The sequence below is a fragment of the Streptomyces sp. ACA25 genome (assembly GCF_028200735.1).
GTDB lineage: Bacteria > Actinomycetota > Actinomycetes > Streptomycetales > Streptomycetaceae > Streptomyces.
In genome coordinates this window covers 1-56,658 of sequence record NZ_JAQKPV010000015.1, presented here as the reverse complement: position 1 = coordinate 56,658, position 56,658 = coordinate 1, and the positions used below count along the sequence as shown (strand labels likewise).

Sequence of the window (56,658 nt, the reverse complement as noted above, 5' to 3'; positions counted from 1 at the left end):
GAGAACTGCTCCGGCAGGATGCGGAACTTGCGTACCGACTCCGCCCGGGAGACCGCGCTGTTGCCCCGGTCCACCGCCTCCTGCACCGCTGCCAGCAGCTCGGGGGACTGCAGCAGCTCCTCCCGCGGACGGTCGGCCAGGTCGTGGTTCTCCGCCCAGCGGGGCAGAAACTCGTCGTCGACGGTGACGAGCGCGGCCACGAAGGGCCGGCCGTCGCCGACCACCATGCACTCGGCGACGAGTTCGTGGGAGCGGATGCCGTCCTCGATGACCGCGGGTGAGACGTTCTTGCCGGCGGCCGTCACCAGAATCTCCTTCTTCCGGCCGCCGATCGTCAGATAGCCCTCGTCGTCCAGTGAGCCGATGTCGCCGGTGCGGTACCAGCCGTCCTCCATCGAGTCGGCGGTGGCCGACTCGTTGTTCCAGTACCCGGTGAAGAGGTGTTCCCCGGTGACCAGCACCTCGTTGTCCTCCCCGATACGCACCGAGGAGCCCGGCAGCGGCCGGCCGACGGTGCCGACCTTCGGGGCGTCGTGCGGGTTGAAGGCGGTGGCACCGCACGTTTCCGTCAGCCCGTAGCCCTCCAGGACGGTGAAGCCGATGCCCCGGTAGAAGTGCCCGAGCCGTTCCCCCAGCGGGGCGCCGCCGCTGATGGCGTGCGTCGCCCGGCCGCCGAGCACCGCGCGCAGCTTGCGGTAGACCAGCCGGTCGAAGAGCGCGTGGCGGAGCTTCAGTCCTCTTCCCGGCCCGCCGGCGTCCAGCGCCCGGCTGTACGCGACGGCGGTGTCCGCCGCCCGGTCGAAGATCTTGGCCTTGCCGTCCTCCTGCGCCTTGGCCCGGGCGCCGTTGTACACCTTCTCGAACACCCGCGGGACCGCGAGGATGATGGTCGGCCGGAACGTGCTCAGGTCGTCGGTCAGGGTCCTGGCGTCCGGCACGTGGCCCAGCCGGATCGGTGCCAGCGCCGCGGTGACCTCCACCATGCGGGCGAAGACGTGGGCCTGCGGCAGGAACAGCAGGACCGAGCTCTCCCCGGTGCGGAACAGCGGCTTCAGCCCTTCCACCACGTTTCCGCACTCGGCCAGGAAGGCCCGGTGGCTCAGCACACAGCCCTTGGGCCGCCCGGTGGTGCCGGAGGTGTAGATGAGGGTGGCCACGGAGTCCGCCGACACGGTGGCCTCCACGTCCCGCAGCGCCTCGTCCGTCACCTCACGGCCGGCGGCTGTCAGCAGTGGTACGGCTGCCTCGTCCCCGGCCGCGGTGATCCGCCAGAGCCGGGTGAGCCCGGGCAGCCTGGCCCGGACCGACGCCACCGTCTCGGCGTGCTCCTGCGTCTCCACCACGCAGGCCACCGCCCCGGAGTCCTGCAGGATCCAGGCCACCTGCTCCGCCGAGCTGGTCTCGTAGACGGGGACGGTGACGGCCCCGGCCGACCAGATCGCGAAGTCCAGCAGGGTCCACTCGTAGCGGGTACGGGACATCAGGCCCACCCGGTCCCCGGGCTCCACCCCGGAGGCCATCAGGCCCTTGGCCACCTGCCGCACCTGGTCCAGGAACGCGGCCGCGCCGATGTCCTGCCAGCTGTCCCCCTGCCGGTGCGACACCACCGGTTCGTCCGGGTGGCGGGCGGCGTTGCGGTGCAGCAGTTGCGGAAGGCTGCTCTCGTCGGACACCTGATACAAGGCCGGAAGGCCGAACTCGCGCACAATTGCTCCTCGTCACGCCGGCCGGGGAGGCGGGGCCGGCCACCGTCGGCTGCGGTACGGCGAGACCGCGGCGGGCCCCGGAATCGACTGCCGGACGTCATCCTCCGGTACCGGCACGGGGGTGGCTTCCCTGCCCGTGATGTGCCCCGTGTCACATTCCGGGCTCTTTCTGGCAGGGTACCCCCAGACCGGAGAAGGCGAATCCTGGCCGGACCGAGGCGGTGTTCCGGTGGCCGGCCGGGCGCGGTGAGACGCGCGGTAGCCTTCCTGCGAACGGCAGCGGGCGAAATTGAGGAGCCACGGCGATGGCGGAGCACACCAGGTCAAGCATCACCATCGAGGCGTCACCGGCCGAGGTGATGGCGGTGATCTCCGACTTCGGCCGCTACCCGGAATGGACCGGTGAGGTGAAGGAGGCCGAGATCCTCTCCACCGACGACCGGGGCCGGGCGGAGGAGGTCCGGCTGCTGCTCGATGCCGGAGCCATCAAGGACGAGCACACCCTGGCGTACGAGTGGTCCGGCACGGACGAGGTCCGCTGGTCACTGGTGAGGTCGAAGATGCTGCGCGCGCTGGACGGCTCCTACCGCCTCGTCCCGGCCGCTGGAGGGGAGCGCACCGACGTCACCTACCAGTTGACCGTCGACGTCAAGATCCCCATGCTCGGCACCATCAAGCGCAAGGCCGAGAAGGTCATCATCGACCGGGCCCTGGACGGCCTCAAGAAGCGGGTCGAGAGCGTGACCCGCTGACCGTGGCCCCCGGGGTGCCCCGGACAGTCCTGGTGACGGGGCCCGGCGGAGCCGGTGTCACCACCCTGGCCGCCGCGACAGCGCTGGCCGGGGCACGGGCCGGCCACCGCACCCTGGCGATCGGCACAGGGCTGTCCTGCGGGCTCGCGGCCGTCCTCGGCACCCGGCCGGCCGCCGGCCCCGGGCAGCCCGTGGAAGCGGCTGACGGGCTGTGGACCGTGGAGGCCGACTCCGCCCGGCACTTCCGCGAGGGGTTCCTCGCGGCCCAGGACCGCGCCGGAACCTTCCTGTCGGCGCTCGGCGCGGAACCGCTGGACGACGACGAGCTGACCGAGCTGCCCGGCGCCGGCGCGCTCGCCCTGCTGAGCACCCTGCACGAGGCGCACCGCAGCGGCCGGTGGCAGCTGATCGTCTCCGCGCTGCCGCCGGCTCCGGAGGCGGTCCGCCTGCTCGCTCTCCCGGACCAGCTGCTCCGGTATCTCGGGCGCCTGCTTCCCGCGCAGCGGCGGACCGCGCACACACTGCGGCCGCTGCTCGCGCAGCTCACCGGGGTCTCCCTGCCCGCCGCCGCCCTCTACGACAGCGCTGCCCGCTGGTCGCGGGAGCTGACCGCGGTCCGGGACGTCCTGACCGGGCCGGGCACCTGCGTCCGCTGGGTGGTGGAGCCGGGACCGCGGGCGGAAGCGGTGCTCCGGTCCGCCCGGGCCGGACTGGCGCTGCACGGCCCGGCGTCGGAGGCAGTCCTTGCCAACCGGCTGCTGCCCACCGGGTCGCCCGACCCCTGGCTGGCCGGTCTGGCTGCCCGTCAGCGGCTGGCGCTGGCGGAGCTCGTGGCCGAGGGACTGCCGGTGCACGAGATTCCCCATCTGGGCCGGCCGGTGAGTGGCCCGGCGGACCTCGAAACCCTGCAGGTGCCTCCGCCCGGTGACCCGGTCCCCCTTCCGGGCCGGGTGGTCGAGGACGGCCGGTCCGCCGACGGGCTGCTCCGCTGGCGTCTTCCGCTGCCCGGTGCTCGCCGGGACGAGCTCACCGTGGTCCGCCGCGGTGACGAACTCGTCGTCACCACCGGTCCGTACCGTCACTGTCTCGTCCTGCCCCCGCTGCTGCGGGACTGCACGCTGACCGGCGCAGGGCTGGAGGACGGGGCCCTGGTGACGCGGTTCGCCCCGGTGCCGCGGCACCGGGGCGCTGAAGCCCTCAACGGTTCCCGGCCGGTCCGGTAACGTCGGTACGGACGTGACCGACGTGACCGGCTGCCGCAGGAGCCCGCGATGAGCGACGCAACCGAGCCCGACGCCGATGCCTGGGCCACCGCCTGCGAGGAGGATCTCGCCGCGGAGCGGGCCAGACGCCGCGAGCGGTACGGCCCTCCGCCGGTGGACCCGGCCGCGGAGTTCCGCAGGCTCACCGAGGCGGTGACCGGGCAGCTCGGCCGCTTCGGGCTGAACGTGGCGCCGCTGGCCGAGCAGGCGAGGGCCGCCGTCGAGCCGGTACTGGAGCGGAACTCCGAGGTCTTCGGGCATCTGGTCCGGGCCGGGGACGAGTTCGCCGCCGCGTTCCGTGCCGCAGCCGCCGGCCCGCCCTCCGCGTCAGGGCCACCTTCCGGGAACAATCCGGGTGATCCGGACGCGTCGGGCGGTACCACGGATGAGCACGGGACGCAGAGGCCGAAAACAGACGGTCGGGACGAGGGGGGAGAATCCGGCCCTTCCGGTGGGTTCCAGCGCGGCGACCAGGACTGATCACCGGCCGAAGAGCCTCTCGTACTCCGGTACGGTGGTCCGCGGCGGAATCCACTGACTGCACTGAGGAACTCATGGGACTGACCATCGGCGTCGACATCGGCGGTACGAAAATCGCGGCCGGGGTGGTCGATGAAGACGGCACCATCCTCGAGATCAGTCAGCTGCCGACCCCGCTGACCTCCGCGGAGCTGGTGGAGTCCATCGCCGCCGTGGTCCGCACGGTCGGCACCGGCGTGCAGGTCGAGGCCGTCGGCATCGGCGCGGCCGGCTATGTCGACGACAAGCGCGCCACCGTGCTCTTCGCCCCGAACATCAAGTGGCGTCAGGAACCCCTCAAGGACAAAATCGAGCAACTGGTCGGCATGTCCGTCGTGGTCGAGAACGACGCCAACGCCGCAGCCTGGGGCGAGTTCCGCTTCGGTGCCGGGCAGGGCCATGACGATGTCGTGTGCATCACTCTCGGCACCGGCCTGGGCGGCGGCATCATCATCGGCGGCCGGCTGCACCGTGGACGGTTCGGCGTCGCCGGGGAGTTCGGCCATCTCCGGGTGGTGCCGGACGGCCTGCTGTGCGGCTGCGGAAGCCAGGGCTGCTGGGAGCAGTACGCCTCCGGCCGTGCCCTGCTCCGCTATGCCCGGCAGCGCGCCAACGCCACCCCGGAGGCGGCGAAGACCCTGCTCGCCCTCGGTGACGGCACCCCCGAGGGCATCCAGGGCAAGCACGTCAGCGCCGCGGCCCGGCAGGGCGACCCGGTTGCCGTGGACTCCTTCCGTGAGCTGGCCCGCTGGGCCGGCGCGGGTCTTGCCGACCTCGCCTCGCTGTTCGACCCCTCGGCGTTCATCGTCGGCGGAGGTGTCTCGGACGAAGGCGATCTGGTCCTCGATCCCATCCGCAAGTCGTTCCGCCGCTGGCTGGTCGGCGGCCGTTACCGGCCGCACGCCCAGGTGCTGGCAGCGAGGCTCGGTGGCCGGGCGGGTCTCGTCGGAGCCGCCGACCTCGCCCGCCAGGGCTGAGCACTGGCTGACCGCCGGCCGGCGGGTGTCCGTGCCCCCGGACCGTGAGTTCCGCTGTGCCGGAACGGCAGGGAACTGCCCGTCGGGAGCCTCCCGTTACGCGGTGCACCGGCCGGCGGCGTGCTGTCTTGACCTCCTGACCCGGCAGCGGGCGGAGTGCGCACAGAACAGCTACTGTCGATCACATGTCCGCCGAGATCCGTCTGCTCAGTTACAACGTCCGCTCCCTGCGGGACGATGTCGGGGCGCTCGCCCGGGTGATCCGGGCGTCCGAGCCCGATGTCGTCTGCTTCCAGGAGGCACCGCGCTTCTTCCGTTGGCGCCAGCAGGTGGCCCGGCTGGGCCGGGCAACCGGCCTGGTGCTTGTCAGCGGCGGTGCACCGGCGTGCGGCACCATGATCATGACCACCCTGCGGCCGGTGGTGGAGAGCGCCGAGGACGTCCCCCTGCCGTATCACTCGGGGCTGCACCGCCGGGCGCTGTCGACCGCGGTTCTCCGGTTCGGCGCCGCCGCACGGCTTGCGGTCATCAGCTGCCATCTCAGCCTGGACGACGGTGAGCGCACGCAGCAGGGCGCGCTGGCGCTGGAGCGGCTGGCCGCCATGGGGGTGCCCGCCGGAGTCGTCGCCGGTGACCTCAACGAGCGCCCCGAGGGCCCCACCTTCGGCCGGCTCGCGAGCGAGCTGCAGGACGCCTGGGCGGTCGCGCCCGACGGCGGGGGGCTGACCTTTCCCTCGGATCTGCCGGAGAAGCGCATCGACGCCGTGCTCTGCACCCAGGAGGTGGAGGTGCTCGGCTGCGGGGTGCCGACCGGCAGCCCGGACCTCACCGACTCCGATCTGCGGGCGGCCACCGACCATCTGCCGGTGCTGGCGAGGCTGCGGCTACCGGCAGCGGACTGAGCTGACTCCGCTTCCGTCCGGCCCCGTCCGCCCCGCTTCGCGGCTCCGGCCCGGCGCGGACGGGGCGGTCCCGGGCCGCTCCGGCACGGGACGGCCGGGACCGGAGCTTGGTACCTCGGGTCAGACCACCGCGCCGCTGCCCGGGTCGGACCACTCGTCCCGGCCGTCCCGCATGCGGGATACCAGGGTGGCGAAGCCGACCAGGAAGCCGCCGATGCCCAGCGTGCCGACCCACCACGTGACCGGCTGCTGGAAGACCACCCAGAGGAACAGCAGTACCGGCCCGCCGATGACCGCCAGCCAGGCGAACTTCGTGGTCAGGTCCGAAGCCGGTAGCGGAGGGGGTTCCGGAGGGACGAAGTGGCCCTCGCCCTGCTCGTCCTCGGGTGCCCAGTCCCGTGGCCCGGTTCCCGACCACTGACCGCTCCCCGTGGTGAGGAAGTCGCGCCCCGAACCGTTGGTGAGCAGAGGTTCGTCCGGGCCGCCCTCCGGTCTCTCCCGCCAGGCATTGCCCGGCCCGCCGCCCGCCCGAGGGGAACCCGGCTCGCCGGAGCCGGCGGGTGCGCCGGGGCTGCTGTCGGGAGCCGTTCCGGCGGCATCGGTTCCGTGCTCCTCGGAAGCGGCCCGGCCGGAGTGCTCCTCCCCGGTACGGGTCTCCGGCTCCGCGGCCGGCGCCTTGCCGAAGCCGGCAACGATCTCCGCCCAGGCGGCGTCCTCGTCGATCGGGTCGCGGCCGTCGCCGCGTTCCTGGTCACGTTCGGTCACGTGTGGTCTTCCTCGTCGTGAGCCGGGTCATGAAGGCGTCCGTCTCCTGAAAGATACCTGGGGCGTCATGGTCCAGGGTGGCCACGTGATAGCTGTCCTCCAGCACCCGCTCGGTCACCTCCACGGAGGAGACCTTGCTCAGGATGTATGCGGAGTCCGCGGACGGAACCACGTGATCCCGCCGGCTGCGCATGAGCAGCAGCGGCTGGGTGACCTGGGGCAGATCCGACGGCAGCAGCCGGAACAGCTGCCGCAGCGAGTGCGCCGCGTGCAGTGGCACGCGGTCGTAGCCGGTCTCGGAGATCCCTTCGCGGGCGATGTCGCTGGCGATGCCCTTCGTCGTGGGCAGCAGATGCCGGACCAGGGGCAGGAAGTATCCCGTGACCCGCGGGAACGAGGCCGCGGGGTTGACCACCGTGACTCCGGCCACGGCGTCCCCGTGCTTGGCGGCGAGCCGCAGGGAGAGCGTGCCTCCCATCGACAGTCCGCACAGGAAAACCTGGTCGCAGCGGTCACGCAGGAGCCGGAACTCCCGGTCGAGCGTCGCGTACCAGTCCTGCCAGCCGGTGCGCTGGAGGTCCTGCCAGCGAGTGCCGTGGCCGGGCAGCAGGGGGAGCGAGACCGTGTGGCCGCGCTCCGCAAGGTACTCGGCCCAGGGGCGCATCGACTGCGGCGTCCCGGTGAAGCCGTGGCACAGCAGGACTCCGGTGGCCGAGCCGTCGTGCGAAAAGGCCTCGGCGCCGGGCAGAAGCAGCATCGGGGAGCTCCGTTCGGCGGTGTCCGTTCGGGGGGTGCGGTGACTGCCACCCTACGCGCGGGTGGGGACAGCCGGTAGTCGGCCGAGGGCACCCGGAGGGCTGCGGGAGAACCGCCGGGCGCGAAACCCCAGTAAGGTCGTGCACGGCAGAACACAGGAGGTTCCCAGGTTGTTGTACGGCACGATGAAGATCTCCGTAGGCGCGGGGCTCAAACTGACCTTCCGCCCATGGGTGGAGGGCCGCGAGCACGTGCCCGCGGAAGGGCCGGCGATCCTGGCGAGCAACCACCTCTCCTTCTGCGACTCCTTCTTCCTGCCCGCGGTGCTCGACCGCAAGGTCACGTTCATCGCCAAGGCGGAGTACTTCACCACCCCCGGCATCAAGGGCAAGCTGACGGCCGCCTTCTTCAAGGGCGTCGGCCAGCTGCCGGTCGACCGTTCCGGCGGCCGCGGCGCGGGTGAGGCGGCGATCAGGAGCGGCATCGAGGTGCTGGAGCGCGGTGAGCTGTTCGGCATCTACCCGGAGGGCACCCGTTCCCCGGACGGCAGGCTCTACCGTGGCAAGCCGGGCGGCCTGGCCCGGGTCGCGCTGGCCACCGGAGCTCCCGTCCTTCCCGTCGCGATGATCGACACCGAGAAGATCCAGCCTCCGGGCAAGATGATGCCCAAGCTGATGCGGCCCGGTATCCGCATCGGTGCGCCGCTGGACTTCAGCCGTTACCAGGGCATGGAGGGTGACCGGTTCATCCTCCGCTCGGTGACCGATGAGGTCATGTACGCCATCATGAAGCTCTCCGGGCAGGAGTACGTCGACATCTACGCCACCGCCGCCAAGCGCCGGCTGGCCGATGAGGCCAAGGAGCGGGCGGAGGCCGAGAAGGCCGAGCGGGCGGAGAAGAAGGCCTGGGAACGCGCCGAGCACGACCGTGAGGAGCAGGACCGGCTGGAGCGGGAGCGCCGGGAGGACAAGGACGGCGAGACCCGGGCGGGCTGACGCCTCCGGGGGACGGGGAGGGCCGGGCATGACGGGGAAGCTGTCCGGGATGTCGGTGGAACAGCCGCTGTGGCGGGCGCTGACCGGCTTCCGGATTCTGACGCTCTGCTACGTGCTGGGCCTGTTCGTCCTCTCGTACGGGGACTACGGGCGGCCGCTGGTCGGCGTGGGCTACCTCGCGGTGCTCACCGTCTGGACGGTGAGCACGCTGCGCAAGGTCACGTCCGCGGAGCACTGCACTCCGCGCTTTCTCGCCGGTGACCTCGTACTCGCCGTCGTCGGGATCCTGCTGAGCCCGGTCGCCGATCCGCACCGCGAAGTCGGCCCCACGCTGCCGTCCATCTGGGTCGCCGGTGCCGTGCTGGCCTTCGCGGTCAAGGCGGGCTGGCGCTGGGCCGCCGCCGCCTCGGGCGTGGTCGGCCTGGCCAACCTCGTGGAGAACAACGGCCTTTCGCGCAGCACGGTGCACAACGTGGTGCTGGTGTGCGTGGCGAGCGTCACGATCGGCTACGTGGTCGAGGTGGCCCGGGCCAGTGAGCGCGCCCTGGCCCGGGCGATGAGCATGGAGGCGGCCACCCGGGAGCGCGAGCGGCTCGCCCGGGACATACACGACGGAGTGCTCCAGGTCCTGGCGATGGTGCAGCGGCGTGGCGGTGCGCTCGGCGGTGAGGCAGCCGAGCTGGGCAGGCTGGCGGGGGAGCAGGAGACAGCCCTGCGGACACTGATCAACGGCGGGCGGGTGCCCGCGCAGCCGCTGGGCGGCGGGGCGGAGCCGGAGGAGCCGGCCCGGCTGGATCTGCGGGCCCTGCTGGCGGCCCGTTCCCGGGGCCGGGTGAGCTTCGCGGGCCCCGGTGGCCCGGTGCTCCTGCCCGCCCCGGTCGCTCGTGAGCTGGACGCCGCTGTCGCCGCCGCCCTGGACAATGTCCGCCGGCACGCGGGTGGCGGGGACGGCGGCGGGCCGCGGGCCTGGATCCTGCTGGAGGACGAGCCGGACGCGGTGCTGATCACCGTTCGGGACGAGGGTCCCGGGATTCCCGCCGGGCGGCTCGCCGCGGCGGAGGCGGAGGGCCGGATGGGAGTGTCGCTGTCCATCCGCGGGCGGCTGCGGGAGCTGGGCGGGAGCGCGGAGTGGGTATCGGTGCCCGGGCAGGGCACCGAGGTCGAACTGAGGATGCCGAAGCATGACGGATGAACAGCGCCCGGTGCGGGTGATGGTGGTGGACGACCACCCGATGTGGCGGGACGCGGTCGCCCGTGACCTGGCGGACGCCGGCCTGGAGGTGGTGGCCACCGCCGGCGACGGGATGCAGGCGGTGCACCGGGCGCGGGCCGTGCGGCCGGACGTGCTGGTGCTCGACCTCAACCTGCCCCTGCTGCCGGGGGCGGAGGTGTGCCGCCGGCTCGCCGGTCCCGATGCCGCACCTGCCGCACCTGCCGCACCTGCCGCACCTGCCGCACCTGCCGCACCGGGCGGGACCGCCGACGCGGGGCCGAAGGTGCTGGTGCTCTCGGCCAGTGGGGAGCAGGAGGACGTGCTGGAGGCGGTCAAGGCAGGGGCCACCGGATACCTGCTGAAGTCCTCCAGCGCCGAGGAGCTGCTGGACGCGGTCCGCCGGACGGCCGCCGGCGAGCCGGTGTTCACTCCCGGGCTCGCCGGGCTGGTGCTGGGGGAGTACCGCAGGCTGGCCTCGGGCCCCGGCCCGAGGGACGCCGGTGCTCCGGCGGTGCCCCGGCTCACCGCCCGGGAGACCGAGGTCCTGCGGCTGGTCGCCAAGGGGCTGACGTACCGTCAGATCGCCGAGCGGCTTGTCATCTCGCACCGCACCGTGCAGAACCACGTGCAGAACACGCTCGGCAAACTCCAGCTCCACAATCGCGTGGAACTGGTCCGTTACGCCATCGAGCGAGGGCTCGACGCCGAATAGGACGCGCCCGCCCCGCCACGAACAGCTGTGCCATGATGCGCGGAGTGTGCCGGGTGCCGGCTTGCCGACCAGGAGTGCCGCAGGCACGGGAGCCAAGGGGAGGAACGAACGGTGGACATCCTTGCGTTCGGGGTGCAGACCGACGAGAAGCCACTGCTCGAGGCGGCGTTCGCCGACGAGGAGCTGCGGTGCGTCGATGTGTTCCTGAACGGAGACACCGTCCCCATCGCGGCCGGTCACGAGATCATCAGCGTCAGCGTCAACGCGGAGCTCGACGCGGAGGTGCTGCGCGCCCTGGCCCAGGGCGGCACCCGCATGATCGCCCAGCGGGCCACCGGCTTCAACAACATCGACCTGCAGACCGCCGCCGAGCTCGGGATGACCGTCGCCCGGGTGTCGTACTACTCGCCTCATGCGGTCGCGGAGTTCGCCTGGACCCTGGCCATGGCCCTGAACCGGCAGGTCGTCCGGGCCGCCCGCCGGACCCGGGAGTTCGACTTCCGGCTCGACGGGCTGATGGGCCAGGACATGCACGGCGCCACCGTCGGCGTGATCGGCACCGGCAAGATCGGTGAGGCGTTCACCCGGATCGCGCACGGCTTCGGGATGCGCCTGCTGGGCTGGGACGTCGCGGAGAACCCGGCCTGCCGGGAGCTGGGCATGACCTACGCGGAACTGCCGCAGCTGCTCGCCGAGGCGGACCTGATCAGCCTGCACGTGCCGCTCCTGCCGCAGACCTACCACCTCATCGACGGCCCGGCCCTGCGGGTCATGAAGGACGACGCCCTCCTCATCAACTCCAGCCGCGGCGGTCTGGTGGACACCGAGGCCCTGGTCCACGAGCTGCGGCAGGGCCGGCTGCGCGGCGTCGGCCTGGACGTGTACGAGGCCGAGGCGGGCCTGTTCTTCCTCGACAAGTCGATGGAAGTCATGACCGACGACACCCTGGCCCGGCTGACCACCTTCGGCAACGTCCTGGTGACCTCGCACCAGGCGTACTACACCCGTGAGGCGGTCACCCAGATCATCGACGCGACGGTGCGCAACGTGGCGGACTACCGGGCGGGCCGCACGGGCGAGAACACCCTGGTGGCCCCCGGCCTGCCGGTGCCCGGACCGCGCTGAGCCCGCACGGCGCCGCTCCTCGCCGGGACGACGCCCCTTGCTCACGTGGCAACGCGCCCGATGGCACCGGCCCTGCCGTCCACCGCCGCCAGCAGTTGCCGCACCACACCGGGCCCGTCCAGGGTCAGGACCGACTCCGGGTGGAACTGCACCCCGGCGAAACCCGGCCCGCGCAAGGCGTGCACGTCGCCGGAGGACGGGTCGCGGGCGAGCTCCACCCCGCGCGCCGCCAGGTCCGCACGGCCGGTCTCCGTGCAGCGCGCCGTGTACGAGCTGTAGAAGCCCACGGTCTGCGGCTCGCCGAAGAAGTCGATCCGCTTCTGCGCGCCCTGATGCGGCCGCGACCGGCGCACCAGGTCCAGGCCCAGCGCGTCGGCGAGCAGCTCATGCCCCAGGCAGACCCCCAGCAGCCCGCCGCGGTGCTCCGCGAGCAGCTCAGCGGTCAGTGCGCGCAGCAGGCACATCCGGGGATCCGCGGGCTCCTGCGGGTCACCTGGGCCGGGACCGAGCACCACCGGTCCGGGGTGGGCCAGGGCGGCCGCGCGCAGTCCCGGGTCGTCGAAGCGCCGCACGGTGACGGCGCTGCCGGTGGACCGGAGCAGATGGGCCAGCATCGAGGTGAAGGTGTCCTCCGCGTCCACCACCAGTACCGGCCTGCTACCGGGCGGGCCGGCGGGCGGGAGGTTCTGCATGGCGAGCCAGAAGGGGGCCAGACCGGACCGCCGGCTGTCCAGCGCCGCCCGTACCCTCGGGTCCTCGGCCAGCCGTGGCGGCCGGGCCGCGGGCGCGGCCGGAGCGGGCAGGACGCCCAGCGCGGTGAGTACCCCGGCGGCCTTGGCGTGCGTCTCGGCGACCTCACCGGCCGGATCGGAGCCGCGCACCAGCGTGGCGCCGACCGGCACGCGCAGCCGTCCGGTGCGGCCGTCGATGTCGGCCGTGCGGATGAGAATGGGCGAGTCCAGCGTCTGTCCGCCGTCGGCGTCCCGGCCGATCAGCGCCAGCGCCCCCGCGTAGTAGCCGCGGCCGCCGCGCTCGTGGCGGCGGATGACCCGGCAGGCGTTCTCCACCGGGGAGCCCGTCACGGTGGCCGCGAACATGGTCTCGCGCAGCACCTCGCGCACATCGAGCGAGCTCCTGCCCCGCAGTTCGTATTCGGTGTGCGCCAGGTGCGCCATCTCCTTGAGCCGGGGGCCGATGACGGTGCCCCCGATGTCGCCGACGGTGCACATCATCTTCAGCTCCTCGTCGACGACCATGGACAGTTCCTCGGTCTCCTTGCGGTCCGCGAGGAAGTCGAGCAGCCCGTCCGCGGTGGGTCCGGCGGCCGGGTACCGGTAGGTGCCGCTGATCGGGTTCATCACGACCGTGCCGCCTCTCATCCGGACGTGCACCTCCGGACTGGCTCCGACCAGCGTGCGCTCCCCGGTGTGGACGAGGAAGGTCCAGTACGCTCCCCGTTCGCCGAGGAGCAGTCGCCGGAAGAGGGCGAGAGCGTCGGCCTTGCCGTAGCCGTCGATCACTCCCTCGAACGTTCGCCTGACCACGAAGTTGGCTCCCGCCCCGGCGCCGATCTCCTCCTCGACGACACGGCGCACGGTCTGTTCGTAGGCATGGTCGCCGATGTCGAAGCCGCCGGCGCGGACCTGCACGGTGTGCCCGGGCAGCACGGACAGGAGGGTGTCGAGCGGTACCTCGTGCTGGTCCGTGGCCCGGAGCACCCGCAGCGGGGTGCCGTCATCGGTCACCTCGAATCCGCGCTCGCGGATCTGGCGGAAGGGCACGAGTGCGAGGGCGGTGGGCTCGCCGCCGGGGAGGTCGGTGAGCCGGGGCACGTCCTGGACCTCGCCGAACAGCAGTTCCACCAGGCCCGGGTCCCGGCCCGGGGTCCGGCGGCGGAGCAGGGCGAAGGGCGGGCAGTCGTCGTCGAGCAGGCGAGCGATCATGGCGGTGGTCCTTCCGGAGTCCGGGAGGGCTCGCGGGGAGGAAGCGGCACCGGACACACCGAAGGCCGCCCCCCGGGCGGCCTTCGCGTCTGTCAATGGGATGCGCGCAGTCTCAGGTGGCCGCCGGACGAGCGGGCCACCACCAGGTGCGGGAGATCTGCGCCAACATGTGCGGCACTCTAGCGGATCACCGGACCGGATACCCGGGCGGTTTCCCGCCGCCTGCCCGCGCGGTGCCGGTCATGGTGCCGGCCGGCCGGGCCGCCGTGTCGCGGACACCGGTCAGCGCCCCGGCGAGGCCGGCGAGCACCGTGGGGCAGACGCGGTAGCACACCCAGGTGCCGCGCCGCTCGCTCAGCAGCAGCCCTGCCGCGCGCAGCTTGGTGAGTCGGTGGCTCACGGTGGGCTGGGACACTCCGACGTCGGAGATCTCGCAGACACAGGCCTCACCCGCCGGGTGCGAGGCGATCTCGGAGAACAGCGGCAGCCGCACCGGGTCTCCGAGCGCCGTGAACATGGCGGCCATCGTCTCGGCGTCATCCTGGTGAGAGTGCCGTCGGTCAGCGGTGCGCAGCAGGGCGCGGCAGGGACCGATTGCGGACGGCTCAGAATGGTTCGACAGGTGTCGATCCCGGCGCGGGCCGGGGCGGGGCGCTCCGGAGCGGATCCCGCGGGTGGCCCAAAGGTGTCCACCGTCCGTCTCACTTCCCGGGCGCGGGCCGGACGCCCGGGCCGCAGGTCGTAACCTGGCGGTGTGACCGTGAACGCTGACAGCAGCACTCCCGTCGCCTCCTGGCGTGACCTTCCCGCGGCGCAGCAGCCTGACTACCCGGACCCCGAGGCTCTGCGCGCTGTGATCGCGGACCTCGAGACCTATCCGCCGCTCGTGTTCGCCGGAGAGTGCGACCAGCTCCGGGACCGGCTGGCTTCCGTGGCCAAGGGGGAGGCGTTCCTGCTCCAGGGCGGAGACTGCGCCGAGGCGTTCGACCAGGTGAGCGCGGACCACATCCGGGCCAAGCTGAAGACGCTGCTGCAGATGAGCGCGGTGCTCACCTACGCGGCGGCCGTGCCGGTGGTGAAGGTCGGCAGGATCGCCGGGCAGTACTCCAAGCCGCGCTCCAAGCCGGTGGAGACCCGCGACGGCGTGACGCTGCCGACCTACCGGGGCGACTCCGTCAACAGCCCGGACTTCACCGAGGAGGCGCGGACCCCGGACCCGGAGCGGCTGCGCCGGATGTACCACGCCTCGGCCGCGACCCTGAACCTGGTGCGCGGCTTCACCACGGGTGGGTATGCCGACCTTCGGCAGGTGCACGCCTGGAACCAGGACTTCGTGCGGAACTCCGCCTCCGGCCAGCGCTACGAGGCGCTCGCCCGGGAGATCGACAACGCGCTGAACTTCATGTACGCCTGCGGTGCCGACCCGGCCGAGTTCCACGCGGTGGAGTTCTACGCCTCGCACGAGGCGCTGCTGCTCGACTACGAGGCGGCGCTGACCCGCGTCGACTCGCGCAGCGGCAAGCAGTACGACGTCTCCGGGCACATGGTGTGGATCGGGGAGCGGACCCGGCAGCTCGACGGGGCGCACCTCGCCTTCGCGGCGACACTGCGCAACCCTCTGGGCGTCAAGCTCGGCCCGACGACCACCCCGGAGGAGGCGCTCACGCTCATCGACCGCCTCGACCCGGACCGCGAGCCCGGACGGCTCACCTTCATCACCCGGATGGGCGCGGACAAGATCCGTGACCGGCTGCCCACCCTGGTGGAGAAGGTCACCGCCTCCGGCGCTCAGGTGGCCTGGGTCAGTGACCCGATGCACGGGAACACCTACGAGGCGGCCTCCGGGCACAAGACCCGTCGCTTCGATGATGTGCTCGACGAGGTCAAGGGCTTCTTCGAGGTGCACAAGGAGCTGGGCACCCACCCGGGCGGCATCCACGTCGAACTGACCGGCGACGACGTGACCGAGTGCGTCGGGGGCGGCGACGAGATCTTCGTCGACGACCTGCACCAGCGCTACGAGACGGCCTGCGACCCCCGGCTGAACCGCAGCCAGTCCCTGGACCTGGCCTTCCTGGTCGCCGAGATGTACCGCGCGCAGTAGCGACGGCACACCGGCCGGGCCGCTTGCCCGGGCGGACGAGACGGTGCCGGGCCGACGAGACGGTGCAGTGGGGCGCGGATCACATCGATCCGCGCCCCACTGCGCGTTGGCACCACCGGGCATCAGGGGTAAGGTAAGCATTACCTCACCAAGCCCGCGTGGGGGCCGATCCGATCCCCTGCGGAGGTCAGCGGTGTACGTCTGTTCGTGCTTCCGTGTCACCGAGCAGCAGGTGCGTGAGCACGCTGCGGCCGGAGCCTGCACTCCGCGTCAGATCGCGTCCGAGAGCAAGGCGGGCACCGACTGCGGTTCCTGTGTCCGCCGCATCCAGGGCCTGCTGGGGCGCGGTGCCGGCTGTCCCCGGCGCGAGCCGGTCGCAGCGCATCGGTCGGCTGCCGCGGCGGGGAGCGCCGTACCGGCCCTCCCGCTCACCCAGCAGCCCGCCGCAGCCTGACGTCGGGCACCGCTTCCGGCACGTCAGCCGGTGGGCTGCTCGATCTGCTGTGCGAGGTACAGCGGCTCGCCCAGTTTCTCGATCAGCTCGAGCTGAGCATCCAGATAGTCGATGTGGTGTTCCTCGTCCTCGAGGATCGTTTCGAAGATCCTGGCCGAGGTGACGTCGCCCTTGGCCCGCATCACCGTGATTCCGCGCCGTAGCCGGTCAATGGCCTCGACCTCGATCTGGCGGTCCGCCTGGAACATCTCGGTGACCGTCTGCCCGACCCGGACGTGGAACAGCCGCTGGTAGTTCGGCAGGTCCTCCAGGAACAGAATGCGGTCGGTGAGAACCTCGGCGTGCTTCATTTCGTCGAAGGACTCGGCACGTGTGAATTTTGCCAGCTTGGTCCAACCGAAGTTCTCCTGCATTTTCGCGTGCAGGAAATACTGGTTGATGGCCGTGAGCTCGGCGGTCAGCTGTTCGTTGAGAAACTCGATGACCTCGGGGTCGCCCTGCATGGCAGTGCGCTCCTTCCGGAGAGACGGCAGTGGTCAACGCATCGTGGCACCACCGACCCGCCAGCGTCCAGTAAGCGAAGGCTTACCGAATACGGTCCATAATCGCAGGTGAGGACCTCGGTGGGGTGGCAGTGCAGCGCTGTTGGACGGGTCTGTCACCATGGAGTCATGGGAGAACCGGAAGGTCACGCGGAGGAGAACCGGAACTCCTCCCCGGACCGCCTTCCGCCGGGACAGCGGCTGCAGCGCGGCTGGCCCGTCACCCATTACGGCCCGGTGCCGAAATACCGGCCCGAACGCTGGGACTTCCGGGTCTTCGGGGCCACCGGGGACGGTGACAAGCACCGCTGGACGCACGAGGAGTTCTCGGCACTGCCGCACGAGACGGTGGTCGCCGACCTGCACTGCGTGACCCGGTTCAGCATGCTGGATGCCGAGTGGGGCGGAGTCCGGGCCCGCACCGTGCTGGAGCTGGTGCCGCCGGCCCCGGGGGTGAGCCACGTGATGGTGTGGGCCGAGTACGGCTACAGCGCCAATCTGCGGCTGGCCGACTTCGCCGCCGAGGGGTCCGTCTTCGCCACCCACCGTGCCGGTGAGCTGCTGACCGCCGAGCACGGCTTCCCGCTGCGCCTGGTCGTGCCGCAGCTGTACGGCTGGAAGGGCCCGAAGTGGGTGCGCGGTGTGGAGTACATGACCGCCGACCGGCGGGGCTTCTGGGAGGAGCGCGGGTACCACAACATCGGCGAGGTGCAGCGCGAGCAGCGGTACTCCTATCAGGAGGAGCCGGGCGACGGCCCTGAGCTCTGAGCGCCGGAGCGCCGGCCGGCGTACCCGGCCCCCGTCCGTCACCCTTCGTCGCGCAGCGCCTTCAGCCGGGCGACGTCCGCCGCGTGGCCCTCCCGGCCGCCGGGCGTCTCGATCACCAGAGGCACACCAACGGTGGCCGGATGGCGGAACAGCTCCCGGAAGGGCTCCGCGCCGATGTGCCCCGCGCCGATGTTCGCGTGCCGGTCCTTGCGGGCGCCGGTGACGTCCATGGAGTCGTTGGCGTGGATCAGCTTCAGCCGGCCCGGGCCCAGCACGTCGGTCACCTCGTCCAGCAGCGCCTTGACTCCGCCCGGCGCCGCCAGGTCGTGTCCGGCGGCGAAGGCGTGACAGGTGTCCAGGCAGAGGCCCAGCCGGGGATGCCGGTCCAGGGCCTCGGCATACGGCTCCAGGTCCTCGGCCAGCGAGCACAGCGAGAATCCCTGGCCGGCCGTGGGCTCGAGCAGCAGCCAGGGATCGTCCGGGTGGGTCAGCTCCTCCAGCAGCGGCAGCAGTCGCTCCCGGACCTGCGCCAGCGCCGTGGCGCGGCTGCGGCCCCCGGTCGCCGAGCCGGTGTGCACCACGACGCCGCGCGCTCCGATCGCGCGTCCCCTGCGCAGCGAGTGCCGCAGGGACAGTACGGAGCTGTCCACGGTGGCGGCGGTGTGCGAGCCGAAGTTGATGAGGTAGGGCGCGTGGATGTGGACCGGCAGGCCCTCGGCGGTGCAGGCGGCGCGGAACTCTTCGTCCTGGCGCGGGCTGCCCGGCGGGGTGGCCCAGCCGCGCGGATTGGCGACGAACACCTGGACGGCCTCGGCGCCCATCGCGCGGGCATACGGAATGCCGGTGGCCGCGAGGCCACCGGCTACCGGGATGTGACTTCCCACCGGGTTGCGGTCCCGGCCCAGGGGGGCGGCCGGGAAGTGGAGAGGGGTGGTGCTGGGGGGAGGCGCAGTGGTGCTCACGCCTCCAGCTTGCCAGCCGGGCGGAGCCGGCCGGGCACCGGTCAGTACGGGCCGTTCACGTTGTCCATGGAGCCGTAGCGGTCGGCCGCGTAGTTGGCTGCGGCGACGATGTTGGCGACCGGGTCGTACAGGTCGTATGCCGTGCCCGGGACGTGGTAGGCATCGAACGTCGGCTGGATGACCTGCAGCAGCCCCTTGGACGGCACGCCGTTCTTGGCGTTGATGTCCCAGAGGTTGATGGCGAACGGATCGCCCGAGGACTCCCGCATGATGTTGCGGTGCAGGCCCTCGTAGCTGCCCGGGATGCCGTGCGCGGCCATGATGTCGAGCGATTCCCGTATCCAGCCGTCCAGGTTGTTGGAGTACGCGGTGGCCGCGGGGGCGATGTCCGTGCGCTCCGCGCTCCGGTCCGCGGCGGGCTCCTCGGCCCGCTGCCCGGCGGGGCGGTCCGCGGCCTCCTGCTCCTCGATCTGCTCCCGCACCGTCGTGCCCCACTCACCGGCGAAGACCGTGTGGTCCCCCGAGAGCTCCGCGGAGGCCGCCGCGTGGGCGACCGGTGCGGCGTCGGCGGCCGCCGCCGCGGCGACGGGGTGGGTGTCGGCTGCGGCGGGAACCGGAGCGAAGGTGAATGCCAGAGCGGCTACGCCGATGCCGGCGAACGACGTGGTGGCGGCCTGCCGGGTGAGGGACAGCCGGCCCTGTCGGAGCAACTGGGTGGCACGCATCAAGGGGGACCTCATCTTCGTTTCGGGGGGTTCGAGACAATTCGTAACAGCCCCGGAAAAGGCGTGGCAAAGACCCTTTTTACTAGGTACAACCGTAGATACAGGAGAAAGTCATCCTCAGGGGCGACCGTGTCGGAGGCCCGAGGGAAGGGGTGCGGGGAAAAATGGCCCACTATCCGGAGTCGTATGTGACGAAGGTCCTTGTGAGGGCCTTCACAACCGCAAGCCGCCCCGCGCGTGTCCCCGCGGCGGAGCGGGCGGGATATTCCCGGGACGGGACCGGTGCGTGCCGGATTCTCGCGACGGCCGGGTTTTCCGGTGTCTTCCCGCGCCGGCCGGCGGGCGCGGGAACTTTCCTCAGCGCAGGTGGATGATGATCGTGGAACCCCGCTCCGCGGTGTCCCCGCTGTGCACGGACTGGTTGAACACGGTGCCGGTCACGAAGTAGCGGCGCACCGAGACCTCGAAGCCCGCTTCCTCCAGCGTTTCCCGGGCCTCCCGCTCGCGCATGCCCCGGACATCCGGGACCTCGATCATCTCGGGGCCCTTGGAGATCGTCAGGGTGACGGTGTCGCCCACCGCGGCGGTCCCGCCCCCGTCCGGCGATTGTTCGGCCACGGTGCCCTCCGGATGCACGGAGTGCACGCGCTCCCCGTGGACGTCCACCTCGAAGCCGGCGCCGTCGAGCTGCTGGATGGCGGTGCCCTCCGCTTCACCGGTCACATCGGGTACGTCGATCTCCACGCCCCGGCTCACCACCAGGGCCACCGCTGAGTCCGGGCGCCGTTCCTGGCCCGCGGGCGGGTCGGTGCGGATGACCGCCCCCTGCGGAACGTCCTCGTGGAACTCCGTGCTCTCCGTGCCGGGGGTCAGGCCGGCCTCGGTCAGCTGCTGCTGGGCCTCCTCGACCGGTACACCCTCCAGTTCCGGAACCGTCACCACCTCCGGCCCGCGGGAGACGACGACGGTGACCGCGGCGTTCCGCCGGATCCGATCCCCGCGCTGCGGGTCGGTACTGATGACATGACCGCGTTCCACGGTGGGGGAGAAGTCCTCGGTGACCCGCACCCCCAGCCCGGCCTCCCGCAGCGTCTGCTCAGCCTCCGCCTGCGGCACCCCGTACACCCCGGGGGTCCGGGTGAACTGCCCGGAGTTGATGTACCACAGACCGGCGCCGGTGCCCAGCACTGCGAGGACGGCGAGCACCAGGGCCCACACCGCCCGCCGGGGCAGTGGCCGTCGCCGGCCGGCTGCCGGGGGCGCCTGGGGCACCTCCGGCAGGGCGAAGCGGGCGGTTCGGTCCGTGCCGTGTGCGGGCGTCACTCCCGGGGGAAGCGGTACGACACTGGTCACATCCTCCGGCCCGGCCGCGTCCCTGCCCCGGCCGGCCGCCGTCTCCGCGCGTCGCGGCGGCGCGGTGTCCAGCTGCCCCTCGGTCAGCACCGCCCGGGCGGCCCGCAACCGGGAGAGCAGCGCGGCGGCGTCGGGCGGCCGGGCCGCGGGCGTCCGGGAGGTGGCCCCGGCCACCAGGGCGTCCAGCTCGGCCGCCAGGCCCGCCACCGCCTCCGACGGCGGCGGCACGTCCCGGTTGACGTGCGCCAGCAGCACCTGTGCGGCGGAGTCCCCGGTGTGCGGCTTCGCGCCGGTCAGCAGCTCGTACAGCATGATCCCGCAGGCGTACACGTCGGCACGGGTGCCGACCGTGCCGTGCTCGATCTGTTCCGGAGCGAGATAGGAGAGGGTGCCCAGCAGGGAGCCGGTGGCCGCGGAGGTCTGGGTGTCCACCCCGCGCACCAGGCCGAAGTCGGCGACCTTGACCCGGCCGTCGTCACCGATCAGCACGTTCTCCGGCTTCATGTCGCGGTGCACCAGGCCCGCCCGGTGCGCGGCGCCCAGGCCGGCCAGCACGGGCTCCATGAGATCCAGGACCGCCCGGGGCGGGAGAGCACCGGTGTCGCGCAGCACATCCCGGAGGGTGCAGCCGGCCACGTACTCCATCGCCAGGTAGACGTAGGCACCGTCAGCGCTCTGGTCGTGCACCCCCACGATGTTCGGATGATCCAGCCGGGCGACGGCCTTCGCCTCCCGGATGAACCGTTCGACGAACTCGGCGTCCACGGCCAGCGACGGGTGCATCACCTTCAGCGCGAGCACCCGGTCGAGCCGGGTGTCCAGGGCGCGGTAGACCGTGGCCATGCCGCCGACGGCGATACGTGCCTCGACGCGGTACCGGCCGTCGAGTACCTGCCCGAGCAGCGGGTCCCTGAGGGTGGTGTTCACAGCGGACAAGTTTACGAGCCGTCACGGTGGCTCCGGGACCTGTGCGCGGCGGGCCCCTCGTACTGCCTCCGGACTGCTTCCGTACTGCAGCTGAACGGTTACCCGAATCCCGGAACCTTCCCCGGCCCCCGGGCTCCGGAGGGCCGGGGCGCCGCCCGGCACGGGGGCACCGGCCGGGTCAGCCGGTGAACGCCGGCCGCTCCGGATCCAGCACCGCCATGCCCTCGGCGGGTGAGGAGGCCTCCGCGAAGTGCCGGCGCGGAATCCGCCCGGCCAGCCGGGCGAGCCGTCCCGCCTCGACCGCGTGCCGCATCGCCCGGGCCATCAGCACCGGGGACTGCGCCCGCGTCACCGCGGAGGCCAGCATGACCCCCGCGCAGCCCAGCTCCATGGCCAGGGACACGTCCGAGGCGGTGCCCGCACCGGCGTCCAGAATGACCGGGACCTCGGCCCGTTCGGTGATCAGCTGGAAGTTGTGCGGGTTGCGGATGCCGAGCCCGGAGCCGATCGGCGACCCCAGAGGCATGATCGCCGCACAGCCGATGTCCTGGAGCTTCTGCGCGACCACCGGGTCGTCGTTGGTGTAGGGCAGCACGGTGAAGCCGTCGTCGACCAGGATCTCGGCGGCGTCCAGGGTCTCCACCGGGTCGGGCAGCAGGGTGCGCTCGTCCGCGATGACCTCGAGTTTGACCAGCTCGGTGCCCAGTGCCTCCCGGGCCAGCCGGGCCGTCAGTACCGCCTCACCGGCGGTGTAGCAGCCCGCGGTGTTCGGCAGTACCCCGATCCCGAGCTCCGCCAGCACCGACAGCACCGAACCGTGCACCGCGGGGTCGAGCCGGCGCATCGCCACCGTGGTGAGCTCGGTTCCGGAGGCCGCCAGCGACTCGCGCAGAACCTCCAGACTGGGCGCTCCGCCGGTGCCCATGATCAGCCGGGACGCGAGGCGGGCCCCGCCGAGCACGAGCGGCTCGTCGGCCGAGGCGGTCATCGCGCTCACCCGCCCTGCACCGCGGTGAGCACCTCGACCCGGTCACCGGGACGCAGCGCCGTCCCGGCCCACCGGCCGCGCGGGACCACCGCTTCATTGACGGCTGCGGCAACCCCCGAGGGCGCCGCGGTCAGGCCGGCTATCAGCGCGTCCAGCGTGGTGCCGGGCGCGACCTCACGCGGCTCGCCGTTGACGGACAGGGACACCGGCACCGGGGCGGTGCCGGAAGAGGGGGCGGTGGTCACGTCAGTACCTCCTGGCGTGGGCGGGAGAAGCGCAGCGCGCCGAACGGGCGGGCCACCTCGGGAAGCTGTCCGGTGGTCAGGGCGTCGGCCAGCACGTCCCCGGTGACCGGGGTCAGCAGGATGCCGTTCCGGTGGTGGCCGGTGGCCAGCTGCAGCCCGGGAAGCGCGGTGGGCCCCAGCAGCGGGGCGTTGTCCGGGCTGCAGGGACGCAGCCCGGCCCGGGTCTCGGCCAACGGCAGCTCGGTCAGCCCGGGAACCAGCTCGTGCGCGTCGCGCAGCAGCTCGTAGACCCCTCCCGCGGTGACGGTGGTGTCCCAGCCCTGCTCCTCGGACGTCGCACCGATCACCAGCTCGCCGCTGACCCGCGGTACCAGGTACACGGCGGAGCCCCGCACCACGGCCCGCACCGTGCGGGACAGGAACGGCGCGTACCGCCGCGGCACGCGCAGGCGCAGAACCTGCCCCTTGACCGGGCGGACCGGAGGCACCACCTCCGGCGGGATCCCCTCCAGGGCTGCGCTGTGGCTGCCGCCCGCCAGCACCACCTGTCCGGCCGGGAGCGTTCCGCCGTCGTCCAGCAGCACCGCGGTGGCCCGCTCCCCGGCGGTCACCAGCCGCCGGGCCCAGGACCGCCGGAAGATCACCCCGGCCCGCTCGCAGGCGGTGAGCAGCGCGGCGGACAGCAGCCGCGGGTCGGTCTGGTGATCGCCGTCCACCCGGAGCCCGCCGCGTACCCCGGGAGCCAGCATCGGCTCCAGCTTCCGGCACTCCCTGCCGGAAAGCCACTGCGAGACGAGCCCGCACCGGTGCTGGAGCGCGTGCAGCTCCTTCAACTGGGCCCGGTCGTCGGAGTCCAGCGCCACCGCCAGGGTGCCGCACGGGCGGTAGCCGATCTCCTGCCCCGCGGCCTCCTCCAGCTCGGCGCTGAACTCCGGGTAGCGGCGGGCGGACGCCAGATTGAGCGCGAGCAGGGCCTCCTCGCCGTGATGGAGCTCGGTGACGGCCGCCAGCATGCCGGCAGCGACCTCGGCGGCTCCGCCGCCCGGCCGCGGATCGACGACGACGGTGGAAAGGCCCCGCTGGGCCGCCCGCCAGGCCGTCACCAGGCCGATGACGCCACCACCGATGACCAGCACATCGTGGGATCGCTCGGACATGACCGTGCTCCTCCTCCCTTCGCCGGCATGACCCGGATCAGGTTCGTACGGTCGGAGGCCGGCCGGCCTCCCTCTCAGCCCGGTCGTCCGGGCTCCCGTGGGTGCTTCGTGTCCGGCCAGCGTAATACCCTCACCGGGCGGGCTGTGCTTCCGACGTCACCGCCCATGCCGTTGTCGGCCCCGTGCCGTCACCGTCAGCGAGGAAAGGAGCCATGGGATGCCCGTGGCGTCACTGGAGGGGCGGACCTTCGCTCCGGTCGCCGACCAGCAGGCCGGACAGGTCGGCACCCGGACCCGCTTCCGCTACCACCAGCACGGCCACCAGGTGTGGGCCGACTATTCGGGCGGCGACATCGTGCGGGGAGCCCTGATCGGCACCCGCTCGGAAGACATGATCGACTTCCGCTACGTCCAGCTCCGCACCGACGGCACCACCGCGTCGGGTCACTGCGTGAGCCGGATCGTCGCGCTCCCCGGCGGACGGCTGCGTCTGGAGGAGAGCTGGCGGTGGGAGTCGCAGCCCGGCCGCGGCACCAGCATCGTCGAGGAGACCGGCGACGGCCCGGAAGCGCCCCTTCCCGGATAGCCGGGCCACCCTGCGCCTCCGGCGCCGGAGCGCTCCGGAACCTGCACGCTCCGCCGCTCTCCGGGCCGTGCCGCGGCGCCGGACCCTATGCTGACGCGCGTGAGCGAACAGAGCCAGCAGCGAGTCGTCATCGCCGGAGCGGGCCTCGCCGGGGTGCAGACCGCGGTCCAGTTGCGGGAGCAGGGCTGGGAGGGCGCCGTCACCCTCCTGGGCGCCGAGCCGCACCGGCCCTACGACCGGCCGCCGCTGTCCAAGGACATCCTGCTCGGCAAGGCCGGCGCCAGTGAGTTCGAGGTGGACTTCCGGGCGCTCGGCATCGAGCTGCTGACCGGCTGCCCGGTCACCGCCCTGCGCCCCGCGGACCGGGAGGTCGACACCCCCGGCGGGCCGGTCGGCTACGACCACTGCGTCCTGGCCACCGGTGCCGAGCCGCTCGCGCTGCCCGGCACCGCCCGCGACCCGGACGCATTCCTCCTGCGCACCCTCGACGACGCCCACCGGCTGCGCCGGGTCCTGGACAAGCGGCGGGACGTGGTGGCCGTCGGCGCGGGCTGGATCGGCGCCGAATTCGCCACCGCGGCCCGCGCGGCGGGCTGCCGGGTGACGGTCGTCGAGGCCGCGGCCCAGCCGCTGGCCGGCGCCCTGCCCGCCGCGGTCACCGAGCCGATGCGGCAGTGGTACGCCGACGCCGGCGCCGAACTGCTCACGTCCCGCACCGTCACCGCGGTCCGCAAGGGCGCGGTGGAGCTGGCCGACGGCCGGCTGCTGCCCGCCGACGCGGCGCTGATCGGCATCGGCTCCCGCCCGGCCACCGCCTGGCTGACAGGATCGGGGATCCCCCTGACCCCGGACGGGTCGGTCCGCGCGGACGCCCGCCTGCGGGCGGGTGTCCCGGGGGTGCACGCCGTGGGGGACTGCGCCTCCTTCCCCTCCGCCCGCTACGGCAGCCGGATGCTCGTCCACCACTGGGACAACGCCCTGCAGGGTCCGCGGACGGTGGCGGCCGGCATTCTCGGCCGCGACGCGCTCCACGATCCCGTCCCGTACTTCTGGTCGGAACAGTTCGGCCGCACCGTGCAGTACGCGGGCCACCGCGGTGAGGGCGACGAGCTGGTGTGGCGCGGCTCCCCGGCCGACGCCTCGTGGTCCGTCTGCTGGCTGCGCGACGGCGTACTGCGCGCCCTCCTGGCGGTGGACCGCCCCCGCGACCTCGCCCAGGGCCGCCGCCTCATCGAACGCGCCACCGCCCTGGACCAGGCCCGCGCGGCGGACCCCGCCGTCCCCCTGAAGTCCGCCGCCCGCTGACCTGCCGCGGGATGAGAGGGCGGCCGGGAAGGCGTGGGGAGGCCGCGGTGACGGTTGTCCGCCACAGATGGCAGGCTGGGACACGTGACCGAGATTGACGAAAAGATCGACGCGCTCGTACCTGCCTGGCTGACGCTTCCCGACATCGCGGAAATGTGCGAAGTGGAGGTGACCCGGGTCCGCCAGTGGATCAGGGAGGGTCTGCTCATCGCCGTGCGCCGCGGTGAGAACCGGGTGCTCATGGTGCCCGCCCAGTTCATGGCCGAGGACCGGATCGTGAAGGGCCTGTCCGGCACCCTCACGCTGTTGCGGGACGACGGTTTCGACGTCGAGGAGATGGTGGAGTGGCTGTTCACCCCCGACGACAGCCTGCCCGGCACCCCCGCGCAGGCGCTCCACGAGAACCGGGGCACCGAGGTGAAACGCCGGGCGCAGGCGCTCGCGCTGTGAGTGAGTGCCTGCGGCGGCGGTTGCTGCCCGTGCCGCCGCAGGCCGCTGGGCCGGGGGCCGGCCGCTGAGCACACCCGGCCGGGCCCGGACCGTCCCACGACCACCAGCCGAACCAGGGGACCTTTCATGCTTGCCGACGCACGCCTCTATCTGTGCACCGATGCCCGGAAACGGCAGGGTGACCTGCCGGAGTTTCTCGATGCGGTGCTGGCCGCCGGCGTGGACATCGTGCAGCTGAGGGACAAGGGGATGGAGGCGGCAGAGGAGCTCGATCACCTCGCGGTGTTCGCTGACGCCTGCCGACGGCACGGCAGGCTGCTGGCCGTCAACGACCGCGCCGACGTCGCGCACGCCGCCGGGGCCGATGTGCTGCACCTGGGCCAGGGGGACCTGCCGGTGCCTGCCGCCCGTGCGCTGCTCGGCAACGAGGTGCTGATCGGCCGGTCCACGCACAGTGAGGCCGAGGTGGACGCCGCGAGCGAGGAGCCGGGTGTGGACTACTTCTGCACCGGCCCCTGCTGGCCGACCCCGACCAAGCCGGGCCGTCCCGCCCCCGGCCTGCCGCTGGTGCGGTACGCCGCCGCCCTCCGCAGCGGCCTGCCCTGGTTCGCCATCGGCGGCATCGGCGAGGACACCCTCGAGCAGGTGCTCGATGCCGGGGCCCGCCGGGTGGTCGTGGTGCGGGCACTCACGGAGGCGGACGACCCCGGGCAGGCGGCGGCCCGGCTGGCCGGGCGGCTGCGGGAGCGTCCGCTCCTCGGATACTGATATTCCGCCCACCGGGCTGTGGGTAGCCTGTCGACCATGGCTCTGGGAATCCCTTCTGTCCGCACCGACGGTGCGCTGACGGTGCGCGACTTGCTGGCTTCCGGCGAGCGTTCTTACTCGTTCGAGTTCATGCCGCCCCGCACCGAGAAGGGGGAGCGGACCCTGTGGAACGCCATCCGCCGGGTCGAGGCGGTGGCGCCGACCTTCGTCTCCGTCACCTACGGCGCCGGCGGCTCCTCCCGGGACGGCACGGTACGGGCAACCGAGCGGATCACGACCGAGACGACCCTCACCCCGGTCGCCCACCTGACGGCCGTCGGCCACTCCGTCGCCGATCTGCGCCACATCATCGGCCAGTACGCCGACGCGGGGATCCGCAACGTGCTGGCGCTGCGCGGCGACCCACCGGGCGATCCCCTGGGGGACTGGGTCAAACACCCCGGGGGTGTGAGTTACGCCGCAGAGCTGGTCGAGCTGATCAAGGCGTCGGGGGACTTCTGCGTCGGGGTGGCGGCCTTCCCCGAGATGCATCCGAGGTCCTCGGACTGGGAGTCCGATATCCGGCATTTCGTGAACAAGTGCCGTGCCGGGGCGGACTTCGCCATCACCCAGATGTTCTTCCACGCCGACGACTACCTGCGGCTTCGGGACCGGGTGGCCGCCGCGGGGTGCCCGACGCCGATCATTCCGGAGATCATGCCCGTCACGAACGTGCGGCAGATCGAGCGGTTCGCCCAACTCAGCAACGCTGCCTTCCCGCCGGAGCTCGAGCGGCGGCTCCTCTCGGTCAAAGACGATCCGTTGGCTGTACGCTCGGTCGGAATCGAGTACGCCACGGAGCTCTGCGCGAAGCTGATGGAAGAGGACGCCCCCGGGCTGCACTTCATGACGCTGAACCACTCCACGGCGACGCTGGAGATCTACAAGAATCTCGGTCTGCACCAGCGGGCCCGGGGTCACTGAGGAGAGGGCGTACATGGGCTGGACGGTCCTCTACATCGCGTTCGGGCTCGTCGCTCTCTGGTTGCTCGGTGAAGTGCTGCTGCAGTACAAGGCCCGGCTGCGGTGGCGGCTGACCGCCTTCTTCGGTTTCCTCACCGTGGTCTTCGGTGTCCTGCTGCCCTCGGTGTACGTGATCGCACTGGGCACCATCGCCTTCGCGGTGGGCCAGACCTGCGTGACCCTTTCCTTCCGCCGCGGCTTCTCCACCGGCTGGGCACTCGGCGGCAGCCCGGGCACCAGCCGGCGTCGCCGGGACGTGCAGCCGATGGAGCCGCTCGATCACGACCCGGACGCCGACGTGTACGGAGTGCCCGCGGAACACGACGAGCACGGCGGTCATGCCGGGCCGGACGGCGACCTCCGGGACGACGGCCGCCCGTCGTACGACGCGTACGCCACACCGGACGCAGGCTTCGAGCGGCCGGACGAGAGCTGGGCCCCGCAGGATGTCTATGCCCCGCTGGAGGACTACGCGCGCACCGCCTACGTCCCGCAGGCCGGGGACTCCCGGGAGAGGGAGGTCTACGCAGGGGGCCCTTCTCCCGCCCGCAGCGACGCCTACGCCGCCCCGGCGGCCCCCTACGCGGACCCGTATCAGCAGCAGGAGCAGTACGCCGCCTACGCACAGGACGCCGCGCCGCAGACACAGCCCTTCGCCGCGTACTCCGATCCCTACATCGGGGGAGCGGGCAGCCGGCCGGTGTCCTACCCGGACTACGGCGGTCCCGCATACCCTCAGGATGCGCCGGCCCACCAGCCGTACGCGCCGGCGCAGGACCCGGCGGACGGTGGCCCGTGGTCCGGGGCGCAGCCCTCCTACCAGGAGACCCCGCCCGGCGGCGTATGGATGCCGCAGCAGCGCGACCCGGCCGCCCCCGACCCGATGACGGGTTACCCGCAGGACGGGCCGCACGGGCAGCAGCCGGACGGGTCGTACCCGCAGCCGGGTGCCTACGACGGCGGCCAGGGGTACTACTACAACGAGCCGCGCTACTGACGACCGGCCGCCGGGTGCGACGGGGCTGGGCTCAGTAGGAGCCGCGCCACTGCGGCCCCTCGACGATCAGCCCGGCCGACAACGCACCGGACATGCCCGCGTGGGCGAGCCCGCCGCCCGGGTGGGCATGTCCGCCGACCCGGTAGGACCCTGCCGTCGGCCCCGTGCTGGGGGCGGTCAGGAAGGCGCCGCCGGCACCGGCCAGCGCCGGACCCGGCACCACGCCACCGGGGGAGCCGGTGTCCCGCTCGACATCGGCGGGCGTCCGCACCACCCGCCACAGCAGCCGGTCGCGCAGCCCGAGGCCGGCCCGCTCCGCGGCGTCGAGCAGCAGGTCGGCGAACGCCTCCCAGTCCGTGCCGCCGGGCGCCCCGTTGCTCCCGGCGGCGGGAACGGCAGCGGTCAGCACCGCGCTCTCGTGATGCGCGTCCGGGCGCAGCGCCGCGTCGTCGGGCCGCAGGAGGGTCACCACCGGATGCACCAGCGGATCGCCGTACGGGTCCGGTGCGTGCAGCACCGTGCGGTGCGCGGTGCCCGGCGGGCGGGAGCCGCGCAGCGCCAGCAGGACAGTGCAGCGGCTCTGCCCGAGGAGGGGCGTCTGCGGTTCCGGGGCGCCCCAGACCACCGTATCCGCCCCGAATGTGCGGCCGTCGGCGAGCTCCACACCGGCCGCCCGGCCGTCCGCTTCCAGGATCCGGGCGGCGTGGGCGCCCATGACGAACTCCACGCCGCGGTCCAGACAGCGCCGGTGCACCGCGTCGGCCAGGGCACGGAGGCCGCCGAGCGGATACCAGCTGCCGAATGCCTGCTCCATGTACGCCAGCACAGCCGCGCTCGCCGGGGCGAGGCGGGGATCGATGCCGTAGTCCCGCACCGAGGAGGCCAGCAGCGCCGCCAGCCGGGGGTCCTGGAGCTCATCCCGGCCCAGGTCCGCCAGCGCGGGCGGGCGGCGGCGCAGCCGGCCCCGGCGGCGCACCACCGGGTACGGGTCGCGGCGCAGGGCGGCGCCGGCGGCGGATCCGGCCGTCAGTGGCTCTTCCATGAGCGGACGCCGGGTGGCCTCCCAGGTCTGCCGGCCACGGCCGAGGAGCGCCGTCCAGCGGGCTCCCGCCGCGTCACCGAGTGCGTCGTCCAGCGCCCGCCGGACACCTCCGAGGGAGAAGCCGGGAAGACGGACCGCGGTGCCGTCCGCGAAACGGTGTTCGGCGGCCGGGTCGACGCGGGTGAGCGTGAGGCATTCCTCCAGCGGCTGCTTGCCGGTCTTGACGAACAGGTCGCGCCAGACGGCCGGCAGGTGCAGCAGGCCGGGTCCGGTGTCGAAGGCGAACCCGTCCCGCGTGTACTGCCGCACCGCTCCGCCGTGCGTGCTGCCGCGTTCCAGGACCGTCACCCGATGACCTGCCACGGCCAGCCGTGCCGCGGCCGCCATGGCGCCCATACCCGCGCCTACCACCACGATCCCTGCCATGAGCAGGTACCTTACCGGTGCCGTGCGGGCCGCTCACCGCTGCCCGTCCGCCCCGCCCGGAACGCCTCCGCGCCGGCGCGGGCCGACTTCCCCGAGTACTCGGACGACGGGCGGCCGTTCCCGGTCCGGTGGATGAGTACTGCCTGAGTATCCGCACGGATGGGCACTGCCCTCCGCGCAGGGCAGTGTGGTCGGCGCGGGGGAACGGGCCCGCACCGCCGACACGGGGCGGCGGAGCGGGCGGCCGCAGCTGGTCGGCCGGCCACACATGCGGGAGGGGGCATGTGTGGCCGGCCGTCAGCCGCGCGGGTCTCCGACGGCCCGGCTGCTCCCGGCAGTTCCTCCGACGGGTCCGCCGGTGTCGATCGTGCCTCTCAGCAGCATGGACAGTGCCGAGTGGACTTCGTCGAGCGACCGGTCCGGCTGGAATGCCTGCCAGTCCAGTGCGGTCACCAGAACCATGCCGACCAGCGCGGAGGCGGTCAGCGGGACATCGGTCCGCTCGTCCAGCTCCCCGGAGTCCCTTCCCCGGAGGAGCACATTCTCCACGGTCGCCACCGCTTCCTGCCGTTTCCGCAGCAGCACGGGGTTCCACGCGCGGTTGGTGCGCCACAGCTCGGCGACGTACAGCTGGGTGAGCGACGGATGTCCGTCGACGAAGACGAGCCCTGCCCGGACCATGCTCTCCAGGGCGTCCATCGTGCCGCCGCCCCGCTCCCGTGCCTCGTCCGCGGCCTCATGGAGCGAGCCGATGAGCAGCCCGACGCCGTGCAGCAGGAGCTCCTCGAAGAGCTCGGTCTTGCCGGCGAAGTTGTAGTACACCGTCCCCTTGGCGACCCCCGCCCGTTCGGCGATCTCCTCCACCGTGGTGGCGGAGAAGCCCTGCTCGGCGATGAGGCCGGCCGCTGCCTCGAAGAGTTTCTGCCGGGTCGCGCTCCGGCGCGGCCTGCTGCTGCGTGCCATGGGGCGATTCTCTCCCCGCCGGGCGGTACCTCCTCCGGTCCCGGTGGAGTCCTCGTACTCCGTGGGGGCGGCGACGTTCGCAGGGGTTTGCACAGCCCGGTGCTCGTTGTCAGTGCCATGGGAGAGGATGTGCTCAGATGCGAAGAACCGAACAGAACATCGAAGAGTTGCACCGCTGATTGACGACAGGAGGCTCGTCATGACCGGACTCCCGACTGATGTGCACCCCGTGCTGCGCAGGGCTCCCGCCCCGCCCGCCGCCCTCGATCTGCTCGCCCAGGCGGAGCGCGGCCTGGAGGAGGCGGCGCTCCGGGAGGACGCCGGCGACGCCTACGTCGCTGTGCACCTCGCCGCGCTGCGCACCGCTGCCGCGGTGCTCGCGGTCCGCGGCCGGCCCGAGGCGACCGCGAGGGGGCGCCGGAGCATCCGCAGCGTCTGGGACGTGCTCCCGGAGATCGCTCCCGAGCTGAACGAGTGGAGCGCGTTGTTCGCCGCGAGCGCCGTGCGCCGGGCGCGGGTCGAGGCCGGTGTCCGTGGGGCTGTCACCCGGCGGGAGGCCGACGACCTGGCGCGGGCCGCCGGTGTCTTCCTGCGCCTGGTCGAGGAGCAGTTGCGGGTCCAGCCGGTGCTGCCGCGCGGGCGGCGGGAGACCTGAGCGGCGGTCCTCCAGCGGTGAGGCCATAAGCTGGAGCCGCCCGACCGCACCGACCGAGGAGCCCCCCGTCATGCCGTCTGAGCCGACAGCACCCGGCCCGCACACCGCGCTGCGCACCGGGGTGGTGTGGGAGCTGCTCCGTACAGCCCTGGAGAGCCGGGCGGAGGCCGCCGGGCGGCCGTCCCTGGAGGTGCTGGACACCGGAGGGGGCAGTGGCAGCTTCGGTGTCCCGGTGGCCGGCCTCGGACACCGGGTGACCGTCGTCGACCCGAGCCCGAACGCGCTTTTCGCACTGGAGCGGCGGGCGGCCGAAGAGGGCGTGGCCGACCGGGTGCGCGGTGTGCAGGGGGACACCCAGGACTTGCTGGAGGTCGCGGGGCGCGGCGCCTATGACATGGTGCTCTGCCACGGTGTCCTGGAGTACGTCGAGGACACCGCGGCCGGGGTGCGGGCCGTGGCGGACGCGCTGCGGCCCGAGGGCGGCACGCTCAGCCTGCTGGCGGCCGGCGTCGGCGGCGCGGTGCTCTCGCGTGCGCTGGCCGGTCACTTCGAGGAGGCCCGCCACGCACTCTCCGACCCCCAGGGGCGATGGGGGGATGCCGACCCGGCACCGCACCGTTTCACCGTCGCGCAGCTCACCGGCCTGGTGACCGGTGCCGGGCTCGAGCCCAGCGCGGTGCACGGCATCCGGATCTTCGCCGATCTGGTCCCCGGAGCTCTGGTGGACACCGACCCGGAATCGCTGCAGGAACTCACCCGGCTGGAGGCTGAAGCCTCGGCCCTCCCCGCCTACCAGGCGATCGCCGGGCAGCTCCATCTCCTCGCCGAACGCCCGGGCCGGGCTCCGAGCCCCTGAACGGATGCTCAGCCCGTATGATCGGTAGTACGCCTCCGGCATGACACGATGAACGTGGGGGAAAGACATGTCCATCCCCTCGGGATCCGGCATCCTGGAGACAGCGGGCGATATTGGCGTAGAGGGTGGGTACTAGAGGGTGAACGCCCTGCCTATTCTTGAAGGGTCGGATCCGGTCGCCACCGCGGCCGACGAGTAGGAGGACTCCGTGCCGCTCTCGGAGCACGAGCAGCGAATGCTCGAGCAGATGGAGCGAGCGCTGTACGCCGAAGATCCCAAGTTCGCGACAGCGCTCGAGGGAAGTGAGCTGCGTACGTACACCCGCAAGCGGGTCTACCAGGCGGCCATGGGATTTCTGGTCGGCGTCGCGCTCCTCATGGGCGGCATGGTCGCCCAATTGATCTGGCTGAGTGTCGTCGGGTTTCTGATCATGCTCGGCAGCGCAGCGCTGGCAGTGACCGGATGGAAGAAGACACCGGTCCAGAGCGTCCAGCAGGACATGCAAGCGGGAGCCGACGGCCCCGGCACCAAGGCCGAGCGGGCGTCCGGCAGGCGGCGACGGTCGGTCATGGGCCGTATCGAGGAGCGCTGGCAGCGACGCCGCGACGAGCGGGATCACTGAACGCGGCGACACCACCGCCGGAAGTACCGGAACCGGGCAGCAACCCCCGCGGGGAGCGTCCGGTTTTCGTGTGGTCCGGGGCAGGCCCGCCGGCCCTGCCCAACGCCGCTGACCGCGGCTGATCGCCCGCACCCGGGCCTCCGCCGTTCGCCTCGGCGGGCCCGCCTCCGGCTGGCCACCGCGCCCCGGCCCCGTCCTGCCTGAGGACGGGCCCATGCCCCGTCCTCAGGCACCGCGGCCGGGTCGCGACAGCGCGCGGGCCAGCCGGTCCAGCACCCCGGTCGCGCCGGCCCCGGCCCGGGCCCGGCGCTCGGCCCACACTCGGGTGAGGCGTGCGGCGGACGGCGGCAGCAGCGCGGCCCGCAGCCGGAGCCGCCGCCCGGCTGTCGCCCGCAGCCCGGCGCTCGCACACCGCACCTCCGCCGCGAGAACGTCTCCGACCTCCCCGGCGGCGCTCCGTGCCGCGTACAGCTCCTGCTCGACCGCCCCGGCCACCCGGTGCGCCGCCGTCGCCGCAGTCTCGGACAGGCCGCCCACCGCCACCATGCGCTGCGCTGCCCGCCGGGGTGTCTCGGAGGGCTCCGGCAGGATGCCGAAATCCCAGGCCGTGTCGGAGAGCTCACGCCAGGCGGCCAGCGGTCCGGCACCCGGGGCGAGCCGCCGGGCCCGGGACCGGGACCGCCACAGCCGGGGAGCCGCGGCCAGGGCAGCGAGCAGCAGGCCCCCGCCGGCCGCCCAGAACGGCAGCCACGAGGCGGCAGCGCCACCGTCCGGTCCGGGCACCGGGCCGGACGCGGCCTCGTCGCAGGCACCGGGCTCCAGCATCGGGTCGCAGCGCTCGGGATCCGCGGGCAGCGCCCCCGTCGCGTCCGGGCCGTCCGACGCGTCCTCCCGCTCCGGTGTCTCGGTTTCCCGGGACCGTTCGCTGGGGCCGGGCCTCTCCGGCCGGGTGTACGGCGGGAGGCTGCCCTGCCCCGGCGTCGGCTCGAAGCGGACCCAGCCCACGCCTTCGAAGTAGAGCTCGGGCCAGGCGTGCGCGTCGTGGATGCCCACCCGGTAGGAACCGTCAGCCTGCCGCATACCGGGAGTGAATCCGACCGAGACCTGGGCCGGGATGTCCAGGGTGCGGGCCATCGCCGCCATGCTGAAGGCGAAGTGGATGCAGAAGCCCTCCCGGGCCTCCAGGAAGCGGGTGATGGCCTCGGCGCCGGTGCCCGAGGCCACATCGGTGTCGTAGCGGAAGCCGCCCTCCCGGGTGAACCAGTTCTGGAGGGCGACCGCCCGTTCGTGGTCGTTGGCGGCCCCCGCGGTGACCTCCAGAGCCTGCCGGTGGACCTGTTCCGGCAAGCTGTCCGGCACCTGCGTGAATTCCTCCCGGATGACCGAGCTGGCCGGAGCCGGTGCCCCGGCGAGCTGTTCCGCGGTGGGTTCGAGCAGCAGATGCCGGACTTCGTAGGTGAGTCCCGCCGTCGTCAGATCCCGGCGGCTGGAGGTCAGGGTGCGGGAGTAGATGTCGTACACCCAGGCGCCTTCCGCGGCGATGTCGATCGCCGGGGACGGCACGGGCAGGCTCCGCTGCGCGTAGGACTCGTCGGCCGTGACCGAGGTGCTGACCATGGTGGTATCCACCTCGCCGGACAGCCCGGCGACCGGCCAAGGGACCTCCGGCGCTTCGTCGAGGGTGTTCCCGCTGGAACTCCAGCTCTCCCCGTCGAACCGGTCGAGTGCAGTGAGCCGCAGATACATCTCCCGGGGAGTGCTGTCCGTGCGGTAGGTCAGCACGGTGCGGTTCTGCGGCTGGTTCAACTGGTCCTGGAGCGCGACGACCGGGTTGACCGCTGTCAGGGCAGGCTCTCCGGGCACGCCTCCGCTCACCCGTCCGGAAAGGTCCAGCAGGCCCTCGCCCAGGGAGGGCAGCAGCAGCGGGGCGAGCGCGGCCACGGAGAGCGCCACCACCGCGATCCGCCGCCCGGTGCGCAGCCGGGGGCCGGCCGCTCGCGCACCACGGTCCTCCGGACGCGCGGTGGACGGCCGGGCGGGCGCCGGCTGATACCTGCCCCAGTGCGCCAGCCGGTCCCGGCTCTCAGCGAGCAGCAGCAGGAGGAAGCCGCTCGCCGCGATCAGGAAGTACGGCCAGTGGGATCCGCCCTGATCGACACCGGCCGCCACCGCGTACAGGGCCAGCAGCGGGAGTCCGGCCGGCGCCGCGCTGCGCAGGGTGACAGCGAGCAGGTCGACCAGCAGACCCACGGTCAGCACGCCGCTGAGCAGCAGCAGCTGTATACCGTCGGTGACCGGGGCGGGGACGATGTAGTGGCCTATGTCGGAGGTGCCCGCGGACAGCAGCAGCCCGAGTTCCCGTAGCGCCTCCGGCCCCGGGACCAGGCCCCCGAGGGCATACCCCGGCACAGTCACCAGGGTGAGCAGGAGACCCGAGGTCAGGATTTGTGCCGTGAACGTCAGTACTCCGGACCGGCCCCATCCGCGGAGCACCGCCCCCACCGTGCCCTGCGCCGCCAGGAGCAGGGCTGCCTGTACCAGCCATGCGCCGCTGTCGACCAGCGGCAGCAGCGTGCAGGCCGCCGCCACGGTCGCCGCCCAGGCGGCGGCCGCGATCCGGATCCGGCCGTCCATCGAAACTCCTTCACAAAGAGCCGCCGGCCGGGTGCCGGCGGTGGAGCGCGTGCCCGGACCGGCCGCGCCGGATACCGCCGGGCCGTCCGGGAAAGGCTCAGGCGCCGGGCGGAACCGGCCACCGCGCCGCGCTTTCGCCACCAACGGGCCACGGCACCTCCCCCGGCGGCGGCCGGCCCGGCCGGGGAATCACCAGGCCCCCGCGGCCCGCCCGGCCGGTGCCGAGGCCTGATGCCACAGCCGGGAAAGCGGCACTCCCGGGTGGAACGGGAGCACGGTCCACCCCGCCTCGCGCAGCAGACGCATACGGTGCATCTCCAGCATGGCGTCCAGCCGGCCGGCCGCGGCGAAAGCCACGCCGCCGCGCGCCTGCCGGCGGATCCCGCCGAGCAGGTCCGCCTGCTCGGCGTCCACGGAACCGAGGAAGGCGATCAGCAGCCCCTCCTCCCCCTCCCGCAGAACCGAACGGGCCCCTTCGAAGCCGGATCCCTGCGAAGGGGTGACCACCGCCAGGGCGTCCAGGAGCAGTCCGCTGATCTCGGCGGCGCCGCCGGCCCCTTCGGCTCCGGTGCCCGGCAGCAGGGCTCCGGTGTCGGTCAGCAGCTGTACCGCGTAGTCACGGGCCACCAGATGGGAGACGACGGAGGCGGCCCCGGCAACCGCCTGTTCGAACGGTGAGTGCGGGCCGGCGCCCTCGTACCCGGCGTGCCGGGTGTCCAGCAGCACGGTGCAGCGTTCCTTCAGCGGCTGCTCCTCGCGGCGCATCATCAGCGTCCCGCGGTGTGCCGTGGAGCGCCAGTGCACCCGGCGCAGGTCGTCACCGTGCCGGTACTCGCGGGGGATGACGTCGTCGTCACCGGCCCGGGACACGGTCCGCCGGGTGCCGTCACCGTGCCCCCGGCTGTCCCCGGGGAGGGCTCCGGAGGGGAGCGGTTCGATGTGCGGAAGCACCGTGAGGGTGTCGGACGCGTGGAAGGAGCGGGTCAGCTCAGCCATGCCGAAGGGGTCGGTGAGCTGGAGCTGGAGAGGACCCAGCGGATACCGTCCGCGCAGATCCGAGCGCACCCGGTAGGTGAGCTCACGGCGGCCGCCCGGCGGGATGCGGTCCAGCACGAAGCGGGGCGGCGAGCCGAGAACGCAGGGCACCCGGTCCTGCAGCATGAGCACCCCGGTGGGCATGCCGCGCGCCACGTTCTCGACCCTCAGGTGCACCCGGGACTCCCCGCCGGCCGTCACCCGGTCCGGGGTCAGCAGCCGGGAGGCGGCCACCCGGCTGCGGGTGCGGTGCAGCACGAGCACGCACAGCACCGGGAGGACGGTCAGCAGCATCCCGACCCGCAACAGGTCGGGCTGGCCCAGGACGTAGGCGGACCCGCCCGCGGCGGCCCCGGCGGCCAGGAAGGACCGGCCACGGGTGGTCAGCCCGCTGAAGGCGGCCCGGAGCGGGCCACGGGCGTCCGCGTCACCGTCCGGCATCAGCGGCCTCGCCGGGGCTGCTGCGGAGAGGGCTCGGGCACCGGGGTGACGTGCACGATCTCGGTGACGAGGTGCTCCGTGGAACGCCGGCTGAGCTGGGCCTGGGCCGTCGGCAGCAGGCGGTGCGCCAGCACCGGCACCGCGAGGGCCTGGAGATCGTCGGGCAGCACGAACTCCCGGCCCGCCAGTGCCGCGGTGGCCTTGGCGGCCCGCAGCAGATGAAGGGTGGCCCGGGGGGAGGCGCCGAGTCGCAGTTCGGGGTGGCTGCGGGTGGCGTGGGTCAGGGCCACGGCGTAGCGGCGCACCGCGTCGGAGACGTGCACTTCGCGCACCGCCTCGATCAGTTTGAGGATGTCGTGGGCGTGGGCCACCGGCCGCAGGGTGTCGAGCGGGGAGTGTCCGCCGTGCGACTCCAGCATCCGCAGCTCCGCTTCCGGGCTGGGATAACCGAGGGAGACCCGTGCCATGAAGCGGTCCCGCTGCGCCTCGGGAAGCGGGTAGGTGCCCTCCATCTCGACCGGGTTCTGGGTGGCGATCACCATGAACGGATCGGGCAGGGCGTGCGTCGCGCCGTCCGCGGTGACCTGGCGCTCCTCCATGGATTCCAGCAGGGCGGACTGGGTCTTGGGCGAGGCGCGGTTGATCTCGTCGCCGATCACTATTTGGGCGAACACCGCGCCCGGCTTGAACTCGAACTCCTGCCGCCGCTGGTCGTAGATGCTGACGCCGGTGATGTCGGATGGCAGCAGGTCGGGCGTGAACTGGATGCGGTGCACCGAGCAGTCGATGGACCGGGCCAGCGCCTTGGCCAGCATGGTTTTCCCGACTCCCGGGACGTCCTCGAGCAGCAGGTGGCCCTCTGCGAGCAGCACGGTCAGGGACAGCCGCACGACCTCCGGCTTGCCCTCGATGACGCTCTCCACCGAGCGGCGGACCTGGTCCGCCGTGGCACTCAGATCGCTGAGCCCCGCTCGTTCTTCAAAGGTCGTCACCGGTCCTCCTAGGCCCGTTGCGCTGCCCGGCTCCCGGTGCATTCGGGCCAGACCGCCCCGCTGTCGCCGCATCTCTGCCGCCACCGACGAATGCCCCTCCGGCAGGCGTTCATCCCACCATCCTGCCCGACCCCCCCCAGGGCCCGCCCCGCGCGTCAGGCAGCAGGCGCGGGAGCGGGGTCGATCTCGCGGAGGAGACCGGTCGACACGTCGAAGACGAATCCCCGGACATCGTCAGTGTGCAGGAGGAACGGAGACGTGCGCACCCTGGCCATCGACTGCCGGACATCCTGATCCAGGTCCCGGAACGACTCGACGGCCCAGCTGGGCTTCTGGCCGACCTCGAGCTCCAGCTCGTGCCGGAAGTCCTCGGTGAGGTTGAGCAGGCCGCAGCCGGTGTGGTGGATCAGGAGGACGGAACGGGTGCCGAGCGCACGCTGGCTGATCGTCAGGGACCGGATGATGTCGTCGGTGACCACCCCGCCCGCGTTGCGGATGGTGTGGCAGTCCCCGAGATCGAGACCGAGCGCGGCGTGGAGGTCGATCCGGGCATCCATGCAGGCGACGATGGCCACCTCACGGACCGGCCGAGCGTCCATACCGGGATCCTCGAAGGTCGCTGCGTAGCGCAGATTGGCGGAAACCAGTTGATCAGTGACGGTAGGCGACATGATCTCGACGGTAGCGCCCGCGCCTCCCGATTGCGGGGCAGGATCGCACTGTGAGACCAGGCAAAGACCCCAAGAGGGTTCACATTGTGAGGCATGTCACAGTGGGTGCGTGGCCCGGACGTACCGCCGAGCCGCCCCCGGCCGGCTCGGCGAGGCACGCCACACGGCGCACCCTCAGTGATTGACCGCGAAACCAGGTGGACTAATGTGACGCACAGTGGGAGGCGTGAGCCCTGTGCCCGTCACCTGAGTCTCACCTCCCCCTCGGAAGTCGGAAGGCGCATGACGACCAGCAACGACCGTCCGGCGGAAGCCCGGCACCGACCTGTCATGCTCCAGCGCTGTCTGGACCTGCTGGCCCCTGCCCTCGACCGACCCGGCGCCGTCGTCGTCGACTGCACCCTGGGTCTCGGCGGGCACAGCGAGGCGCTGCTGAGCGCCTTCCCAGCGGCCCGGCTCATCGCCCTGGACCGCGACCCCGCCGCCCTGCAGCTGGCCCGCGAACGGCTGGCACCGTTCGGGGACCGCGCCACGCCGGTACGCGCCGTCTACGACGAGCTGCCCGAGGTCCTGGACCGGCTGGGCATCCGGGCCGTCGCGGGGGTGCTGTTCGACCTCGGGGTGTCCTCCATGCAGCTCGACGAGGCAGACCGCGGCTTCGCGTACGCCCAGGACGCCCCGCTCGACATGCGGATGGACCAGTCCGCCGGGATGAGCGCGGCGGACGTCCTGAACACCTACCCGCCGGGCGAGCTGGTGCGCATTCTGCGGGCCTACGGCGAGGAGAAGTTCGCCCGCAAGATCGTCGAGGTGGTGGTCAAGGAGCGCGAACGGGAGCCATTCACCCGCAGCGCCCGGCTCGTCGAGCTCATCCGCAGCGCTCTCCCGCAGGCTGCCAAGCGCACCGGAGGCAACCCGGCCAAGCGAACCTTCCAGGCGTTGAGGATCGAGGTCAACGGGGAGCTTTCGGTGCTGGAGCGGGCCGTGCCCGCGGCGATCGGCACGCTGGCGGTCGGCGGCCGGATCGCCGTTCTCTCCTATCACTCGCTGGAGGACCGCCTGGTCAAGCGGGCGTTGGCGGCTGGAGCAGCCACCACCGCACCGCCCGGGCTGCCGGTCGTCCCCGAGGAGTACCAGCCCCGGCTCAGGCTGCTGACCCGCGGCGCCGAACTGCCCACCTCCGACGAGATCGCCGGAAACCGCCGGGCCACCTCTGCCCGGCTGCGCGCTGCGGAGCGTGTCCGGGAGGCGCGGTGACCGCACAGGAGCGGCTCGCGAAGCTTGCCCGGATGGTGCCCACCGGCACCTCAACGGCGGCCCGCACCCCTTTCGTGCTGCTCATCGTGGTGCTGCTCGGCAGCGGCATGCTCGCCCTGCTGCTTCTCAACGCCTCTCTGAATCAGGGATCGTTCGAGCTCAGTGAGCTCCGCCGGGAAACCCAGGAACTGACCGACGAGCAGCAGGCGCTGCAGGCCGAGGTCGACGCCTTCTCGGCCCCCGCCGCGCTGGCGGAGCGGGCCAGGGAGCTCGGGCTGGTGCCCGGCGGCCCCCCGGCCTTCCTCGGTCCGGACGGAACGGTGCTCGGTGAACCGGCCCCCGCGCCGGAGCCCGAGGAGCAGGAGGCCGAGGAGCCGGAGGAAGGGCCGGAGGACGGCGCGCGGGACGAGGGACCGGTCGGGCCGGACCCCTCTTCCGGACCGGCCGGGGCCGGGGAAGCCGCCGGACCGGACGGGTCCGGGGGCGTGGACCCCGACCCCGGTACGGAAGGGCCCGATGAGGAACCCGGTGAGGAAGAGGAGGGCGGCCGGTGAGCACCGCGCCACGGCCCCGGCCGCGCCCCCGGCGCCCCGGACCGGCCGAGACCCCGCTGCGCCTGGGCAGCCCGCGGCCGAGGCTGCGCCTGGTCAGCCTGGGGCTCGCCCTGGTCATGCTGGCATTCGTGGTGCGGCTGGTGCAGGTGCAGGTTGTCGACGCCGCCTCCTACACCGAGAAAGCCGGTGTCAATCGCTACATCACCCTCCCGCTGGCTGCTCAGCGCGGAGACATCACGGACCGCAACGGCGTTGCTCTGGCCACCACCGTCGACGCCTACGACATCACTGCTGACCCGTCGTTGTTCACCGCGGAGCACACCGGCACCGAGGACGCGCCCGACCAGGCCGCAGCCCTGCTCGCTCCCATCCTGGGGCAGGACGAGGACCGGCTGGCCGCCCTGCTCGATGCCCCGGACTCTCAGTACGCCGTCCTCGCCAGGCAGCAGACCCCGCAGACCTGGCGACAGATCCAGGAGCTGCGGCGCACTCTGGCCGAGAAGCAGCGCGCCGGCACCGGTCACCAGGTGCTCGCCGGGCTGTTCCGGGAGAAGAACCCGAAGCGGGTCTACCCGGGCGGCGACCTGGCGGCCTCGGTGCTGGGCTTCGTCAACAGTGAGGGCGAGGGCGCCGGAGGGCTGGAGAGGCGGCTGGACGAGGAACTGGCAGGTGAGGACGGCAGGATCCGGTACGCCCAGTCCGGCGGCCGCCGGGTGCCGACCGCCGGGTCGAGCGAGCAGCCGGCGGTGCCGGGCGTCGACATGGAGCTCACCCTCGACCGGGACATCCAGTGGGCCGCGCAGAGTGCCATCGCGGAGCAGGTGGTGGAGTCGGAGGCGGACAGCGGCTACGTGATCGTTCAGGACACCCGCTCCGGTGAGATCCTCGCGCTTGCCACCGCGCCCGGGTACGACCCCAACGATCTCGGGACCGCGGCCGCGAACGGCCTGCGGAACCCGGCGGTGGAGGACATCTACGAGCCCGGTTCGACGAACAAGATCGTCACGATGGCGGCGGTGCTGGAGGAGGGCGTGGCCGCCCCGGACACCCACGTCACGGTGCCCAACCGGCTGCCCCGTGCCGACCGGAACTTCGCGGACGACCACGACCACGAGACCTACCACCTGACCCTTGCCGGAGTGATGGCGCGGTCCAGCAACATCGGGACCATTCTGGCCGCGGAGGCGCTGGGCGACACCCAGCCGGAGGCCAACCAGGTGCTCCATTCGTACCTGCGGGCCTTCGGGCTCGGCAGCCCGACCGGTCTCGGCCTTCCGGGCGAGAGCTCCGGGCTCCTGGCTGATCCGGCGGACTGGGACGCCGCGCAGCAGCACACCATCCCGTTCGGCCAGGGGCTGTCCGTGAACGGGGTGCAGGCCGCCTCCCTCTACTCCACCATCGCCAACGGCGGCGAGCGGATCACCCCCGGCCTGCTGCGCGGCACCACCGGCCCGGACGGCCGTTACGAGCCCGCCCCGGAGCCCGAGCGGACCCGGGTGGTCAGCGAGGAGACCGCCCGGCAGGTCACCGCCATGCTGGAGACCGCGGTGGCCGACGACGACTGGGGAACCGCCCGGGTCGCCCGCATCCCCGGGTACCGGGTCGCGGCAAAGACCGGCACCTCCAATCGAGTGGATCCGGCCACCGGCACCTACAACGGTTACACCGCCTCGTTCGCCGGCTTCGCCCCCGCTGACGAGCCCCGGATCACCGTCTACTGCGCGGTGCAGGACCCGCGGGGGGACTACTACGGCGGCCAGGTCTGCGGACCGGTCTTCCAGCAGGTCATGGAGTTTTCCCTGAAGGCACTGCAGGTGCCGCCCTCGGGCGAGGAGCCTGCGGTGCTCGCGCCCACCTTCGACCCGGACGAGTGAGCGGAGCACAGGACATGCAGACGATCACCGGCGGAGGGCGGAACCCGCGCGCCCCGGAGCCGCCGCGGCGCCCCTCGCTTCGCGGCACCCCCGCCGCTGCGGGTACGCTCACGGCCGTGCCACAAGCTGATCAGACCCCGGCCGGGCCTCCCCGGCCCCAGCATGTCCACCCGGTGTCCCTGGCGGAGCTCGCCGGGCACCTGGGAGTCCCGGATCCAGGAGGCGAGAAGCCGGTCACAGGCATCACCCACGACTCCCGCGCGGTACGGCCGGGGGATGTGTACGCCGCCCTTCCCGGGGCCCGGTTCCACGGCGCTGACTTCGCCGACCAGGCCGCGAGCCTGGGTGCCGTCGCGGTGCTCACGGACCCGTCCGGCGCCGCCCGGGCCGCCGCCACCGGGCTGCCGGTCCTCACCGTGCCCGACCCGCGCGGCCGGATGGGCGCCCTGGCCGCCCTGATCTACGGCGAGCCGGGCCAGGACCTGCTGCAGATCGGCATCACGGGCACCTCGGGCAAGACCACCACGACCTACCTGGTCGAGGGCGGGCTGCGGCAGGCGGCCGGGGACGCTGAGCACACCGGGCTGATCGGTGGTGTGGAGTCCCGGGTCGGCAACGAGCGCATCAAGTCCGAGCGCACCACGCCCGAGGCCACCGAACTTCAGGCGCTGTTCGCCACCATGCGGGAGCGCGGCGTCACGGCGGTCGCCATGGAGGTCTCCAGCCACGCGCTGGTCCTGGGCCGGGTGGACGGCTGTGTCTTCGACATTGCGGTCTTCAACAACCTCAGCCCGGAGCACCTCGACTTCCACCCGGACATGGAGGACTACTACCGGGCCAAGGCCCAGCTGTTCACCAAGGCCCGGGCCCGGGCCGGGGTGGTCAACCTGGACGACGAGTACGGCCAGCGGCTGGCCCGCGAGTCGGAGATCCCGGTCACCACCTTCTCCGCCGAGGGGCACCCGGACGCCGACTGGCGCGCCGCGGGGGTGGAGGTCGGCCCGCTCGGCTCCACGTTCACCGTGCTGGGCCCCGACGGGGTGCGGGTGAAGGCCGCCGCCCCACTGCCCGGGGCCTTCAATGTCGCCAACGCGCTGGCGGCCATCACCGCGCTGGCCGTCGCGGGCGTCGACCCGCAGACCGCGGCCGACGGTGTCGCCGCCGTGCCCGGCGTTCCCGGCCGGCTGGAACGGGTGGACGCCGGACAGCCCTACCTCGCGGTGGTGGACTACGCGCACAAGCCCGACGCGGTCGAGTCCGTGCTCTACGCCATCCGCAAGGTCACCGACGGCCGGCTGCATGCTGTACTCGGCTGCGGCGGGGACCGGGACCCTCACAAGCGCCCCGCGATGGGGGCCGCACTCGCCCGCCTCGCCGACACCGCGGTGCTCACCTCGGACAACCCACGCACCGAGGACCCGCTCTTCATTCTGGCCGCGATGCTCGGCGGCGCTGCCGAAGTCCCCACCCACGAGCGGGGCATCGTCCTGCTCGAGGAGGACCGGGCGGCGGCCATCGCCGCGGCGGTGGCCCGGGCGGAGCCCGGGGACACCGTGCTGGTGGCAGGCAAGGGCCACGAGCAGGGACAGGACATCGCCGGTGTCGTCCGGCCCTTCGACGACCGCCGGGAGCTGCGCGCCGCCATCGAGCGAGCAGGCCACGCCACCCACTCCTCCGGGACGGACCAGGACAACGACACATGATCCCTCTCACCGTCACCGAACTCGCCACCCTCGTAGGGGGCAGACCGCACGGCATATCCGGACTCTCCCCTCCGGACGCCGGGGGCACCGGGCGGTCCGAAGGCCGCGCGCCCGTCATCATCACGGGTCCGGTGATCATCGACTCCCGGCAGGCGGTCCCGGGCTGCCTGTTCGCCGCGTTGCCGGGTGAGCACACTGACGGGCACGACTTCGCAGCGGCGGCGGTCACCGCGGGGGCTGCCGCAGTGCTGGCGACCCGCCCGGTCGACGCGCCGGCCGTGCTGGTGGACGATGTGACGGCCGCGCTGGGCGCCCTGGCCCAGCACGTCGTCGGGACCCTGGGGGCCACCGTGGTGGCGCTGACCGGGTCCTCCGGCAAGACCAGCACCAAGGACCTCATCGCGCAGTTGCTGCAGCGGGCCGGGCCCACGGTCTGGACGCCGGACTCCTTCAACAACGAAATCGGCCTGCCGCTGACCGCACTGCGCGCCGAGCCGTCCACCCGGTACCTGGTGCTGGAGATGGGCGCCCGCGGCCTGGGGCACATCCGCGCGCTCACCGCGCTGACGCCCCCGCGCATCGGCGTGGTGCTGAACGTCGGCACCGCGCACATCGGCGAGTTCGGCGGCCGGGAAGCCATCGCGCAGGCCAAGGGCGAGCTGGTCGAGGCGCTTCCCACCGCGGCCGAGGGCGGGGTCGCGGTACTCAACGCCGACGACCCGCTGGTCCGCGCGATGGCGTCCCGTACCCGGGCGCGCGTGGTGCTCTTCGGTGAGGCCGAGGACGCCGGGATCCGGGCCGGCCGGGTGCGCCTGAGCGAGGACGGCCGCCCCTCGTTCCGGCTGTACACCCCTACCGGTCACGCTGATGTGATCATGCGTCTGTACGGTGAGCACCACGTGTCGAACGCGCTTGCCGCGGCGGCTGTCGCTCATGAGGCGGGTATGTCCGCCGAGGCGATCGCCGAAGCACTCTCCGGGGCAGGCACGCTCTCCCGGTGGCGGATGGAGGTCACCGAGCGGGCGGACGGCGTAACGATCGTCAACGACGCCTACAACGCCAACCCTGACTCCATGCGGGCCGCGCTCCGCGCGCTCGCGTCGATGGGCCGGGGGCGCCGTACCTGGGCGGTGCTCGGCACCATGGCCGAGCTCGGGGACGATTCGTACGCCGAGCACGACGCCGTCGGACGGCTCGCTGTCCGGCTCAACGTCAGCAAGCTCGTGTCAGTGGGCGGCCCGGAGGCCGCCCGGCTCGACATGGGCGCCAAGAACGAGGGTTCGTGGGGTGAGGAGTCGGTGCACGTGTCCGACGCTCAGGCAGCGGTGGATCTGCTGCAGGATGAGCTGCGGCCGGGAGATGTGGTGCTCGTGAAAGCATCCCGGTCGGAGGGGCTGGAACAGGTCGCCATGGCGCTCGCGGACGCCGCGCCCCGGGCGGGGGCGGCTGAGTCCGTCCGTCCGGGCGGAGCCGCGCGTGGCGAGGGTGAAGGGGCCGCAGCCCGATGAGGCAGATCCTCTTCTCCGGCATTATCGGGCTGTTCCTGACCCTCGTCGGGACGCCGCTGCTGATCAAGCTGCTCGCCCGCAAGGGCTACGGTCAGTTCATTCGCGATGACGGGCCCCGGGACCACCACAGCAAGCGTGGTACACCCACGATGGGCGGTATCGCCTTCATCCTGGCGACGCTGATCGCCTACCTGGTCACGAAGCTGGTCAGCGGCAACTCACCGACTGTCTCCGGGCTGCTGGTCCTCTATCTTTTCGCGGGGATGGGCCTGGTCGGCTTCCTCGACGACTACATCAAGATCGTCAAACAGCGCAGTCTGGGGCTGCGGGCCAAGGCGAAAATGATGGGTCAGTTCATCGTCGGCGTCACGTTCGCGATCCTCTCGCTGAACTTCGCCGACTCCCGAGAGCTGACACCGGCCTCCACCCATCTGTCCTTCACCCAGGACTTCGGCTGGTCCATCGGCCCGGTGCTGTTCGTCCTGTGGGCGCTGTTCATGATCCTGGCCATGTCGAACGGGGTGAACCTCACCGACGGTCTGGACGGCCTGGCCACCGGTGCCTCCGCGATGGTCTTCGGCGCCTACGTCTTCATCGGTGTCTGGCAGTACGGACAGACCTGTGCCAACGAACTCACCGCCGGCGCCGGTTGTTACGAGGTGCGTGACCCGCTCGACCTCGCGATCGTCGCCGCCGCGCTGATGGGCTCGCTGTTCGGCTTCCTGTGGTGGAACACCTCACCGGCGAAGATCTTCATGGGCGACACCGGTTCACTCGCACTCGGCGGCGCGCTGGCCGCGCTGGCCATCCTGTCCCGGACCGAGCTGCTGCTGGCCGTCCTCGGCGGGCTCTTCGTCCTGATCACCATGTCCGTGGTGATCCAGGTGGGCTCCTTCCGGCTCACCGGCAAACGGGTCTTCAAAATGGCGCCGCTCCAGCACCACTTCGAACTCCAGGGCTGGAGCGAAGTCCTGGTGGTGGTCAGGTTCTGGATCATCCAGGGCATCTGCGTGATCGTCGGTCTCGGCATCTTCTACGGCAGTTGGGTGGCCGGCTGGTGAACGAGCGCAGCACGGAGCACCGTCCCGGCGACCCCTTCCGCGTCGCCGGGGAGCACATCACCGTCGCCGGCCTGGGCGTCAGCGGGAGCAGTGCGGCCCGGGCCCTCACCGGGCTCGGGGCCCGGGTCACCGTCGTGGACGGCGGGGACGGGCCCCGGCAGCGGGCCGGTGCCGAGGAGCTCGAGCGCGACGGCATCACCGTCCGGCTCGGCGACGGCGCCTCGCTCCCGCACGGCACCGCACTCGTCGTCACCTCACCCGGGTGGAAGCCGGGGAGCCCGCTGTTCGCCGCCGCCGCGGCGGCGGGTACCGAGGTCATCGGCGATGTCGAGCTCGCCTGGCGCCTGCGGCCCGCCCCGCCGGGCGGGCCGGCCCCGGCCCCCTGGCTGGCGGTCACCGGCACCAACGGCAAGACCAGCACCGTCCGGATGCTCGCCGCCATCCTGGCGGCCGCCGGGCTGCGCACCGCCGCCGTGGGGAACATCGGCACCCCGGTCCTGGACGCGGTGCTGGCCGAGGAGCCCTACGACGTCCTCGCCGTCGAGCTGTCCAGCTACCAGCTGCACTGGGCGCCGAGCCTGCGCGCCCACTCGGCGGCGGTGCTGAACCTCGCCCCCGACCACCTCGACTGGCACGGGTCCATGGAGCAGTACACAGCCGACAAGGGCCGCGTCTACCGGGGCAACACGGTCGCCTGCGTCTACAACGCCGCGGACCCGGCCACCGAGGCCCTGGTACGGCAGGCCGACGTCGTCGAGGGCTGCCGCGCCATCGGCTTCACCCCCGGCCCGCCCGGCCCCTCCCAGCTCGGAGTCGTCGACGGCCTGCTCGTCGACCGCGCGTTCACCGAGGACCGCCACCGGCTCGCCCAGGAACTGGCCGAGGTCGGTGACGTCCAGCCGCCGGTACCGCACAACATCGCCAACGCGCTGGCCGCCGCGGCCCTGGCCCGTGCCTACGGGGTGCCGCCGCACGCCGTACGGGACGGGCTGCGGGCCTTCCGTCCCGACGCCCACCGCATCACCCGGGTCGCGGAGGTGGCCGGCGCGGTCTGGATCGACGACTCCAAGGCGACCAACACGCATGCCGCGCAAGCCTCCCTGGTCTCCTGCGAGTCAGTCGTCTGGATCGCCGGGGGCCTGGCCAAGGGAGCCGAGTTCGACGAGCTGGTGGCCGCCTCGGCACAACGGCTGCGCGGAGTCGTGCTGCTCGGTGCCGACCGGCGGCTCATCGCCGAAGCGCTCGCCCGACACGCCCCGGATGTGCCGGTCACCGAGCTCAGCCGGACCGACACTGGGGCGATGACGGAGGCTGTCCGCGAAGCCGCCCGGCTGGCCCGCCCCGGCGACACGGTGCTCCTGGCACCGGCCTGTGCCTCGATGGACATGTTCACCGACTACCACGAGCGGGGCGACGCGTTCGCCGCCGCCGTCCGCGCCCTGGCCACCGGCCCCGCGGAGAACGAGCAGTAGCGGGCAGGGTGCGCGGACGCCGGTCACGGGAGCTCGGGAGGGGACGACGATGGCGGCGGATCATCCGGCGGTCCGGCGGAGGCAGCCCTCGCCGGCACGCCCCGCCCCGGGCTCCCGCGGCAATCCGCGGGCGCGCGCCTCCGGGACCTCGCAGCCACCCCGCCCCCGCCGCGACCGTGGCCCGCGCCGCCTGGTGAAGCGGCTCAGGCGGACCTGGGACCGCCCGCTCACCGCCTACTACGTGATCCTGGGCACCGGGCTGCTCATCACCATGCTCGGCCTGGTGATGGTGTTCTCCGCCTCACAGATCCAGGCACTGAGCCAGAACCTGCCGGCCACCTTCTACTTCCGCAAACAGCTCGTGGCCGCCGCGCTGGGCACCGGGCTGCTCCTGCTCGCCTCCCGGATGCCGGTGCGGCTCCTGCGTGCCCTCACCTACCCGTTCCTCCTGATCACCGTGGTCCTGCTGGTCGCCGTCCAGGTGCCGGGCATCGGTGTCACGAGAAACGGCAGCACGAACTGGATCTCCGTGGGCGGCCCGTTCATGCTCCAGCCCAGCGAGTTCGGCAAGCTGGCCCTGGTGCTCTGGGGAGCCGACCTGCTCGCCCGCAAGGGGGAGAGGGGGCTTCTGGCGCAGTGGCGTCACCTGCTGATCCCGCTCGTGCCCGGGGCCATGCTGGTCTCCGGACTGGTGCTGCTGGGCAACGACATGGGCACCGTGATGATCCTCACCGCCGTGCTGTTCGGTCTGCTCTGGCTGGCCGGGGCGCCCACCCGGCTCTTCGCGGGTGCGCTGGCCACCGCCGCGGTGCTCGGCGCGCTGTTCATCGCCACCGCCTCGCACCGGATGGACCGGCTGGCCTGCGTGCTGGCCACCGATCCCGGTCCCGGGGACCGCTGCTGGCAGGCGGTGCACGGCGTCTATGCCCTCGCCTCCGGCGGCTGGTTCGGTTCCGGTCTCGGTGCAAGTGTGGAGAAATGGGGAGAACTCCCCGAGCCGCACACGGACTTCATTTTCGCCATCACCGGGGAGGAGTTGGGCCTGGCGGGGACTCTGTCGGTCCTGGGGCTCTTCGCGGCTCTAGGCTATGCAGGTATCCGCGTGGCCGGACGTACGGAGGATCCCTTCGTCAGGTATGCCGCGGGAGGGGTGACGGCTTGGCTCATGGCGCAGGTCGTGATCAACATCGGTGCGGTCCTCGGACTGCTGCCGATCGCCGGAGTGCCCCTGCCGCTGTTCTCCTACGGGGGGTCCGCCCTGCTGCCCACCATGTTCGCCGTCGGACTGCTGATCGCCTTCGCGCGCAGCGATCCCGCGGCCCGTGCCGCTCTGGCCATGCGGCGGCAGTCCGGTGGCAGGAAGCCATCCGGGCTCACACGGAAGACGATGCGACGGCGCGGTACGGACGCGCCGTCCGGAGAGCGGTGAATTTCGGTGCATGTCGTACTCGCCGGCGGGGGGACCGCCGGTCACATCGAGCCCGCGCTCGCCCTCGCGGACGCCCTGCGCAGGCAGGACCCGACCGTGGGCATCACAGCGCTCGGCACGGAGCGGGGTTTGGAGACCCGGCTGGTACCGGAGCGCGGCTATGAACTCGCTCTGATCCCGGCCGTCCCGCTGCCCCGCAAACCGACCACCGAGCTGATCACGGTGCCCGGACGGCTGCGGGGCACCGTCAAGGCCGCGGAGCAGGTCCTCGAGGGCGCCAAGGCCGACTGCCTGGTGGGATTCGGGGGTTACGTCGCGCTGCCCGGCTACTTGGCCGCGAAACGCCTCGGTGTGCCGATCGTGGTGCACGAGGCCAACGCCCGTCCCGGGCTCGCCAACAAGATCGGCGCGCGCTACACCCAGCACGTCGCGGTCTCCACGCCGGACAGCAAGCTGCGGCACGCCCGGTACGTCGGCATCCCGCTGCGCCGTTCCATCGCCACGCTGGACCGCGCCGCTGTCCGTGCCGAAGCCCGCGCGGCGTTCGGGCTCGATCCCCAGCTGCCGACCCTCCTGGTGTCGGGGGGGTCGCAGGGCGCCCGGCGGCTCAACGAGGTGATCGAGGCGATCGCGCCCACCCTGCAGCGCTCCGGCGTGCAGGTACTGCACGTGGTCGGCCCGAAGAACGACCTGCCGCAGCCCGACGGCATGCCGGGCATGCCCCCCTACATCCCGGTACGGTACGTGGACCGGATGGACCTCGCCTACGCGGCGGCCGACATGATGCTCTGCCGGGCCGGCGCGATGACCGTCGCGGAACTCGCCGCGGTGGGGCTCCCCGCCGTGTACGTCCCGCTGCCCGTCGGCAACGGCGAACAGCGGCTCAACGCGCAGCCGGTGGTCAAGGCGGGCGGCGGCCTGATGATCGACGACGCCGAGCTCACGCCCGAGTGGATCCAGCGCAGCATCATCCCGGTGCTCACCGACCCGGAGCGGCTGCTGACCATGTCCCGGGCCGCTGCCGAGTTCGGCCGGAGGGATGCCGACGAGCTGCTGGTCCGGATGGTGCACGAGGCGATCGCGTCCTCCCGGTGAGCTGAGACGCGGACACGAGAGCAAGGAGCCAGGGTGGCCGGACCGGTGAGGAGCGCCGAACAGGAGCGCGAGCCGGGGCAGTCGGCGTCTGTCCCGCCGGTCCGGCGCCGACTGCCACGCCGCGCTCTGCTGGCGCTCCTGGCCGTCCTGGCGGCGACCGTGGGCGGGTTCGGCAGCTGGGCGCTCTACGGGTCGGACTGGCTGCGGATCGAGCGCGTGTCAGTGAGCCGGTCGGACGGACCGCGCGAGTTGACGGAGCAGCAGATCGAGCAGGCGGCCGGGGTCCCGCTGGGGGCACCGATGGCAACGCTCGACAAGGCACGGGTGCGTGACCGGCTGCTCAAGGAGTTGCCGCGAGTGAAGTCCGTTGACGTGGTGCGTGCTTGGCCGAGCGGCGTGAGCCTGAAGGTGACCGAACGGGAACCGGAGGTGTTCGTTCCCACCACATCGGGGTACACGGAGGTGGACGCCGAGGGAGTCGGTTACGCGGAGGTGGCCGAGGCGGCTGCCGGAGTCCCGCTGCTGGAGCTGGATCTGGAATCCGGAGCGAGTCTGCGCCGGTTCGGGGAGGACCGGATCCGGACCGAGGCCGTCGCGGTGGCCGCGGCGCTGCCGGAGTCCCTGCGTGCACGCACCGCCGTCATCCGGGTGCGGAGTTACGACGCCGTGGTGCTGGAGCTGTCCGGCGGCGTTACGGTCCGGTGGGGCAGTGCGGAGCAGTCCGCGGCGAAAGCGGAGGCGCTCACCGCACTCATGAAAGCGGTGGAGGATGCCGAACACTTCGATGTGAGTGTTCCCAGCGCCCCCGCGGCGTCGGCGGGTTGAGGAGGAGCCGGGGGAGCACGGTCTGCGGAGGCCGGCCGGCCGCACCGCATCCCCGCAGGCCAGCACCCTGGTTGACCGGCACGGAGGGTGATCACATAGGGTGAAAAGAAAAACGTGAGGTTCGGCGTGTTCATTGAACACTCACCACCTGGCGACTTAGTGTCCGTTCCGAGGAACCCCAGGAACGAGCAGTACGGGAAACCCTAAACTGGGCGTTAGGGTTCGGGTCGGCCCACCAGCCGTCCCAACGGCATCAGTCGGCGCTCCGCGGACTCCGCGGGCGGCGACACGTAACTCGAGGCGAGAGGCCTTCGACGTGGCAGCACCGCAGAACTACCTCGCAGTCATCAAGGTCGTCGGTATCGGCGGCGGCGGCGTCAATGCCATCAACCGGATGATCGAGGTCGGTCTCAAGGGCGTCGAGTTCATCGCGATCAACACCGATGCGCAGGCCCTCCTGATGAGCGACGCCGACGTCAAGCTCGACATCGGCCGTGAGCTGACCCGGGGGCTCGGCGCCGGCGCCAACCCCGACGTCGGGCGCCGCGCCGCGGAGGATCACCGTGAGGAGATCGAAGAGGTCCTTAAGGGGGCCGACATGGTCTTCGTCACCGCCGGCGAGGGCGGCGGCACCGGCACCGGCGGCGCGCCGGTCGTCGCGAACATCGCCCGCTCGCTCGGTGCCCTGACCATCGGCGTCGTCACCCGTCCCTTCACCTTCGAGGGGCGCCGGCGGGCCAATCAGGCGGAGGACGGCATCGCGGGCCTCCGCGACGAGGTCGACACCCTCATCGTCATCCCCAACGACCGACTGCTGTCCATCTCGGACCGGCAGGTGAGCGTCCTCGACGCATTCAAGTCCGCCGACCAGGTGCTGCTGTCCGGTGTGCAGGGGATCACCGATCTCATCACCACGCCCGGTCTGATCAACCTGGACTTCGCTGACGTCAAGTCGGTGATGTCCGAGGCGGGCTCGGCACTGATGGGCATCGGTTCGGCGCGCGGCGACGACCGTGCGGTGGCGGCGGCGGAGATGGCCATCTCCTCCCCGCTCCTGGAAGCCTCCATCGACGGCGCGCGCGGGGTGCTGCTCTCCATTTCCGGAGGCTCGGACCTCGGTCTTTTCGAGATCAACGAGGCCGCCCAGCTGGTGAGCGAGGCCGCTCACCCGGAGGCCAACATCATCTTCGGTGCGGTCATCGACGACGCGCTGGGCGACGAGGTCCGGGTGACGGTGATCGCCGCCGGCTTCGACGGTGGCCAGCCCCCCGCCCGGAACCGTGACAAGGTACTGGGTGCCTACAGCGCCAAGGAAGAGGCATCGTCCTCCGCCTCGCCGGACCGGGCGGACGCTCCCGAGCCGGCGCGTCCCGCGTTCGGCGGCCTCGGTGCCTTGCCCGGACGCGAGGAGGACAAGGTTCCTTCGGTACCCGAGCCCAAGGCCTCCCCGGAGCCCGTGGCCGAGCCGGCTCTCGGCTCCCCCCAGGTACCCGCTGCCCGCCCGTACGAGGGCGGTCAGGTGGAGGAGCTCGACGTGCCCGATTTCCTGAAGTGAACTCGGCCGACGTGATAGCGCGGCAGACCGCCGCAGGCGCGCACTTCGCCTTCACCGACCGCCGGGGTGGCGTGAGCGCCCCCCCGTACGCCGCCCTCAACCTCGGCGGCGCGGTCGGCGATGATCCGGTGGCTGTCCGGACCAACCGGGAGCTGGCTGCCCGGGCATCCGGGCTCGACCCGGCGGCGGTGCTCTGGATGAACCAGGTGCACGGCCGCACCGTCGTGGTCGCGGAGGGGCCCTGGCCCGGGGGAGTCGCGCCCGAAGCCGACGGGGTGGTCACCGGACGGCCCGGCCTGGCGCTCGCGGTGCTGACCGCGGACTGCGCCCCGGTACTGCTGGCCGATCCGGTTGCCGGGGTGACGGGCGCCGCGCATGCCGGGCGGCCCGGCCTGGTGGCCGGTGTGGTCCCGGCCACGGTCGAGGCGATGCGCGGGCTCGGCGCGGATCCGGCCAGGATCGTCGCGCGTACCGGTCCCACGGTCTGCGGTCCGTGCTACGAAGTGCCTGCCGTGATGCGGGACGAGGTGGAGCGGGCGGTTCCCGGCAGTGCGACGGTCACCGGGCGGGGCACCCCGGCGGTGGACATTCCCGAGGGGATCCGGCAGCAGCTTCTGGGCTGCGGCGTCCGGGACATCGTGCTGTCCGCGGTGTGCACGCGGGAGTCGCCCGGCCATTTCTCGTACCGCCGTGAGCGGGTCACCGGCCGGCTGGGGAGTTATGTGTGGCTCCCGGCTCCGGCTGCCGGGCCGGTACCGGCGTGAGTGGCGGGCCCGTGGTCCGGGCGAAGACGCAGACGGAGCGACTGTCGTCGGGGGCGTTGCGGTGAACGGGGAGCAGCAGGCGCACCGGCGTGCGCAACTGTCCGACGCTCTCGCCCGGGTGGAGGAGCGCGTTGCTCGCGCTTGTGACGCTGCAGGGCGCGAACGTGAAGAAGTCACGCTGGTGGTGGTCACCAAGACGTATCCCGTTGAGGACGTTCGGCTGCTGGCCGGCCTCGGGGTCCGGCACGTGGCCGAGAACCGGGACCAGGAAGCGGCAGGCAAGGCTTCCGCCTGCGCGGAGCTGCCTCTCCAATGGCATTTCGTCGGTCAGTTGCAGACCAACAAGGCGCGCTCCGTTGTCCGATATGCAAACTTTGTGCACTCGGTGGACAGGCTGCGGCTGGTGGCCGGTCTCTCCGCTGCTGTGCGACGGGAGCAGCGCCCCGACCTGCGGTGCCTTATCCAGGTTGCCTTGGACAAGGAGTCGGGGGCAGGTGAGGAGCGTGGAGGTGTCGCGCCGGCCGGGATCGAGGAGTTGGCGGACGCCGTCGCGGAGGCTCCGGGGCTCGACTTGGCAGGGCTCATGATGGTCGCGCCGCTCTCCGGGGTGTACGCCGGGCGGCCGGAAACAGCTTTCGCGCGCCTGCGGGATCTGTCAAGCGGCCTGCGGCTGCGGCATCCTGCTGCCACGATGGTGTCTGCCGGAATGAGTGCCGATCTCGAGGAAGCGATCGCCGCGGGAGCGACACATGTGCGCGTCGGCAGTGCGGTGCTCGGAGTACGCCCTGACCTCGGGTAACGTCACGAAGGAAGTATGACCACAGTCGAAAATATGGTCATTTCCGAGGCATTCGGACAGGTTTATGTGGATCCAGGGCACCGGCAGTCGGAGCCGATCCACCACAGAGCGGAGGACGCAGCGATGGCTGGCGCGATGCGCAAGATGGCGGTCTACCTCGGCCTCGTGGAGGACGACGGCTATGACCGTCAGGGGTACGGCCCCGACGACGAGTTCGAACCCGAGCCGGAGCCCGAGCGAGGGAGACGCCAGCCGGATCGTGAGCCACCGTCCCGAAGTCCGGTGGAGGAACCGGTGCGTGCCGCGCAGCCCCCGGCACCGCGGGAAGCGGAACCCGCTCCGGCCGCACTGCTGACCGAAAGCCGCCGATCCGGGAGGATCGCTCCCGTGTCTTCCATCACATCCGAACGGCAGAGCCTGGAGAAGAGCGCACCGGTGATCATGCCCAAGGTCGTATCCGAGCGGGAGCCGTATCGGATCACCACATTGCACCCCCGGACCTACAACGAGGCCCGTACCATCGGGGAACACTTCCGCGAAGGCACCCCGGTGATCATGAACTTGACGGAGATGGACGACACCGATGCGAAGCGACTTGTCGACTTTGCCGCTGGTCTTGTCTTCGGCCTCCATGGGAGCATCGAGCGCGTGACACAGAAGGTGTTCCTCCTGTCTCCTGCTAACGTCGATGTAACGGCCGAGGACAAGGCCCGTATCGCCGAGAGCGGGTTCTTCAACCAGAGCTGACAGCAGGACCGACGCAAGAGTCCCGGCCGAAGAGCGGCCGGGCGGGGTAAACAGGGGAGAGGGTCAGGCAGCATGGGGATCGTTCAAGAGGTCGTCGTGATTGCCCTCCGCGTCTTCCTCGGCCTCCTCCTCTTCCGTCTGGTGATGGACTATGTCTTCATGTTCGCGCGAGACTGGAAGCCGGGCAGGGCGATGGTCGTTGCTCTGGAAGCCGCCTACACTGTCACGGATCCGCCGCTGAAGACGCTACGGAAGGTGATCCCGCCGCTGCGCTTCGGGGGTGTGGCGCTCGATCTGTCCTTCTTCGTACTCATGATCATCATTTTCGTTCTGATCAGCGTCGTGGCCGGACTGTGAACGAGGACGGCCTTGCCGACATGCCGACGACTTACGTTGAGGTGAAGAGATGCCGCTGACCCCCGAGGACGTGCGGAACAAGCAGTTCACGACCGTCCGTCTCCGCGAAGGCTACGACGAGGATGAAGTCGATGCCTTCCTCGACGAGGTCGAGGCAGAGCTGACCAAGCTGCTCCGGGAGAACGAGGACCTGCGGGCCAAGCTGGCCGCAGCCACGCGCGCTGCCGCGCAGAACCAGCAGCAGCAGAACATGCGCAAGCCGGAGCAGCAGGACCGTCCCGGTGGACCGCCGGCCATATCAGGTCCGCAGCCGGTGCAGCAGCAGGGCCCGATGGGCGGCGGTCCTCCGCAGCTCCCCGCG

At 72.2% G+C, this 56,658-nt stretch carries 54 protein-coding genes, 1 pseudogene and 1 riboswitch (1 of these 56 only partly in view); of the genes and pseudogenes, 37 read left to right on the top strand and 18 right to left on the bottom strand.

The features are described from left to right. Positions 1 to 1,706, bottom strand: partial view of an AMP-dependent synthetase/ligase gene (locus tag PJ985_RS20340; RefSeq protein ID WP_271685307.1) — the 5' portion only. It extends 97 nt beyond the left edge of the window; the window shows 1,706 of its 1,803 coding nt (coding positions 1–1,706); its start codon is at positions 1,704 to 1,706; its stop codon lies beyond the left edge, outside the window. Between the two features lie 305 nt (positions 1,707 to 2,011). Between PJ985_RS20340 and PJ985_RS20335 the strand changes: the two genes are divergently transcribed. The 5 genes from PJ985_RS20335 to PJ985_RS20315 all read left to right on the top strand — a co-directional run bounded on the left by PJ985_RS20335 (position 2,012) and on the right by PJ985_RS20315 (position 6,118). Continuing rightward, positions 2,012 to 2,458, top strand: coding sequence for an SRPBCC family protein (locus PJ985_RS20335; protein ID WP_271685306.1), 447 nt, complete (start codon positions 2,012 to 2,014; stop codon positions 2,456 to 2,458). A gap of 14 nt (positions 2,459 to 2,472) precedes the next feature. Continuing rightward, on the top strand, positions 2,473 to 3,681 hold the full coding sequence (locus PJ985_RS20330) for an ArsA family ATPase (protein ID WP_271685305.1): 1,209 nt from the start codon (positions 2,473 to 2,475) through the stop codon (positions 3,679 to 3,681). Positions 3,682 to 3,729: 48 nt separating this feature from the next. Continuing rightward, complete coding sequence (locus PJ985_RS20325; RefSeq protein ID WP_271685304.1) at positions 3,730 to 4,200, top strand: DUF5304 family protein; 471 nt, start codon at positions 3,730 to 3,732, stop codon at positions 4,198 to 4,200. Between the two features lie 74 nt (positions 4,201 to 4,274). Further along, positions 4,275 to 5,216 carry an ROK family glucokinase gene (locus PJ985_RS20320; protein WP_271685303.1) on the top strand — a complete coding sequence of 314 codons (942 nt, stop codon included), beginning with the start codon at positions 4,275 to 4,277 and terminating at the stop codon, positions 5,214 to 5,216. Positions 5,217 to 5,401: 185 nt separating this feature from the next. Next, the gene (locus PJ985_RS20315; protein WP_271685302.1) at positions 5,402 to 6,118 is read left to right on the top strand and encodes an endonuclease/exonuclease/phosphatase family protein; all 717 of its coding nucleotides are present in this window, start codon (positions 5,402 to 5,404) and stop codon (positions 6,116 to 6,118) included. A 120-nt stretch (positions 6,119 to 6,238) separates the two neighbouring features. Here the strand turns inward: PJ985_RS20315 and PJ985_RS20310 are convergent, their stop codons facing one another. Together PJ985_RS20310 and PJ985_RS20305 are read right to left on the bottom strand one after the other, a co-directional pair. After that, complete coding sequence (locus tag PJ985_RS20310) at positions 6,239 to 6,883, bottom strand: hypothetical protein (protein ID WP_271685301.1); 645 nt, start codon at positions 6,881 to 6,883, stop codon at positions 6,239 to 6,241. Further along, positions 6,870 to 7,640, bottom strand: a complete 771-nt coding sequence (locus PJ985_RS20305) for an alpha/beta hydrolase (protein ID WP_271685300.1) — start codon at positions 7,638 to 7,640, stop codon at positions 6,870 to 6,872. Before PJ985_RS20305 ends, PJ985_RS20310 begins: the two co-directional genes overlap by 14 nt. A gap of 184 nt (positions 7,641 to 7,824) precedes the next feature. Here PJ985_RS20305 and PJ985_RS20300 point away from each other — a divergent pair, with 184 nt between their 5' ends. The 4 genes from PJ985_RS20300 to PJ985_RS20285 all read left to right on the top strand — a co-directional run bounded on the left by PJ985_RS20300 (position 7,825) and on the right by PJ985_RS20285 (position 11,684). Beyond that, entirely contained in the window at positions 7,825 to 8,634 is an 810-nt protein-coding gene (locus PJ985_RS20300) for a lysophospholipid acyltransferase family protein (RefSeq protein WP_271685299.1), read from the top strand. A 28-nt stretch (positions 8,635 to 8,662) separates the two neighbouring features. Then, entirely contained in the window at positions 8,663 to 9,826 is a 1,164-nt protein-coding gene (gene macS / locus PJ985_RS20295; protein WP_271685298.1) for a MacS family sensor histidine kinase, read from the top strand. Further along, on the top strand, positions 9,816 to 10,559 hold the full coding sequence (locus tag PJ985_RS20290; RefSeq protein ID WP_271685297.1) for a response regulator: 744 nt from the start codon (positions 9,816 to 9,818) through the stop codon (positions 10,557 to 10,559). The genes macS and PJ985_RS20290 overlap by 11 nt, the downstream gene beginning before the upstream one ends. A gap of 111 nt (positions 10,560 to 10,670) precedes the next feature. Further along, complete coding sequence (locus PJ985_RS20285; RefSeq protein WP_271685296.1) at positions 10,671 to 11,684, top strand: 2-hydroxyacid dehydrogenase; 1,014 nt, start codon at positions 10,671 to 10,673, stop codon at positions 11,682 to 11,684. A 41-nt stretch (positions 11,685 to 11,725) separates the two neighbouring features. Here PJ985_RS20285 and PJ985_RS20280 read toward each other — a convergent pair whose 3' ends face one another. Both PJ985_RS20280 and PJ985_RS20275 read right to left on the bottom strand, forming a co-directional pair. Continuing rightward, entirely contained in the window at positions 11,726 to 13,627 is a 1,902-nt protein-coding gene (locus PJ985_RS20280; RefSeq protein WP_271685295.1) for an anthranilate synthase family protein, read from the bottom strand. 280 nt (positions 13,628 to 13,907) lie between these two features. Further along, a pseudogene (locus PJ985_RS20275) lies at positions 13,908 to 14,236 on the bottom strand (ArsR/SmtB family transcription factor); the annotation flags it as partial. Between the two features lie 145 nt (positions 14,237 to 14,381). Between PJ985_RS20275 and PJ985_RS20270 the strand changes: the two are divergent. Continuing rightward, positions 14,382 to 15,731, top strand: a complete 1,350-nt coding sequence (locus tag PJ985_RS20270) for a class II 3-deoxy-7-phosphoheptulonate synthase (protein ID WP_271685294.1) — start codon at positions 14,382 to 14,384, stop codon at positions 15,729 to 15,731. A 193-nt stretch (positions 15,732 to 15,924) separates the two neighbouring features. Further along, positions 15,925 to 16,185 (top strand): (2Fe-2S)-binding protein, encoded by a 261-nt coding sequence (locus PJ985_RS20265; RefSeq protein WP_271685293.1) that lies wholly within the window; start codon positions 15,925 to 15,927, stop codon positions 16,183 to 16,185. 23 nt (positions 16,186 to 16,208) lie between these two features. Here PJ985_RS20265 and bfr read toward each other — a convergent pair whose 3' ends face one another. Then, on the bottom strand, positions 16,209 to 16,688 hold the full coding sequence (bfr, locus tag PJ985_RS20260; RefSeq protein ID WP_271685292.1) for a bacterioferritin: 480 nt from the start codon (positions 16,686 to 16,688) through the stop codon (positions 16,209 to 16,211). A gap of 168 nt (positions 16,689 to 16,856) precedes the next feature. Between bfr and PJ985_RS20255 the strand changes: the two genes are divergently transcribed. Next, positions 16,857 to 17,495 (top strand): sulfite oxidase-like oxidoreductase, encoded by a 639-nt coding sequence (locus PJ985_RS20255; protein ID WP_271685291.1) that lies wholly within the window; start codon positions 16,857 to 16,859, stop codon positions 17,493 to 17,495. Positions 17,496 to 17,533: 38 nt separating this feature from the next. On the opposite strand, the gene PJ985_RS20250 is transcribed toward PJ985_RS20255, so the two are convergent. The 6 genes from PJ985_RS20250 to thiO all read right to left on the bottom strand — a co-directional run bounded on the left by PJ985_RS20250 (position 17,534) and on the right by thiO (position 23,852). Continuing rightward, positions 17,534 to 18,400, bottom strand: coding sequence for a deoxyribonuclease IV (locus PJ985_RS20250; RefSeq protein WP_271685389.1), 867 nt, complete (start codon positions 18,398 to 18,400; stop codon positions 17,534 to 17,536). A gap of 98 nt (positions 18,401 to 18,498) precedes the next feature. After that, complete coding sequence (locus tag PJ985_RS20245; protein ID WP_271685290.1) at positions 18,499 to 19,182, bottom strand: transglycosylase SLT domain-containing protein; 684 nt, start codon at positions 19,180 to 19,182, stop codon at positions 18,499 to 18,501. 357 nt (positions 19,183 to 19,539) lie between these two features. Continuing rightward, positions 19,540 to 21,462, bottom strand: a complete 1,923-nt coding sequence (pknB, locus tag PJ985_RS20240) for a Stk1 family PASTA domain-containing Ser/Thr kinase (RefSeq protein ID WP_271685289.1) — start codon at positions 21,460 to 21,462, stop codon at positions 19,540 to 19,542. 178 nt (positions 21,463 to 21,640) lie between these two features. After that, positions 21,641 to 22,450, bottom strand: a complete 810-nt coding sequence (locus PJ985_RS20235; RefSeq protein WP_271685288.1) for a thiazole synthase — start codon at positions 22,448 to 22,450, stop codon at positions 21,641 to 21,643. A 5-nt stretch (positions 22,451 to 22,455) separates the two neighbouring features. Then, a complete protein-coding gene (thiS, locus tag PJ985_RS20230; RefSeq protein WP_271685388.1) occupies positions 22,456 to 22,656 on the bottom strand; it encodes a sulfur carrier protein ThiS in 201 nt (66 codons plus the stop codon). A 35-nt stretch (positions 22,657 to 22,691) separates the two neighbouring features. Continuing rightward, positions 22,692 to 23,852, bottom strand: a complete 1,161-nt coding sequence (thiO, locus tag PJ985_RS20225; protein ID WP_271685287.1) for a glycine oxidase ThiO — start codon at positions 23,850 to 23,852, stop codon at positions 22,692 to 22,694. Continuing rightward, a riboswitch (TPP riboswitch) is annotated at positions 23,850 to 23,961 on the bottom strand. (Overlaps the previous gene by 3 nt.) Before the next feature lie 108 nt (positions 23,962 to 24,069). Here thiO and PJ985_RS20220 point away from each other — a divergent pair. From PJ985_RS20220 to PJ985_RS20195, 6 genes are all read left to right on the top strand, one after another. Further along, positions 24,070 to 24,438: a hypothetical protein gene (locus PJ985_RS20220; protein WP_271685286.1), complete on the top strand. Its 369-nt coding sequence runs from the start codon at positions 24,070 to 24,072 to the stop codon at positions 24,436 to 24,438. Between the two features lie 99 nt (positions 24,439 to 24,537). Then, complete coding sequence (locus tag PJ985_RS20215; protein WP_271685285.1) at positions 24,538 to 25,743, top strand: NAD(P)/FAD-dependent oxidoreductase; 1,206 nt, start codon at positions 24,538 to 24,540, stop codon at positions 25,741 to 25,743. Between the two features lie 84 nt (positions 25,744 to 25,827). Next, the gene (locus PJ985_RS20210; protein ID WP_271685284.1) at positions 25,828 to 26,193 is read left to right on the top strand and encodes an Rv2175c family DNA-binding protein; all 366 of its coding nucleotides are present in this window, start codon (positions 25,828 to 25,830) and stop codon (positions 26,191 to 26,193) included. Between the two features lie 126 nt (positions 26,194 to 26,319). Continuing rightward, positions 26,320 to 26,961, top strand: coding sequence for a thiamine phosphate synthase (thiE, locus tag PJ985_RS20205; RefSeq protein WP_271685283.1), 642 nt, complete (start codon positions 26,320 to 26,322; stop codon positions 26,959 to 26,961). Positions 26,962 to 26,997: 36 nt separating this feature from the next. Beyond that, a complete protein-coding gene (gene metF / locus PJ985_RS20200; protein ID WP_271685282.1) occupies positions 26,998 to 27,924 on the top strand; it encodes a methylenetetrahydrofolate reductase [NAD(P)H] in 927 nt (308 codons plus the stop codon). A gap of 13 nt (positions 27,925 to 27,937) precedes the next feature. Next, complete coding sequence (locus tag PJ985_RS20195; protein ID WP_271685281.1) at positions 27,938 to 28,960, top strand: hypothetical protein; 1,023 nt, start codon at positions 27,938 to 27,940, stop codon at positions 28,958 to 28,960. A 31-nt stretch (positions 28,961 to 28,991) separates the two neighbouring features. Here PJ985_RS20195 and PJ985_RS20190 read toward each other — a convergent pair whose 3' ends face one another. Continuing rightward, entirely contained in the window at positions 28,992 to 30,428 is a 1,437-nt protein-coding gene (locus PJ985_RS20190) for a phytoene desaturase family protein (RefSeq protein ID WP_271685280.1), read from the bottom strand. Between the two features lie 297 nt (positions 30,429 to 30,725). Next, on the bottom strand, positions 30,726 to 31,391 hold the full coding sequence (locus PJ985_RS20185; RefSeq protein WP_271685279.1) for a TetR/AcrR family transcriptional regulator: 666 nt from the start codon (positions 31,389 to 31,391) through the stop codon (positions 30,726 to 30,728). A gap of 199 nt (positions 31,392 to 31,590) precedes the next feature. Here PJ985_RS20185 and PJ985_RS20180 point away from each other — a divergent pair, with 199 nt between their 5' ends. The 3 genes from PJ985_RS20180 (at position 31,591) to PJ985_RS20170 (ending at position 33,524) form a co-directional block, all read left to right on the top strand. Beyond that, positions 31,591 to 32,046 carry an SAV_6107 family HEPN domain-containing protein gene (locus tag PJ985_RS20180; RefSeq protein ID WP_271685278.1) on the top strand — a complete coding sequence of 152 codons (456 nt, stop codon included), beginning with the start codon at positions 31,591 to 31,593 and terminating at the stop codon, positions 32,044 to 32,046. A 70-nt stretch (positions 32,047 to 32,116) separates the two neighbouring features. Further along, on the top strand, positions 32,117 to 32,902 hold the full coding sequence (locus PJ985_RS20175; protein ID WP_271685277.1) for a methyltransferase: 786 nt from the start codon (positions 32,117 to 32,119) through the stop codon (positions 32,900 to 32,902). A 208-nt stretch (positions 32,903 to 33,110) separates the two neighbouring features. Beyond that, positions 33,111 to 33,524, top strand: coding sequence for a DUF3040 domain-containing protein (locus PJ985_RS20170; protein ID WP_271685276.1), 414 nt, complete (start codon positions 33,111 to 33,113; stop codon positions 33,522 to 33,524). 225 nt (positions 33,525 to 33,749) lie between these two features. Here the strand turns inward: PJ985_RS20170 and PJ985_RS20165 are convergent, their stop codons facing one another. From PJ985_RS20165 to PJ985_RS20150, 4 genes are all read right to left on the bottom strand, one after another. Further along, positions 33,750 to 36,158 (bottom strand): transglutaminase family protein, encoded by a 2,409-nt coding sequence (locus tag PJ985_RS20165; protein ID WP_271685275.1) that lies wholly within the window; start codon positions 36,156 to 36,158, stop codon positions 33,750 to 33,752. A 189-nt stretch (positions 36,159 to 36,347) separates the two neighbouring features. Beyond that, entirely contained in the window at positions 36,348 to 37,634 is a 1,287-nt protein-coding gene (locus PJ985_RS20160) for a DUF58 domain-containing protein (RefSeq protein WP_271685274.1), read from the bottom strand. After that, a complete protein-coding gene (locus tag PJ985_RS20155; protein ID WP_271685273.1) occupies positions 37,634 to 38,626 on the bottom strand; it encodes an AAA family ATPase in 993 nt (330 codons plus the stop codon). Before PJ985_RS20155 ends, PJ985_RS20160 begins: the two co-directional genes overlap by 1 nt. Before the next feature lie 155 nt (positions 38,627 to 38,781). Beyond that, positions 38,782 to 39,297, bottom strand: coding sequence for a beta-class carbonic anhydrase (locus tag PJ985_RS20150; protein ID WP_271685272.1), 516 nt, complete (start codon positions 39,295 to 39,297; stop codon positions 38,782 to 38,784). 282 nt (positions 39,298 to 39,579) lie between these two features. Between PJ985_RS20150 and rsmH the strand changes: the two genes are divergently transcribed. From rsmH to PJ985_RS20070, 16 genes are all read left to right on the top strand, one after another. Continuing rightward, a complete protein-coding gene (rsmH, locus tag PJ985_RS20145; RefSeq protein WP_271685271.1) occupies positions 39,580 to 40,554 on the top strand; it encodes a 16S rRNA (cytosine(1402)-N(4))-methyltransferase RsmH in 975 nt (324 codons plus the stop codon). Next, on the top strand, positions 40,551 to 41,108 hold the full coding sequence (locus tag PJ985_RS20140) for an FtsB family cell division protein (protein ID WP_443033538.1): 558 nt from the start codon (positions 40,551 to 40,553) through the stop codon (positions 41,106 to 41,108). The genes rsmH and PJ985_RS20140 overlap by 4 nt, the downstream gene beginning before the upstream one ends. Further along, positions 41,105 to 42,982 (top strand): peptidoglycan D,D-transpeptidase FtsI family protein, encoded by a 1,878-nt coding sequence (locus PJ985_RS20135; RefSeq protein ID WP_271685270.1) that lies wholly within the window; start codon positions 41,105 to 41,107, stop codon positions 42,980 to 42,982. The genes PJ985_RS20140 and PJ985_RS20135 overlap by 4 nt, the downstream gene beginning before the upstream one ends. Before the next feature lie 14 nt (positions 42,983 to 42,996). Next, complete coding sequence (locus PJ985_RS20130) at positions 42,997 to 44,685, top strand: UDP-N-acetylmuramoyl-L-alanyl-D-glutamate--2,6-diaminopimelate ligase (protein ID WP_271685269.1); 1,689 nt, start codon at positions 42,997 to 42,999, stop codon at positions 44,683 to 44,685. Then, positions 44,682 to 46,193, top strand: coding sequence for a UDP-N-acetylmuramoyl-tripeptide--D-alanyl-D-alanine ligase (locus tag PJ985_RS20125; protein WP_271685268.1), 1,512 nt, complete (start codon positions 44,682 to 44,684; stop codon positions 46,191 to 46,193). Before PJ985_RS20130 ends, PJ985_RS20125 begins: the two co-directional genes overlap by 4 nt. Next, entirely contained in the window at positions 46,190 to 47,254 is a 1,065-nt protein-coding gene (gene mraY, locus PJ985_RS20120; protein WP_271685267.1) for a phospho-N-acetylmuramoyl-pentapeptide-transferase, read from the top strand. The genes PJ985_RS20125 and mraY overlap by 4 nt, the downstream gene beginning before the upstream one ends. Further along, the gene (gene murD / locus PJ985_RS20115) at positions 47,251 to 48,726 is read left to right on the top strand and encodes a UDP-N-acetylmuramoyl-L-alanine--D-glutamate ligase (protein WP_271685266.1); all 1,476 of its coding nucleotides are present in this window, start codon (positions 47,251 to 47,253) and stop codon (positions 48,724 to 48,726) included. Before mraY ends, murD begins: the two co-directional genes overlap by 4 nt. A gap of 49 nt (positions 48,727 to 48,775) precedes the next feature. Then, positions 48,776 to 50,155, top strand: a complete 1,380-nt coding sequence (ftsW, locus tag PJ985_RS20110) for a putative lipid II flippase FtsW (RefSeq protein ID WP_271685265.1) — start codon at positions 48,776 to 48,778, stop codon at positions 50,153 to 50,155. 6 nt (positions 50,156 to 50,161) lie between these two features. Then, positions 50,162 to 51,250 (top strand): undecaprenyldiphospho-muramoylpentapeptide beta-N-acetylglucosaminyltransferase, encoded by a 1,089-nt coding sequence (murG, locus tag PJ985_RS20105; protein WP_271685264.1) that lies wholly within the window; start codon positions 50,162 to 50,164, stop codon positions 51,248 to 51,250. 33 nt (positions 51,251 to 51,283) lie between these two features. Further along, complete coding sequence (locus tag PJ985_RS20100) at positions 51,284 to 52,075, top strand: cell division protein FtsQ/DivIB (protein ID WP_271685263.1); 792 nt, start codon at positions 51,284 to 51,286, stop codon at positions 52,073 to 52,075. A gap of 316 nt (positions 52,076 to 52,391) precedes the next feature. Further along, entirely contained in the window at positions 52,392 to 53,630 is a 1,239-nt protein-coding gene (gene ftsZ, locus PJ985_RS20095) for a cell division protein FtsZ (protein ID WP_271685262.1), read from the top strand. An 11-nt stretch (positions 53,631 to 53,641) separates the two neighbouring features. Further along, positions 53,642 to 54,394 carry a peptidoglycan editing factor PgeF gene (gene pgeF, locus PJ985_RS20090; protein ID WP_271685261.1) on the top strand — a complete coding sequence of 251 codons (753 nt, stop codon included), beginning with the start codon at positions 53,642 to 53,644 and terminating at the stop codon, positions 54,392 to 54,394. 118 nt (positions 54,395 to 54,512) lie between these two features. Next, positions 54,513 to 55,193 carry a YggS family pyridoxal phosphate-dependent enzyme gene (locus PJ985_RS20085; protein ID WP_333909879.1) on the top strand — a complete coding sequence of 227 codons (681 nt, stop codon included), beginning with the start codon at positions 54,513 to 54,515 and terminating at the stop codon, positions 55,191 to 55,193. A gap of 123 nt (positions 55,194 to 55,316) precedes the next feature. After that, positions 55,317 to 55,940: a cell division protein SepF gene (locus PJ985_RS20080; protein ID WP_271685386.1), complete on the top strand. Its 624-nt coding sequence runs from the start codon at positions 55,317 to 55,319 to the stop codon at positions 55,938 to 55,940. A gap of 72 nt (positions 55,941 to 56,012) precedes the next feature. Next, positions 56,013 to 56,297 (top strand): YggT family protein, encoded by a 285-nt coding sequence (locus PJ985_RS20075; protein ID WP_271685259.1) that lies wholly within the window; start codon positions 56,013 to 56,015, stop codon positions 56,295 to 56,297. Positions 56,298 to 56,346: 49 nt separating this feature from the next. Next, the coding region (locus tag PJ985_RS20070) for a DivIVA domain-containing protein (RefSeq protein ID WP_271685258.1) at positions 56,347 to 56,658 on the top strand (312 nt) is incomplete at its 3' end.

Coding starts and splice junctions, on each gene's coding strand:
- PJ985_RS20335 (WP_271685306.1), top strand. CDS start 2,012: ATGGCGGAGCACACCAGGTCAAGCATCACCATCGAGGCGTCACCGGCC.
- PJ985_RS20325 (WP_271685304.1), top strand. CDS start 3,730: ATGAGCGACGCAACCGAGCCCGACGCCGATGCCTGGGCCACCGCCTGC.
- PJ985_RS20320 (WP_271685303.1), top strand. CDS start 4,275: ATGGGACTGACCATCGGCGTCGACATCGGCGGTACGAAAATCGCGGCC.
- PJ985_RS20315 (WP_271685302.1), top strand. CDS start 5,402: ATGTCCGCCGAGATCCGTCTGCTCAGTTACAACGTCCGCTCCCTGCGG.
- PJ985_RS20305 (WP_271685300.1), bottom strand. CDS start 7,640: ATGCTGCTTCTGCCCGGCGCCGAGGCCTTTTCGCACGACGGCTCGGCC.
- PJ985_RS20300 (WP_271685299.1), top strand. CDS start 7,825: ATGAAGATCTCCGTAGGCGCGGGGCTCAAACTGACCTTCCGCCCATGG.
- macS (WP_271685298.1), top strand. CDS start 8,663: ATGACGGGGAAGCTGTCCGGGATGTCGGTGGAACAGCCGCTGTGGCGG.
- PJ985_RS20290 (WP_271685297.1), top strand. CDS start 9,816: ATGACGGATGAACAGCGCCCGGTGCGGGTGATGGTGGTGGACGACCAC.
- PJ985_RS20280 (WP_271685295.1), bottom strand. CDS start 13,627: ATGATCGCTCGCCTGCTCGACGACGACTGCCCGCCCTTCGCCCTGCTC.
- bfr (WP_271685292.1), bottom strand. CDS start 16,688: ATGCAGGGCGACCCCGAGGTCATCGAGTTTCTCAACGAACAGCTGACC.
- PJ985_RS20255 (WP_271685291.1), top strand. CDS start 16,857: ATGGGAGAACCGGAAGGTCACGCGGAGGAGAACCGGAACTCCTCCCCG.
- PJ985_RS20245 (WP_271685290.1), bottom strand. CDS start 19,182: ATGCGTGCCACCCAGTTGCTCCGACAGGGCCGGCTGTCCCTCACCCGG.
- PJ985_RS20235 (WP_271685288.1), bottom strand. CDS start 22,450: ATGACCGCCTCGGCCGACGAGCCGCTCGTGCTCGGCGGGGCCCGCCTC.
- thiO (WP_271685287.1), bottom strand. CDS start 23,852: ATGTCCGAGCGATCCCACGATGTGCTGGTCATCGGTGGTGGCGTCATC.
- PJ985_RS20220 (WP_271685286.1), top strand. CDS start 24,070: ATGCCCGTGGCGTCACTGGAGGGGCGGACCTTCGCTCCGGTCGCCGAC.
- thiE (WP_271685283.1), top strand. CDS start 26,320: ATGCTTGCCGACGCACGCCTCTATCTGTGCACCGATGCCCGGAAACGG.
- metF (WP_271685282.1), top strand. CDS start 26,998: ATGGCTCTGGGAATCCCTTCTGTCCGCACCGACGGTGCGCTGACGGTG.
- PJ985_RS20195 (WP_271685281.1), top strand. CDS start 27,938: ATGGGCTGGACGGTCCTCTACATCGCGTTCGGGCTCGTCGCTCTCTGG.
- PJ985_RS20190 (WP_271685280.1), bottom strand. CDS start 30,428: ATGGCAGGGATCGTGGTGGTAGGCGCGGGTATGGGCGCCATGGCGGCC.
- PJ985_RS20185 (WP_271685279.1), bottom strand. CDS start 31,391: ATGGCACGCAGCAGCAGGCCGCGCCGGAGCGCGACCCGGCAGAAACTC.
- PJ985_RS20180 (WP_271685278.1), top strand. CDS start 31,591: ATGACCGGACTCCCGACTGATGTGCACCCCGTGCTGCGCAGGGCTCCC.
- PJ985_RS20175 (WP_271685277.1), top strand. CDS start 32,117: ATGCCGTCTGAGCCGACAGCACCCGGCCCGCACACCGCGCTGCGCACC.
- PJ985_RS20165 (WP_271685275.1), bottom strand. CDS start 36,158: ATGGACGGCCGGATCCGGATCGCGGCCGCCGCCTGGGCGGCGACCGTG.
- PJ985_RS20160 (WP_271685274.1), bottom strand. CDS start 37,634: ATGCCGGACGGTGACGCGGACGCCCGTGGCCCGCTCCGGGCCGCCTTC.
- PJ985_RS20150 (WP_271685272.1), bottom strand. CDS start 39,297: ATGTCGCCTACCGTCACTGATCAACTGGTTTCCGCCAATCTGCGCTAC.
- rsmH (WP_271685271.1), top strand. CDS start 39,580: ATGACGACCAGCAACGACCGTCCGGCGGAAGCCCGGCACCGACCTGTC.
- PJ985_RS20130 (WP_271685269.1), top strand. CDS start 42,997: ATGCAGACGATCACCGGCGGAGGGCGGAACCCGCGCGCCCCGGAGCCG.
- PJ985_RS20125 (WP_271685268.1), top strand. CDS start 44,682: ATGATCCCTCTCACCGTCACCGAACTCGCCACCCTCGTAGGGGGCAGA.
- mraY (WP_271685267.1), top strand. CDS start 46,190: ATGAGGCAGATCCTCTTCTCCGGCATTATCGGGCTGTTCCTGACCCTC.
- ftsW (WP_271685265.1), top strand. CDS start 48,776: ATGGCGGCGGATCATCCGGCGGTCCGGCGGAGGCAGCCCTCGCCGGCA.
- PJ985_RS20080 (WP_271685386.1), top strand. CDS start 55,317: ATGGCTGGCGCGATGCGCAAGATGGCGGTCTACCTCGGCCTCGTGGAG.
- PJ985_RS20075 (WP_271685259.1), top strand. CDS start 56,013: ATGGGGATCGTTCAAGAGGTCGTCGTGATTGCCCTCCGCGTCTTCCTC.